The organism is Variovorax sp. UC122_21 (assembly GCF_044056785.1).
Taxonomy (GTDB): domain Bacteria; phylum Pseudomonadota; class Gammaproteobacteria; order Burkholderiales; family Burkholderiaceae_C; genus Variovorax.
The window spans coordinates 5,736,156-5,792,618 of record NZ_CP172004.1; the positions used below are offsets into that span (position 1 = coordinate 5,736,156).

44 protein-coding genes and 2 pseudogenes (2 of these 46 running past the window's edge) are annotated in these 56,463 nt (G+C 71.6%); 16 read left to right on the forward strand and 30 right to left on the reverse strand.

Annotation, left to right across the window (positions count from 1 at the left end):
- Window positions 1–441: the beginning of a phosphate/phosphite/phosphonate ABC transporter substrate-binding protein gene (gene phnD, locus ACHMXE_RS39745; RefSeq protein WP_395353006.1), read on the reverse strand. Its footprint begins 561 nt before the window's first position; only the first 441 of its 1,002 coding nucleotides appear in the window; the start codon lies at window positions 439–441; the stop codon falls past the left edge of the window.
- Between the two features lie 321 nt (window positions 442–762).
- On the opposite strand from phnD, the gene ACHMXE_RS39750 reads away from it, so the two are divergent.
- The 4 genes from ACHMXE_RS39750 (at window position 763) to ACHMXE_RS39765 (ending at window position 6,793) form a co-directional block, all read left to right on the forward strand.
- On the forward strand, window positions 763–2,652 hold the full coding sequence (locus tag ACHMXE_RS39750; RefSeq protein ID WP_209545881.1) for a hybrid sensor histidine kinase/response regulator: 1,890 nt from the start codon (window positions 763–765) through the stop codon (window positions 2,650–2,652).
- 172 nt (window positions 2,653–2,824) lie between these two features.
- Window positions 2,825–3,880, forward strand: a complete 1,056-nt coding sequence (locus tag ACHMXE_RS39755) for an ABC transporter substrate binding protein (protein ID WP_395349080.1) — start codon at window positions 2,825–2,827, stop codon at window positions 3,878–3,880.
- Window positions 3,877–5,859, forward strand: coding sequence for an ATP-binding protein (locus ACHMXE_RS39760; protein WP_395349081.1), 1,983 nt, complete (start codon window positions 3,877–3,879; stop codon window positions 5,857–5,859). Before ACHMXE_RS39755 ends, ACHMXE_RS39760 begins: the two co-directional genes overlap by 4 nt.
- 136 nt (window positions 5,860–5,995) lie before the next feature.
- Entirely contained in the window at window positions 5,996–6,793 is a 798-nt protein-coding gene (locus ACHMXE_RS39765) for a hypothetical protein (protein ID WP_395349082.1), read from the forward strand.
- Window positions 6,794–7,321: 528 nt separating this feature from the next.
- On the opposite strand, the pseudogene ACHMXE_RS39770 reads toward ACHMXE_RS39765, so the two are convergent.
- Window positions 7,322–8,449: pseudogene (locus tag ACHMXE_RS39770) on the reverse strand (glycosyltransferase family 2 protein); the annotation flags it as partial.
- 77 nt (window positions 8,450–8,526) lie between these two features.
- Here ACHMXE_RS39770 and ACHMXE_RS39775 point away from each other — a divergent pair.
- Window positions 8,527–9,375: a glycosyltransferase family 25 protein gene (locus ACHMXE_RS39775; RefSeq protein ID WP_395349083.1), complete on the forward strand. Its 849-nt coding sequence runs from the start codon at window positions 8,527–8,529 to the stop codon at window positions 9,373–9,375.
- Between the two features lie 106 nt (window positions 9,376–9,481).
- Here ACHMXE_RS39775 and ACHMXE_RS39780 read toward each other — a convergent pair whose 3' ends face one another.
- The 9 genes from ACHMXE_RS39780 to ACHMXE_RS39820 all read right to left on the reverse strand — a co-directional run bounded on the left by ACHMXE_RS39780 (window position 9,482) and on the right by ACHMXE_RS39820 (window position 25,777).
- On the reverse strand, window positions 9,482–15,061 hold the full coding sequence (locus ACHMXE_RS39780) for a filamentous hemagglutinin N-terminal domain-containing protein (RefSeq protein WP_395349084.1): 5,580 nt from the start codon (window positions 15,059–15,061) through the stop codon (window positions 9,482–9,484).
- Between the two features lie 2 nt (window positions 15,062–15,063).
- Window positions 15,064–16,779, reverse strand: coding sequence for a ShlB/FhaC/HecB family hemolysin secretion/activation protein (locus ACHMXE_RS39785; protein ID WP_395349085.1), 1,716 nt, complete (start codon window positions 16,777–16,779; stop codon window positions 15,064–15,066).
- Between the two features lie 257 nt (window positions 16,780–17,036).
- The gene (locus tag ACHMXE_RS39790) at window positions 17,037–19,136 is read right to left on the reverse strand and encodes a CHAT domain-containing protein (RefSeq protein WP_395349086.1); all 2,100 of its coding nucleotides are present in this window, start codon (window positions 19,134–19,136) and stop codon (window positions 17,037–17,039) included.
- 181 nt (window positions 19,137–19,317) lie between these two features.
- Entirely contained in the window at window positions 19,318–20,355 is a 1,038-nt protein-coding gene (locus tag ACHMXE_RS39795; RefSeq protein ID WP_395349087.1) for a porin, read from the reverse strand.
- A 220-nt stretch (window positions 20,356–20,575) separates the two neighbouring features.
- Window positions 20,576–21,544, reverse strand: coding sequence for a Bug family tripartite tricarboxylate transporter substrate binding protein (locus ACHMXE_RS39800; protein WP_395349088.1), 969 nt, complete (start codon window positions 21,542–21,544; stop codon window positions 20,576–20,578).
- 127 nt (window positions 21,545–21,671) lie between these two features.
- Complete coding sequence (locus ACHMXE_RS39805; RefSeq protein WP_395349089.1) at window positions 21,672–22,874, reverse strand: DUF5624 domain-containing protein; 1,203 nt, start codon at window positions 22,872–22,874, stop codon at window positions 21,672–21,674.
- 6 nt (window positions 22,875–22,880) lie between these two features.
- Window positions 22,881–23,984: a hypothetical protein gene (locus ACHMXE_RS39810; RefSeq protein ID WP_395349090.1), complete on the reverse strand. Its 1,104-nt coding sequence runs from the start codon at window positions 23,982–23,984 to the stop codon at window positions 22,881–22,883.
- Window positions 23,985–24,018: 34 nt separating this feature from the next.
- On the reverse strand, window positions 24,019–24,897 hold the full coding sequence (locus ACHMXE_RS39815) for an amidohydrolase family protein (RefSeq protein WP_395349091.1): 879 nt from the start codon (window positions 24,895–24,897) through the stop codon (window positions 24,019–24,021).
- Between the two features lie 31 nt (window positions 24,898–24,928).
- Window positions 24,929–25,777 carry an HpcH/HpaI aldolase/citrate lyase family protein gene (locus tag ACHMXE_RS39820; RefSeq protein ID WP_395349092.1) on the reverse strand — a complete coding sequence of 283 codons (849 nt, stop codon included), beginning with the start codon at window positions 25,775–25,777 and terminating at the stop codon, window positions 24,929–24,931.
- 76 nt (window positions 25,778–25,853) lie between these two features.
- On the opposite strand from ACHMXE_RS39820, the gene ACHMXE_RS39825 reads away from it, so the two are divergent.
- Window positions 25,854–26,744, forward strand: coding sequence for a LysR family transcriptional regulator (locus ACHMXE_RS39825; RefSeq protein WP_209545908.1), 891 nt, complete (start codon window positions 25,854–25,856; stop codon window positions 26,742–26,744).
- 17 nt (window positions 26,745–26,761) lie between these two features.
- Here the strand turns inward: ACHMXE_RS39825 and ACHMXE_RS39830 are convergent, their stop codons facing one another.
- A complete protein-coding gene (locus tag ACHMXE_RS39830) occupies window positions 26,762–28,966 on the reverse strand; it encodes a catalase (protein WP_395349093.1) in 2,205 nt (734 codons plus the stop codon).
- Between the two features lie 36 nt (window positions 28,967–29,002).
- Window positions 29,003–29,152: a hypothetical protein gene (locus ACHMXE_RS39835; protein ID WP_203204109.1), complete on the reverse strand. Its 150-nt coding sequence runs from the start codon at window positions 29,150–29,152 to the stop codon at window positions 29,003–29,005.
- Between the two features lie 291 nt (window positions 29,153–29,443).
- Between ACHMXE_RS39835 and ACHMXE_RS39840 the strand changes: the two genes are divergently transcribed.
- The gene (locus ACHMXE_RS39840; protein ID WP_395349094.1) at window positions 29,444–30,283 is read left to right on the forward strand and encodes a transglutaminase family protein; all 840 of its coding nucleotides are present in this window, start codon (window positions 29,444–29,446) and stop codon (window positions 30,281–30,283) included.
- A 237-nt stretch (window positions 30,284–30,520) separates the two neighbouring features.
- Complete coding sequence (locus ACHMXE_RS39845; RefSeq protein WP_203204107.1) at window positions 30,521–31,417, forward strand: LysR family transcriptional regulator; 897 nt, start codon at window positions 30,521–30,523, stop codon at window positions 31,415–31,417.
- On the opposite strand, the gene ACHMXE_RS39850 is transcribed toward ACHMXE_RS39845, so the two are convergent.
- The 11 genes and pseudogenes from ACHMXE_RS39850 to ACHMXE_RS39900 form a co-directional block, all read right to left on the reverse strand.
- The gene (locus ACHMXE_RS39850) at window positions 31,414–32,508 is read right to left on the reverse strand and encodes an enolase C-terminal domain-like protein (protein ID WP_395349095.1); all 1,095 of its coding nucleotides are present in this window, start codon (window positions 32,506–32,508) and stop codon (window positions 31,414–31,416) included. The two genes, ACHMXE_RS39845 and ACHMXE_RS39850, sit on opposite strands and share 4 nt — an antisense overlap.
- Before the next feature lie 14 nt (window positions 32,509–32,522).
- The gene (locus tag ACHMXE_RS39855; protein ID WP_203204105.1) at window positions 32,523–33,233 is read right to left on the reverse strand and encodes an ABC transporter ATP-binding protein; all 711 of its coding nucleotides are present in this window, start codon (window positions 33,231–33,233) and stop codon (window positions 32,523–32,525) included.
- Window positions 33,230–33,727, reverse strand: coding sequence for an ABC transporter ATP-binding protein (locus ACHMXE_RS39860; RefSeq protein ID WP_395353009.1), 498 nt, complete (start codon window positions 33,725–33,727; stop codon window positions 33,230–33,232). Before ACHMXE_RS39860 ends, ACHMXE_RS39855 begins: the two co-directional genes overlap by 4 nt.
- 118 nt (window positions 33,728–33,845) lie before the next feature.
- A pseudogene (locus ACHMXE_RS39865) lies at window positions 33,846–33,992 on the reverse strand (ATP-binding cassette domain-containing protein); the annotation flags it as partial.
- 3 nt (window positions 33,993–33,995) lie between these two features.
- A complete protein-coding gene (locus ACHMXE_RS39870) occupies window positions 33,996–34,940 on the reverse strand; it encodes a branched-chain amino acid ABC transporter permease (RefSeq protein WP_203204103.1) in 945 nt (314 codons plus the stop codon).
- Entirely contained in the window at window positions 34,937–35,809 is an 873-nt protein-coding gene (locus tag ACHMXE_RS39875) for a branched-chain amino acid ABC transporter permease (protein WP_093350744.1), read from the reverse strand. Before ACHMXE_RS39875 ends, ACHMXE_RS39870 begins: the two co-directional genes overlap by 4 nt.
- Complete coding sequence (locus tag ACHMXE_RS39880) at window positions 35,802–37,004, reverse strand: alpha-hydroxy acid oxidase (protein ID WP_209545921.1); 1,203 nt, start codon at window positions 37,002–37,004, stop codon at window positions 35,802–35,804. The genes ACHMXE_RS39875 and ACHMXE_RS39880 overlap by 8 nt, the downstream gene beginning before the upstream one ends.
- Window positions 37,005–37,029: 25 nt before the next feature.
- Complete coding sequence (locus ACHMXE_RS39885; RefSeq protein ID WP_395349096.1) at window positions 37,030–39,813, reverse strand: indolepyruvate oxidoreductase subunit beta family protein; 2,784 nt, start codon at window positions 39,811–39,813, stop codon at window positions 37,030–37,032.
- On the reverse strand, window positions 39,810–41,972 hold the full coding sequence (locus tag ACHMXE_RS39890) for a thiamine pyrophosphate-dependent enzyme (protein ID WP_395349097.1): 2,163 nt from the start codon (window positions 41,970–41,972) through the stop codon (window positions 39,810–39,812). The genes ACHMXE_RS39885 and ACHMXE_RS39890 overlap by 4 nt, the downstream gene beginning before the upstream one ends.
- A gap of 180 nt (window positions 41,973–42,152) precedes the next feature.
- Window positions 42,153–43,055: a non-homologous end-joining DNA ligase gene (gene ligD, locus ACHMXE_RS39895; RefSeq protein ID WP_395349098.1), complete on the reverse strand. Its 903-nt coding sequence runs from the start codon at window positions 43,053–43,055 to the stop codon at window positions 42,153–42,155.
- A gap of 85 nt (window positions 43,056–43,140) precedes the next feature.
- Entirely contained in the window at window positions 43,141–44,127 is a 987-nt protein-coding gene (locus ACHMXE_RS39900) for a succinylglutamate desuccinylase/aspartoacylase family protein (RefSeq protein WP_395349099.1), read from the reverse strand.
- A gap of 185 nt (window positions 44,128–44,312) precedes the next feature.
- On the opposite strand from ACHMXE_RS39900, the gene ACHMXE_RS39905 reads away from it, so the two are divergent.
- The gene (locus ACHMXE_RS39905) at window positions 44,313–44,576 is read left to right on the forward strand and encodes a hypothetical protein (RefSeq protein WP_203204096.1); all 264 of its coding nucleotides are present in this window, start codon (window positions 44,313–44,315) and stop codon (window positions 44,574–44,576) included.
- Between the two features lie 22 nt (window positions 44,577–44,598).
- Here ACHMXE_RS39905 and rpe read toward each other — a convergent pair whose 3' ends face one another.
- The 3 genes from rpe to ACHMXE_RS39920 are packed head-to-tail and all read right to left on the reverse strand — an operon-like array spanning window position 44,599 to window position 46,072.
- Entirely contained in the window at window positions 44,599–45,288 is a 690-nt protein-coding gene (gene rpe / locus ACHMXE_RS39910; RefSeq protein WP_203204095.1) for a ribulose-phosphate 3-epimerase, read from the reverse strand.
- Window positions 45,289–45,338: 50 nt separating this feature from the next.
- A complete protein-coding gene (locus ACHMXE_RS39915; protein WP_395349100.1) occupies window positions 45,339–45,782 on the reverse strand; it encodes a type II toxin-antitoxin system VapC family toxin in 444 nt (147 codons plus the stop codon).
- Between the two features lie 14 nt (window positions 45,783–45,796).
- Window positions 45,797–46,072, reverse strand: a complete 276-nt coding sequence (locus ACHMXE_RS39920; RefSeq protein ID WP_395349101.1) for a type II toxin-antitoxin system Phd/YefM family antitoxin — start codon at window positions 46,070–46,072, stop codon at window positions 45,797–45,799.
- Between the two features lie 100 nt (window positions 46,073–46,172).
- Here ACHMXE_RS39920 and apaG point away from each other — a divergent pair, with 100 nt between their 5' ends.
- From apaG to ACHMXE_RS39940, 4 genes are all read left to right on the forward strand, one after another.
- Window positions 46,173–46,568 carry a Co2+/Mg2+ efflux protein ApaG gene (apaG, locus tag ACHMXE_RS39925; protein ID WP_057593319.1) on the forward strand — a complete coding sequence of 132 codons (396 nt, stop codon included), beginning with the start codon at window positions 46,173–46,175 and terminating at the stop codon, window positions 46,566–46,568.
- Between the two features lie 80 nt (window positions 46,569–46,648).
- Window positions 46,649–48,625: a site-specific recombinase gene (locus ACHMXE_RS39930; RefSeq protein WP_395349102.1), complete on the forward strand. Its 1,977-nt coding sequence runs from the start codon at window positions 46,649–46,651 to the stop codon at window positions 48,623–48,625.
- On the forward strand, window positions 48,622–49,896 hold the full coding sequence (locus tag ACHMXE_RS39935; RefSeq protein ID WP_057593323.1) for a cation:proton antiporter: 1,275 nt from the start codon (window positions 48,622–48,624) through the stop codon (window positions 49,894–49,896). Before ACHMXE_RS39930 ends, ACHMXE_RS39935 begins: the two co-directional genes overlap by 4 nt.
- On the forward strand, window positions 49,893–51,113 hold the full coding sequence (locus ACHMXE_RS39940; protein ID WP_281081048.1) for a YbdK family carboxylate-amine ligase: 1,221 nt from the start codon (window positions 49,893–49,895) through the stop codon (window positions 51,111–51,113). Before ACHMXE_RS39935 ends, ACHMXE_RS39940 begins: the two co-directional genes overlap by 4 nt.
- An 8-nt stretch (window positions 51,114–51,121) precedes the next feature.
- On the opposite strand, the gene ACHMXE_RS39945 is transcribed toward ACHMXE_RS39940, so the two are convergent.
- Entirely contained in the window at window positions 51,122–51,349 is a 228-nt protein-coding gene (locus tag ACHMXE_RS39945; protein WP_395349103.1) for a hypothetical protein, read from the reverse strand.
- Window positions 51,346–52,323 (reverse strand): hypothetical protein, encoded by a 978-nt coding sequence (locus tag ACHMXE_RS39950; protein WP_395349104.1) that lies wholly within the window; start codon window positions 52,321–52,323, stop codon window positions 51,346–51,348. Before ACHMXE_RS39950 ends, ACHMXE_RS39945 begins: the two co-directional genes overlap by 4 nt.
- Before the next feature lie 97 nt (window positions 52,324–52,420).
- On the opposite strand from ACHMXE_RS39950, the gene thiL reads away from it, so the two are divergent.
- Entirely contained in the window at window positions 52,421–53,395 is a 975-nt protein-coding gene (thiL, locus tag ACHMXE_RS39955; protein ID WP_209545950.1) for a thiamine-phosphate kinase, read from the forward strand.
- A gap of 13 nt (window positions 53,396–53,408) precedes the next feature.
- Here the strand turns inward: thiL and ACHMXE_RS39960 are convergent, their stop codons facing one another.
- Window positions 53,409–54,305: a LysR family transcriptional regulator gene (locus tag ACHMXE_RS39960; protein WP_395349105.1), complete on the reverse strand. Its 897-nt coding sequence runs from the start codon at window positions 54,303–54,305 to the stop codon at window positions 53,409–53,411.
- Between the two features lie 103 nt (window positions 54,306–54,408).
- On the opposite strand from ACHMXE_RS39960, the gene ACHMXE_RS39965 reads away from it, so the two are divergent.
- Window positions 54,409–55,422 (forward strand): tripartite tricarboxylate transporter substrate binding protein, encoded by a 1,014-nt coding sequence (locus ACHMXE_RS39965; RefSeq protein WP_203204087.1) that lies wholly within the window; start codon window positions 54,409–54,411, stop codon window positions 55,420–55,422.
- Between the two features lie 11 nt (window positions 55,423–55,433).
- A protein-coding gene (locus ACHMXE_RS39970) for an FAD-dependent oxidoreductase (protein WP_395349106.1) crosses the window boundary here: on the forward strand, window positions 55,434–56,463 show its 5' portion. The gene runs 677 nt beyond the window's last position; only the first 1,030 of its 1,707 coding nucleotides appear in the window; it begins with the start codon at window positions 55,434–55,436; the stop codon falls past the right edge of the window.

The window sequence follows — 56,463 nt, forward strand, 5'->3', positions numbered from 1 at the left end:
CTCGCCGCGCGCGAGGCGCCAGCGGTCGGGGTCGGCCAAGAGGCCCGCCAGCGTGTTGAACGGCGGCGCCTTGCGCGCCAGCAGCAGCGCGCGGTAGCCGGGCAGGCCGTCGTGCCGCACCACCTGCGCCACCACCTTCATGCGGCGCTGGCTCACGGCGTCGAGCGCCATCTTTCCCGACAGGAAGGCCATGTCGACGTCGTCGCGCTGGATCGCCTGCTCGAGCGCCTCGTACGAATTGACCGAGAGCACCGCCACCGGCCGGCCGAGCGCGCGGCTGAGCTCGGCCAGCAGCGGATCCCAGTCGCTGCGCGATTCGAAGGCGCCGCCCAGCGGCAGGATGCCGAAGCGCAGCGGCGCGGCCTCGGCGCCATGGCCGGCGGCGGCCGTGAAGCCGCCCTTGACGGGCTGGGTCGGCGTGGGCTGGGCCGAGGGGGGAATGGTCGAGACCGAGGGCAACGACGGGGCGGCCTGCCCCTGGGCCGCGGCCGCCAGCGGCAGCGCCGCACCCAGCAGCGCCACCGCCAGCCAGCGCCGCCAGGCGGGGCGACGGCTACCGGTGGGTTCGGAGGGGCCTTTGGAACGGCGCGGGAAAGCCGGCATATTTGGACGAACGAGAAGGGCCGCAACGAACCGGCCGGTCTAACATGGCGAAGCGGACGCCATTAGATATCAACCAGAAGCAGTTTTCGTGATGTTTTTCCCGTCTTCCCTGCCTTGCAAGGCCTCCGTAGGCTCGCCGGCCATGCCCTTCCCGCATCCATGAACTGGAACTTCGCCGTCGTCCGCGGCCTGGCGCGGCTCACCTTCGCGCAGCAGCTGATCCTGCTGGCGATGCTGCCGGCCATGGTGGCGACGCTGGTGGCGATCACGGTGCTCACGCGCCAGCACCTGGACAACCTCACCGAGCTGATGCGCGCCAATGCGCAGACGGTGGCGCTGCAGGTGGCCACGGTGGCGCAGGCGCCGATCGCGCGCATGGACCGGCGCGCGCTGCAGCGCACCGCGCAGTCGGGCACCTACCAGCCGCACGTGCAGCAGGTGCAGATCTGGTCGGAGGACGGCGAGATCGTGGCCAATTCCGAGACCATGGACCGCGCGCGCGGCGAGGGCCTGCAGGTGGTGGTGCCGATCGTCGGCGACGACGGCCGCGCCAGCGGCAAGGTGATGGTCGAGATCAGCCTCGGCGCGGTGCAGAACGCGCGCCGCTCGGTCTGGCTCAACGTGGTGCTGGTGCTCGGCGCCAGCCTGGTGGGCGTGGGCCTGGCCGGCTGGTGGGCGGCACGCCGCATCAGCGAGCCGATCCGCGCGCTCGGCAAGGCGGTCGACCGGCTCGGCGCCGGCGAGGCCGCGAGCGTGACGATCGAGGGCACCTCCGAAGTGCAGCATCTGCAGCGCGGCTTCAACGAGGCCGCGCGCGCGCTGGCCGAGAGCCACCGGCTGCTGCAGAGCCGCATCACCGAGGCCACGGCCGAACTGGCGCGCAAGAACCAGCAGCTCGAGGTCGCGAGCCAGGCCAAGACCCGCCTGCTGGCCGCCGCCAGCCACGACCTGCGCCAGCCGCTGCATGCGCTCACGCTGTTCTCCGACGGCCTGGCCAACGGCGAGACCGATCCGCTGCGGCTGCAGCGCATCGGCCACATCCGCGAATGCGTGGACTCGCTCGACCGGCTGTTCTCCGAACTGCTCAACCTCTCTCAGCTCGACGCGGGCGTGCTGCAGCCGCAGTGGGTCGACTTCCCGCTCGACCGGCTGTTCGACGAGATCAGCCGCAACTTCCGCCCGGTGGCCGAGCAGCAGGGCCTGCGGCTGGTGGCGCGCAAGACCGACCTGTGGGTGCGCTGCGACTACGTGATGCTGTCGCGCATCCTCAACAACCTGGTGTCGAACTCGCTGCGCCACACGCTCGAGGGCGGCGTGCTGATCGGCGCGCGCCAGCGCGGGCGCGGCGTGCGCATCGACGTGGTCGACACCGGCGTGGGCATCGCGCAGCAGCACCAGGCGCGGGTGTTCGAGGAGTTCTACCAGGTCGAGCCCTCGGGCCGCCAGGCCGCGCGCGGCACGCGCGGCATGGGCCTGGGCCTGGCCACGGTGCAGCGGCTGGCCGAGCTGCTCAACACGCGCGTGGAGCTGAGCTCGCGCGTCAACAAGGGCACCTGCGTGCGCGTGCTGGTGCGCTCGGCGCCGGCCGCCTTGCCGGCACCGACCGTGGCCGCGCTGCCCGTGCCCGAGAACGACGAGCACTGCCTCACGGGCCTGCGCATCCTGGTGATCGACGACGAGCGCACCATCCTCGAGGGCCTGACGGTGGTGCTGTCGAACTGGGGCGCCGAGGTGCTGGCCGCGCAAACGCGCGCCGAGGCGCTGGCCATGGCCGAGCGCTGGACCACGCCGCCCGACGTGGTGGTCAGCGACCTGCTGCTGCAGGGCGGCGACAACGGCCTCGACGTGATCGCAGCGCTCGAGCGCCATCCGCGCGGCATCGGCATCGGCACCGCGCGGCTGCTGGTCACCGGCGAGACCAAGCCCGACCGCCTGCGCGAGGTGCAGAGCGCGGGCATCACCGTGCTCTACAAGCCGGTGTCGCCGCGCGTGCTGCGCCAGGCGATCCTGGCGCAGCGCGCGGCCGCGGCGCAGGCCGTGCAGGCCTGAGCAACGGGCTTCGGTGGCGATACGCCATCGGAGATAGGCCAAGCGGCCGTTGCCGTGTGAACTTCCTCACACCCCATCAGGGTGCGCGCCGCGGGCATAAGCCCTCTGCCTTATCGCGCGAAGGGGGGCGCTTCCGTACATTGAACCGTCGCCCCTTGTGGCAGAAGCCTTCATGTCCGTCGCCGCGAAAACCTCTCTCCCCCTCCCCTGCACGACCCGGTTGCTGCGCGGCGCCACGCGTGCGCTGCTGGCCTGCGCCGCGCTGCTGGGCGCCGCGCTGTGCCCGGCCGCCGGCTTCACGGTGCTGATGGGCGACGACCTCGCCGCGCATGCCGAGTTCGTGCAGCAGCTGCGCCAGGGGCTGGACCCCGCGAGCCGCTTCGAGCTGGTGCGGCTCGCTCCAGGCGCACCCGACACGGCAGCGGCGGAGCCCGGCGACGTCAACGTCGGCGTGCGCACGCGCAGCATGCGGTCCTCGATCTCGAGCGCCGACGGCGGCTCGCTGACCATGGCGGTGGGCGCGGTGGCCGCGCGCGCCGCCATCGAGCGTCCGGGCCAGGAGCCGCTGGTGCTCGCGATGCTGAGCCGGCTCGACTACGAGGGCCTGCGCGCCAGCCCCGCGCTGCGCCGCGCCGACCGCCGCGTCGGCGTGCTGCTGCGCGACCCGGCCATGACCGACCAGCTCGCGCTGGTGAGCGCGGTGCTGCCGGCGCAGCGCCACCGCATCGGCGTGGTCGCGACGCCCGAATCCGAACCGCTGGTGCGCGACCTGCAGCGCGCCGCGCAGGCGCAGTCCGGCGGCGGCTGGGACCTGCAGGTGGAATACGCGCCCGATGCGCGCTCGCTCGCCACCGCGCTGCGCGCCGTGGTGCCGCGCAGCGATGCGCTGATGGTGCTGCCCGACCTGATCGGCGACAACCAGGCCGCCACGCTGTCGGTGCTGCGCGCCGGTGCCGGCGCCGGCCTGCCGGTGTTCGGCGCCAGCGAGGGCCTGGTGCGCTCGGGCGGCCTCGCGGCCGCGGTCTCCACGCCGGCGCAGCTCGCGCAGCAGGCGCGGCTGCTGGCGCAGAAGGTCGCGGGCGGCGGCGGCGCGGGCAGCGGCGGCAATCCGCTGGTGGAGGCCGCGACGCCCGCCACCGTGCGCATCAATCCCACCGTCGCGCGCGGGCTCGGGCTGCGGCTGCCCGAGGAACGCGAACTGACCGAGCGCCTGACCGCCACCCGATGAGCGCCACCCGGCCGCCCGAGGGCGCGGATCCCAGCCCGGCCACGGCGCCGGCCCAGACGCCCGTGCCGAGCGCCGGCGCGCTGGTGGTGCGCGGCAACCTGCAGCGCGACCTGTTCCGCCTCGGCGTCGTGCCCTGCGTGGCGGTGGCGCTGGCGCTCACCGCCTGGTTCACCCACAACCGGCTGCAGACGCTCGAGGCCGCCTTCGATGCCGAGGGCCAGGCGGTGGCGCGCCAGGTGGCGGCGATGTCCGACCTGAGCCTCTACGCGGGCGACCTGCCCGCGCTGCAGAACGTGGCCAATGCCGCGCTGCGCGGCGGCCAGGTGATGCGCGTGGAGATCAGCAACAGCGCCGGCGTCTACGTGACGGCCGGGCCCAAGGCCGGCTCGCTCGCGCAGCTGCGCATGTTCACCGCGCCGGTCACGCTGCGCGAGGCCTCGCGCGCCAGCGCCTTCGCGCCCGCGGGCTCGACCGCCGCGGGCGAGACGCCGGTCGGCCTGGTGCAGACCTTCCGCGACACCACCGCCTATTCGCGCGAGCGCACGCGTTCGCTGCTCGCGGGCATCGGCATCGCGATGGTGGCGCTGCTCGCGGCCTGGGCCTCGGTGCGCCACATGGCGCGCACCGTGGCGCGGCCGCTGCGCCGCGTGTCGCGCACGGTGGCGGCGCTCGAGGCCGGGCATTTCGAGATGCGCTGCGGCGTGGTCGAGGGCGGCTCGCGCGGCACGCACGAGCTGGCCATGCTCGCGCACGACATCGACCGCCTCGCCGAGCGGCTGCAGCACAACCGCCAGGTCAGCGAGGAGCGCGTGCGCGAGGCCACCGCGGTCGCGCTGCAGCGCATGGCCGAGGCCGAGCAGGCCGCGCTGTCGCGCGCGCGCTTCCTGGCCGCGGCCAGCCACGACCTGCGCCAGCCGCTGCATGCCATGGGCCTGTTCATCGACGGCCTGCTGCCCGGCGCCAGCGAGACGCAGCGCCCGGCCGTGCTGCGGCTGCAGGAGAGCACCGAGTTCATGGGCGTGCTGCTCGACGACCTGCTCGAGATCTCGCGGCTCGACGCGCAGGTGCTCACGCCGGCCATCGCCAAGGTCTCGCTGGCCGCGCTGTTCGATCAGCTCGAGGCCCAGCACGCGGCCAGCGCCGCCGAGCTGCGCGTGCGGCTGCGCTGGAGCGACCGCGGCCTCGCGGTGCGCAGCGACGCGGCGCTGCTCAAGCGCATCGTCGGCAACTTCGTGAGCAATGCGCTGCGCCATGCGCCCGCGGGCAGCACCGTGCTGGTGGCCGCGCGCCGCGCGCGCAGCGGCCCCGACGGCGGGCGCGGCGTGCGCATCGAGGTGCGCGACAACGGCGTGGGCATCGCGCCGATCCACCAGCAGCGCATCTTCGAGGAGTTCTACCAGGTGGCGAACACCGAGCGCGACCGCCGCCGCGGCTTCGGCCTGGGCCTCGCGATCTGCGCGCGCATCGCCACCCTGCTGGGCACGCGCATCGCGCTGCGCTCGGCGCTCGGCGCCGGCAGCACATTCGCGCTGACCCTGCCCGCGGCCAATGCCGCCGACATCGCGCCGCCGCAGCCGGCGCCGCCCGCGCCCGCGCCGCTCGCGGGCCTGCGCTGCCTGGTGGTGGACGACGACCCCGCCATCCTCGACGGCAGCCGCGCGCTGCTCGAGCAGTGGGGCTGCCAGGTCGAATGCGTGGCCACCGGCGCCGAGGCGATCGCGCGGCTGGGCACCGGCGACATCCCCTACGACGCCGTGCTGTGCGACCTGCAGCTGCCCGGCGACACCGACGGCATGGACGTGATCGACGCCGCCAAGCGGCTGCAGCCCGAGGCGCTCGCGGTGCTGGTCTCGGGCGCCACCGGGCCCGACGCGCTGCAGCGGCTGCGCCACAGCGGCGCGACGCTGTTGACGAAGCCGGTGGCACCGGCGAAGCTTCGGGCGCTGCTGTCGACGCGGCGGCATGCGCAGCCCGCATGAACACGGTCCATTCCCCGCAACCGTTCACGCTGAGCCTGGCCTGTCCTGAGCTTGTCGAAGGATCGAAGCGCCGCGCGAGGCTTCGACAGGCTCAGCCCGAACGGCAGGGGTCCGGCCTCACCACTCGCCCGCCACGATGCTGCCCATCGACGCCCTGAAAGACATCCGCCCCTTCATCGCCACGCCCAGCTACAGCGGCGCGATGACCAGCGACTACGTGCGCAGCCTGCTCGGGCTGGTCAACCTCGCGTGGCGCCACGGCTTCCCGATGCAGACGCGCTTCCTCGACGGCGACAGCCTGATCCCGCGCGCGCGCAACCGGCTGGTGGCCGAGTTCATGGCCGACAGCCGCTGGACCCACCTGTTCTGGATCGATGCCGACATCGGCTTCGAGCCCGAGGCCGCGCTGCGCCTGCTGCTGGCCGGCCGCGCGGTGGTGGCCGGCGCCTATCCGCACAAGAACGACGGCTGGCCGCGCGCCGGCCTCGCGCAGCCGCTGCCCGCGGGCAGCACGCGCGAGGACTTCGAGGCGAAGCACGCGGTGTACCCGGTCAACCTCACGGGCCCCGACGTCGCGGCGCGCGTCGATGCCGACGGCTTCGTCGAGGTGCTCGACGCGCCCACCGGCTTCATGCTGATCGAACGCGCCGTGTTCGAGCGCCTCGCGCAGGCCCTGCCCGAGCTGCGCTACACGCCCGACCGCATGGAGGACGAGGCGGCCGCGGCCTGGCCGCACCACCGCTTCTTCGACGTCTGGGCCGAGCCCGGCAACGGCCGCTACCTCAGCGAGGACTTCGCCTTCTGCCGCCGCTGGCAATCGATTGGCGGCCAGGTCTTCGTCGACACGCAATCGCGCCTCACCCACACCGGCACGCGCGTCTACCGCGGCGACTACGCGCGCTCGCTCGCGGCCAGCGCCGGGCCGTCGGCCTGAAGCAGCGCGGCCAGGTCGGCCGGCAGGCTCGCCAGGTCGTAGCCGCGATCGGGCGCGATCTTCTCGAGCCGCAGTTCCGGCCCTTCCTCGGCCAGGTAGTCGTAGCCGATGGCCTGCCAGCGGCGCTCGGGGATCGAGTTGCCGGTAGCGGTCGCGCCGCGCGACGCGGTCCTCGCGCCGGATCATGCGCAGGTGGTAGAGCCGGAAGTAGCTGCGGAACATCCGGCCATGCTGCGCGACCGCGTCGGGATACCAGGGCCCGTGCAGCGCTGGCGCCGCGTCGAAGGCGATCTCGCGCGGCAGCCGGAACAGGCACACGCGCGACTTGCTGCCCCAGCGGCCGTCGTCGCGGAAGCGGTCGGGCGCGTCCCAGAGTTCGCGCACCGCGAGCGAGAGGCAACCCAGTTGCGTGCCGGCCAGCGAATCGACGATGGCACCGAGGTGCTCGAGGAACAAGGTCTCGTAGCGCTCGTCGGCATCGCAGACCAGCACCCAGCCCGCGCCATGGCGCCGCGCGCATTCGAGCAGCCGCTGCTTGTTCCGCGTTTCGTTCCACTCGCCACCGGGCGGGTTCGACAGCAGCTCGAGCAGCTTCGGTTCGCGTTGCAGGATTTGCGCGGTGTCGTCGGTCGAGCCGTCGTCGAGCGCGATGAAGCCGTCGACATGCTCGCGCAGGTGCGCGAGGCAGCCTTCGAGCAGCCGCGCCTCGTTGCGCAGCTGCAGCACGCAGACGATGCGCGGCCGCGCGGCCAGCGGCTTCGGCGGCTCGGCACTGCAGCGCGGGCAGAAGTAGTGCGGCGCCGGTTCGTGGTGCAGCATGCGCGCGCAGAGTTCGCACTGACGGCGCGAGCCCATCGCGAACACCGGTGCGGGTTGCAGCCATGCGGGCACGGCCCCGGCATCGGCCGGCGGCGCGTCGTCGCGGGCGATGCGCGCGAAATCGCGCCCCCAGTCCTCGCCGTTCGCGCGTGCCTGCGCGGGCGTGCACTTGCGCCAGTCGTTGTCGGGATCGAACTGCTCGGCGCCGTCGCGCGTCTCGAACGACAGGTGCAGCAGCTTCAGTTCGGCGCAGGCCGACAGCCGCCAGCCCGCCATCTCGAGCCGCACGCGGAAGTCGTCGTCGTCGCCGCCCCAGCCGGCAAACGATTCGTCATAACCGCCAACCGCCTCGAAGGCCTCGCGCGGGCCGCACAGCGAGCCGTAGAAGGTACGCAGGAACAGCGCCTCGGGCACCTGGCGCGCGAACAGCGCGGCGAGCGGTCCGTCGACCGCGTCGAAGCGCGCGAAGCCCACGCGGCCCAGCACCACGCCGCGCTCGACCGACAGCGCGGCCTGCAGCGCCAGCGCGGGCCCGTCGCCCACATAGGCCGACTCGGGCGAATGCACGAGCACGAAGCGGCCGCGCGCATGGCGCACGCCGACGTTGATGGCGCGACAAGGCGGGCGCCAGCCATGCGGCCGGTCGTTGACCACCACGCGCCAGTGCACCGCATCGAAGCGCGCGAGCAGTTGCAGCAGGCCCTGTTCCTCGGCCGGTTCGTCGAGCGCGATCACCACCTCGATGCCGGGGCGCGACCAGTGCGGCGCGTTGAGCGCGGCCACGCGCTCGAACTCCGCGAGCTTGCGATAGAACGGCAGCACCACGCTGAGCATCATGCGGTCCGCCCTTCGGCGATCGGCGCGATGGCGCGAGACAAGGGAGACAATGGCAGGACCTGCTTCATCCCCGCATCATGAACGGTTGCTTCATCAATCTGCAACGCAGTGGCGATCGCCGCACAGCCATGGAAGCGCAGCTGCGCGCGCTCGGCATCGAGGGCGTGGCGCGCTTCGAGGCGATCGACGCGGCCACCCTGCCCGCGGCGGCACCCGATGCCCCCACCAGCGCCGGCGAGCGCGCCTGCTTTCTCTCGCATGCACGCGCGCTCGAGGGCGCGCCGCCCGATGACTTCTTCCTGGTGCTGGAAGATGACGCATTGCTGAGCCGCGCGCTGCCGCCGCTGCTGCGGCCGGAGGCGCTCGCGCAGCTCGCCGACTGGGACCTGGTGTTCCTCGAATGCCTGCCCTACACCTCGGCCCCCGGCCTGCTCGCGCTGTGGCAGGCGCTGAAGAAGCAGCTGCCCGCCGATCCCACCGCGCCGCGCGATGCGATCGCCGGCATCGAGGTGCTCGATGCGCGCGGCCTCTACAACTGGGGCGCGGTCGCCTACCTCGTCACGCCGAAGGGACTGCGCGCCTTGCCGCCGCTGCTGTGCGAGGCGCTGGCCGAGGGACCGGCGCAGGCCTTCGACATGGCATTGAACCGCTGGGTGGCCGAGGGCCGCCTGCGCGCGGCGGTGCTCGCGCCCTTCCTCGCCACGCCGCGGCTCGAGAGCCATGCGCACAGCACCATCGACGACCGCCCGCGCGCGGCGGAGAACGACGCGCTCGGCGGCGCGCTGCGCCGGCTGTTCTTCGCCGGCCCGATCGACGGGCTCGAGGCCCATGTGGCGGGCTACCGCCACGCGGCGCTGACCGACGATCCGCGACTGCGCCTGCTGGCCGACCTGATGGCGCAGCTGTTCGTCATCACGGCGCGCTGAACCGCATAAGGCAACCAACAACCGTTCACGCTGAGCCTGTCGAAGCGCTGCGCAAGGCTTCGACAAGCTCAGCCCGAACGGTTGCGATCGATCGACTTGGCGCCCCTCAGAAATCGGCGCAGCCGTTGCGCCGTTCCGTGTTCACGCAGCTCAGCAGGTTCGGCCGAGAACGCACGCGCGACCATTCGCGCGCCAGCACGTCGCCGCCCTGCGCGGCGCGGTCGCCGTCCAGCGGTCCGGTCGCCACGCAGATCGGCGCCTGGCCGATGTTGCGGTCGTAGAGGTAGGTCGAGGGCTGGTCGCGCACCACGTCCACCGAGGGCAGCTCGGGCCGCTCGAGGAAGACGAAGGGCGGCGGCGGCGGCGCGACCGGCGGCGCTGGGGGCGCGGGCGGCGGCGGCGGTCCCGGGTCGACGCGCAGGTTGCCCGGCACCACCTGCACCGCATAGCCGGCCGCCGAGGCGAAGGCGCCGTCGATCGGGTAGTTGCCCGGCGGGCTCGAGGCGTTCGCGCTGGTGCCCGGCGCGCCGCTGAAGCTCGATGCGTTGTCGCCGAGGATCAGCCCGCTGACGCTGTAGGTGAAGCTGGGGTTGGGCGCGCCTTCCTGGCGCGCGGCATTGCCCACGGTCACGATCGCGGTCGGCTGCTGCGCGTAGATGAAGTGGTTGTCGGTGGTCGGCACCGTCACCGTGCACAGGCCCAGGTAGGCGCAGTGGTAGAGGTTGGGCAGCGGGCCCGAGCCCGCGAGGCCGCCGCGCGTCTCGCCGATCCAGGTGTCGGCCCAGACGCGCCAGGTGCCGGCGCCGATGGTGAAGGCGCCCGGGTTCTGGAAGCGCGCCGCCGCCACCAGGTCGGCGCTGGTGCTCGCGGTGACGCCGGTGCCCAGCGTGAGGTCGCCGGCCAGCGTGCGCACGAACACGGTGCCGGCCGACATCGACGCGGCGGCCGTCGGCGCGAGCTGGTTGGTCGCGGCGTTGAAGCCGTTCACGCTCAGCGCGCCGATGGTCACGGCATTCGCGTCGACGTAGGCGAAGCCGCCCTCGGCGCCGCCGCTCACGGTGGCGACGTTGTTCGCGGGGTTCTGCAGGTCGACGCTCGCGCCGCTCGAGCGCGCGAGCAGCCCGGTGGCGGTGATCGCGCCCGCGGCCGACTGCGTGATGCGGCCGTCGGACAGCAGGCCCAGCTGCGAGGCGCCGACCGTGCCGTTGACCGCGATGTTGCCGCCGGCGTCGTTCTGCAGGGTGAGCGCACCCGGCGTGGCGATGGCGCCGGCCACCGTGATGTCGGCCGCATGGGTGGCGCTGCCCGCCACGATGGTGGGTGCGGCGAGGCGCGCGAACTCGGCGCTCGAGACCGAGAAGCCGCCGGTGCCCGCGCCGCCGAGCACGATCGGCGCATTGGTGGTGTCCGACACCGCGAAGTTGGCGTCCATGCCGCCGGGCCGCAGGTTGATCGCGTTGGCCGCGCTCACCGGCGTGCCGATCACGATCGCGTCGGTGCTGCCGTCGTTGACGGCGCGCAGCACCACGTTGCGGCTGCCCTGCACCACGGGCGCCGTGCCGGGCGGGCTCGGCGAGCCGCCGGCCTCGATCGAGACGCCGGTGCCGCCGTTCTGCGACCGGCCGGTGATCTCGATGTCGCCGCCGCCGGTGGTGACGATGCGCGCGCCGTTCTCCAGCCGCACGCCCGAGTCGGGCGTGGCCGCGGGCACGGTGGTGTCGTTGTTGAAGTTGTAGCCGCGCAGCGCGATGCTGCCGCTGCCGCTGGTGATGCTGCTGCCGCCGTTGACCAGCACGCCATGCGCCGCCGCGAAGGTCGACGAGGCCTGGCGCCGCGCCACGCCCTGCACCGTCACGTTGCCGCTGGTGGTCGAGATGGTCGAGGGCGTGCGGCCGTCGGTGATGACCACGCCGCTGTTCCAGTCGGCCGAGGTGCCGCGGATGTCGACGTTGCCGGTCGAGCTCGCGATCTGCGCGCCCGCCAGCGTCACGTTGCCGCCGGCGATCTGCACCGCGCCGCCCGCGCCCGCATCGGTCTGCCCGACGCGGGTGTCGATCTGGCTGTCGACCAGCGCGACATAGCCGGTGGGCGCGCCGGGCTGGCCGCTGTAGAGCGTGACCGCGCCGCCATCGGTCTGCACCGTGGCGCCGTTCAGCTGGATGAAGCCGCTGGTGGGGCTGCCGTCGCCGCGCGCGTTCATCGTGACGCTGCCGCCGCGCGTGGCGATGGTGCCGTTGTAGCTGATCGAGCCGGGCGTGGCCGCGGGCGTGCCGTCGGGGTTGACGCCCGCGTTGAACAGCACGGTGAGCGGCCCGCCCTTGCCCGACGAACGGATCACCGTGCCCAGGCCGCCCTGGATGCTGTTGCCCGAGGCCAGCTCGAAGCTCAGCGGGCCGAAGGCGGCGTTGTAGTCGATCAGCGCGTTGTTCGCGAGCGTGATGCTGCCCGCGCCCGGCCCGCCGGTGCCGGTGGTGATCTTCACGCTCGCGCCGCCGTTGAGCGCGGCGTTGATGTCGCCGTCCTGGATGGTCGAGGTGGCGACCGCGTCGAAGGGATTGGTCGGCAGCGTGCCGGCCGCCGCGCCATTGACGATGGTGACCGCGTAGGGATCGATCAGCCACTGCCCCGCGGTGCCCGCCGGCGCGCCCGCGTTGACGCGGATGCCGGTCAGGTCGAACTGCGTGCCCGAGGTCTCGATGAAGCCGCCGTTGCCGCCCGCGCTGCCGCCGCGCGCCGACAGCGTGCCGTGGGCGCGCAGGCCGTTGCCCGCGAGCAGCCGGATGGTGCCGCCGTTGCCGCTGGCCGAGGTGCTGTCGGCGAGCAGGCCCATGCCCGTGGCCAGCGCGAGCATGCCGCCGGTCTTGTCGCTCACGCTGGCCTCGAAGCGGATGTCGCCGCCCGTGCCCGCGCCGCTCGCGTCGGCCAGCTTGCCGGTGGCGCCCGCGAGGCCGCCGCCGTAGATGTTGCGGCCGGTGACGGCGATGGCGCCGCCGGCCACGGTGCGGCTCGCGGTGCTCAGCAGCGCATCGGCCTGCCCGCCGCGCTGCAGCAGCACGTCGCCGTTGCCGCCGACCACGTTGATCTGTCCGCCCTCGGCACGCAGGCCCTGGCCGTCGCCGCTGGCACGGATCCACACCGCCGCGGGCGTGATGCCTTCGTCGATGCCGGCCGGTGGCGGGGTCGGCACGCCGTTGAAGTCGTAGATCACGCCCGCGCTGCCGGCGGTGCCGACGACGTCGATGCGCCGGCCCTGGCCGGCCGTGATGCCGGCGTCGCCGATCAGCACGCCGTGCGAGGCATTGATGGTGGCCGAGGCCGAGAGCTTGGCGAATTCGTCGGTGCCCAGCAGCGTGCCGAGGTCGGCGCCCTGGCCCTCCACGCGCACGTTGCCGCCGGTGGCGATGTCGACCCCTTCGGCCTGCACGCCCGCGCCCGCGACGTTGAAGCGCAGCCGACCCACGGCATCGCCGGTGGTCCATCCGCGCGTGCTGCCGCGCAGCACGATGTCCCCGCCGGTCGATGCGATGCGGCTGCGAGGGCCCGGCACGCTGCCGGCCTCGCGACCGATCTCCACGCCCTTGGCGGCCAGCCCGCCGACGCCGTCGACGGTGATGGCGCCGCTGCCGGTGATGAGTTCGGAGCTCGAGATCAGCACGCCCGAGCTGCCGTTGAGCGTGGAGCTCGAATACAGCGTGCGGCCCTCGCCGCGCAGGTTGATGACGCCGCCCTCGGTGCAGCTGGCGGCATCGACGCCGCAGGCCGAGATGCGGCTGTTGCGCAACTCGATGCCGGCGCCCACGCCCGAATCGCCGAACTCGGAGGCATAGCCGATGGCGCGGCCGTTGGCGGCATCGCCCTGCCCGTAGAAGCGCACGTTGCCGCCGTTGGTCTCGATGCGCGCGTTCGTCATCTGGATCTGCGCGGCACCCTCGCCTTCGGAGGTCACGATCGGGGTGTTGCCGGCCCCCGGCACCGTGCCGTTGGCATCGACGTTGAAGTCCACGTTCAACGCGCCGTTCTTCGACTGGATGGTCGAACCGTCGAGCATCGCGATGCCGGTGGCCGAATCCACGCGCAGCGACGAGGTGCCGCTCTCGTTCTTGACCACCTGGGCCGCGGTGTCGAACAGCACGCCGAAGCGCTCCTGCCCGCCCTCGGCATTGGCCGCCTTGCTCGCGAGCGTGACGTCGGTGCCCTGGCCGAGCGCGCCGCCCAGCGCCTGCGCACTGATCGGACTCGAGGCCATGCCGCCGGCGCCGAGAAAGCTGCCGGGGTCGTAGTTCGGCGCGTCGGGCGTCACCACGATCTGCTTGTTCGAATTCAGCGTCCACTTGCCGTTGGCACCGCCGTTCGCGCCGCCCGCGGCCGACAGCGCGAGGTCGTCGCCGACCTGGATCGCATCGGCGCTGGTGACGATGTTGCCGCCCGCGCCCGAGCCGGACCCCGTGGCCGACAGCGTGCCCGACAGGTGCAGGCCGAGCCGGGTGGCCGGCGGCGCCTCGCTGCCGGTGCCCGGCAGCGAGGCGTAGGTGGCCTGCTCGATGCGGATCTCGCCACCCGCCGCATTGCCCGCGCGGCCGTTGGCACGCAGGACCGCGCCCGACTCGACCAGCGCGGCCCGCGCTTCCGGCGGGGCCGATGCGATCGACAGGCCGTTGAGTGCCTTGACCTGCACCGAACCGCCGCCCGCATCGCCGCTCGCGTCGAGCAGCGCGCGATCCACCACGCGCACATTGCCCGCGGCCACGGAGATGCGGCCGCCTGGCACCGTGCCGGTCGAGGTCGCGTCGAGCGTGCCGCCCACGCGCACCTCGTTGTCGGCCCCGCCGCCGAGCACGATCTCGCCGTTCTTCGTGCCCACGGAACGCGCGCGCACCACGCCGGTCTGGTTCACCACCAGCTCGCCGATGGTGGTCGACTGGCCCATCATCACGACCTTGCCGCCGTCGGCCTGCACGGTGCCCGTGTTGTTGACCGAGGCATTGGTCGCCATCGAGTCGGGTGCGATCGCGATGCTGGTGAGGCCGTCGCCCGCGAGGTCGAGCGTGATCTTGCGGCCCGAGGCCAGCCCCACGGTCTGGCCGTCGGCGGTGATGGTGCCGCTGTTGCTCACGCCCGCGCCCATCAGCACCACGGGTCCGCCCGACGCCGTGATGGTGCCGGCGTTGTCGACGATCTTCGCCTCGCCGTTGAGCCGCTCGAACGTGAAGTTGGTCGTGCCGCCGAGGAAGCTCTCGTCGCTGGTGGTCAGGCGCAAGGTCGACGCCACGAGCCCGCCCACGTTGACGGTGGCGCCGGCGCCGAACATCACGCCGTTCGGGTTGATCAGGAACACGCGGCCGTTGGCATTGAGCTGGCCCGCGATGTTCGAGACCTCGTTGCCGGTCACGCGGTTGAGCAGGATCGCCGAGGCGTTGGGCTGCTGGATGTTGACGATGTTCTTGGCGCCGATCGAGAACGTGGTCCAGTTGACGATGCCGCGCTGGCTGCCCTGCACGATGCTCATGATGTTGCCGGCCTGGCTCATCGAGACCACGTTGCCCGGCAGCGCCGAGGGCAGGAAGCCCGTGGGCAGCACCTGCGCCATCGCGGGCACGGCGCCCGCGCACAGCAGCGAGAACGCGACCGGCCGCAGCCGCAGGCGGCGCGTGGTGGCGCGAAGAAGAGGAGACGTGCGTTGCTTCATGGTCAGAACGCCTTTTGAACCTGGACGTACAGCCGCGGGTTGTGGCCGCCGCCGTCGGTCTGTGCCCGCGGTGTGCCGTCACGCCAGGCCAGCGTCGCGTTGATCGAGAAATTGCCGGGGCGCGACCAGCTCATGCCGATGCCGTAGCCGCGCAGGCTGTGCGAGTTCTCGCCGTCGAAGGGCGAGGGATGGCGCGCGAGCTTGCCGCGCGCCGCGTCGTAGAACACGAAGGGCGTGAACTCCTCGTTGACCGACCAGCGCCATTCGACGGTGCCGATCACGCCCTGGTCGGCCAGCAGTTCGCCCGAGGGGTAGGCACGCACGGCGCGCGCGCCGCCGAGCGCGAGCTTCTCCGACGCGTCGAGGTTCTTGCTGGCCCACTGGCCGCCGATGGCGAGGTAGAGCGAATGGCGCGGCACGATCGACTGCAGCCGCGAGAGCTGGAAGCTCATCTTGGTGAAGCCGCCCTCGGTGCGGCGGCCGCCGAAGGCCTGGTCGGCCGCGAGGGTCTGCGGGTCGCGGATCGAGAGCGAGCCGTGGTAGAGCGTGCCGGTGCTGGCCCAGTAGCCGCCGCCGAAGACGTCGTCGCGCCGCTCCCAGGCCCAGCCCAGGCCGATGCCGCGCACGCGCTTCTTCACGTCGTAGTCGACGACGCGGATCTCGTCCTTGAGGTCCTTGAGGTCGGCGGTCATCCGCAAAAAAAGATTCTGCTGGCGCTGGCGGATCAACGGATAGTTGAGCGAAAAATCGAGCACGTCGGCGCGGCCCTGCGCGTCGAGGTCCGAGAACTGGCCGCCGAGGTCGTAGCTCACGCGCGCCAGGCCCATGCCGGCGCGCAGGCCGCTGGTGCCGATCGGCGCCTCGTAGGCGATGCGGCCGTACTGCAGCGCATTGCTGTCGGACACCATGACGCGCGCGTCGAGGTTGTCGCCGATGCCGAAGGGGCTGAGCCAGCGCACGGTGCCGCCGAGCCGGTAGCGGCCCGACTCCTTGGAGCCGTGGTTGTCGCCCTCGGCGGTGAAGGCCCAGCGCGGCGCGGCCGCGACCTCGACCGACAGATCGGTGGTGCCGGGCTGCGTGCCTTCCTGCAGCGCCGACGAGACCTTCACGCCGGGCTGGTCCGACAGCAGCAGCATGGCGCGTTCGTAGGCGGGTGCGTTGACGGCCTCGCCCGGCTGCAGCGGCGCGAGGAAGCCGCGCACGCGCGCCTCGGCGATCGGTGCCTCGGGCGCCACCAGCACGTCGACGCGGCCCAGCCGTCCTTCGATCACGCTGATCTCGACGATGCCGTCGCGCACGGTCTGCACCGGCACCACGGCCTGCGCGAGGAAGTAGCCGCGCTCCTTGTAGCGCGCGGTGATCGCCTTCGCGAGTTCCTCTAGGTCGGCCAGCGTGACGTCGCGGCCGATGTAGGGCGAGGTGATCGACTGCAGTTCCTCGTTGCTCAGCGCCTTCACGCCATTGAGGCGCAGATCGTTGAGCTTGAAGGCACCGGTGGCGGAGGTGTTGCGCGACGGCGCGGGCAGGGTCTGCGGCGCGACACCGCCGGTGGCCTGGGCGATCGGTCGGTTGCAACTGCCGCAGGGGTCCTGCGTGGGCAGCAAGGCGGTCTCCTCGGCCTCGGTGGCATGGGCACGCTGGGCGGCCACGAGCAAGGCGGCGCCGAACAGGGCGGAGACGGCGAGGGCGATCGGCGTGGAGCGTTGCAGGACGCGCATGGGGATGCTCCGCCGCGCATCGGGGCGCGGGCTTTTCGAGAGGTTTTCGTTTCGCATCTCAGTTATCCATTGCGCTGCGCGCCACCCGCATCGCATGAAGCGACAGATGGGGTCGAAGACGAAAGCGGACTTCCGGACGCAGAGGGCGCGAAGGTTGCGCGAAGGACGCAAAAGGAAGGCAAGAAAATTTTGAATTTCTCTTTCGCGCCCTTTGCGAAATCTTCGCGTCCTCTGCGTCCGGCTGTTGGTGTTTCATTTCAGCTCCCCACCGTCAGACGCCAGTTGCCGATCAGATTGAACGGCGCCCAGAAGAAGGGATGCGACATCTTGGGATCCTTGAGCACCGCCAGCTGCCCCGCCTGCATCGCTTTCTGCAGGTCGCGGCCCTTGGCGAGTTCGCCGTAGAGCGTGCTCATCAGCACCGCCGTCGCGTCGTCCGACACCGGCCACAGCGACGCGATCAGGCTCGAGCTGCCGGCCGAGAGGAAGGAGCGCGTGAAGCCCAGCACCTCGTCGCCCTGCGCGATGCGGCCCAGGCCCGATTCGCAGGCCGACAGCGTCACCAGGGCCGTGCCCTGCATCGGCAGCTCGAGGATCTCGTGCGCCTCGAGGAAGTTCTGCTTGCCGCCCTCGTTGGCCAGCAGGATGCGCGAGTACAGCGGATCGACCTCGTCGGCCTCCGCGTGCGCCGCCACGTGCATCAGCGGCGAGCGCGAGGCCACGTCGCGGAACTGCGTCTTGGTGGCGGCCGCGCCCATGTAGACGGTGTTGCTCGGGAAGTATTGAGCGAGCTGCTTGACCTCGCTCTCGGCGCCCGGCAGGTCGTACTTGTCCTCGATGCGCGGATTGCCGAAGGCCGTGAGCGTGGCGTTCACGCGCGGCGTGCGCTGCGCGAGCTGCACCGCGATGCTGATCGAGGGCGCCACCGCCACCGGGTGCGTCTCGATCACGTAGCGGCCGTTCAGCCGCAGCGCCTGGAACGGCAGGTAGTGCAGCGGGCCGTGCGGCACGATCACCAGCCGCTGGCCGGGCTGCAGGTTCAGCGGGCCGAGCAGCGCGGCGCCGAGCTTGTCGGCGTTGGTGATCGCGGTGCGGCGGCCGCGCACGATGGTGTTGCGGAAGGTCTCGACCAGCTCGGTCAGCTCCTCGCGCTTGACCGGGATCGTCTTGCTCTCGATGCCCGCGGGGCTCACCACCCACACCATCAGCCGGTCGGGCAGCGAATGGAACTGCACCACGCGCTCGTCGGCGGCCAGCGTGCGCTGCAGCGTCGCCAGGTCCACCGTGGCGGCGGCCTGCTCGCTGAGCTTCGCGCGGCCGCGCACCGCGTCGAGCAGCGCGCGCGAGCGGCTGTGTTCGCTGACCTCGAAGGCGCGGCCGCTGTCGCCCGCGTCGCTGTAGATCGCCACGCCGCGCTCGAACACCGACTGCAGGTCGGAGAACAGCCCCGTCTTGAATTCTTCGCTGCGGAACTTCGCGCGCACCTTGTCCACGCCATCGAGCGCGCGGCCCACGGCTTCGGCCGCGGCCTGCTTCTGGCCCAGCGCCACCTCGCTGCGCGCCACGCCGTCCCAGGCCCAGAGCTGGTAGTAGCCGCTGTCGGCGCCGACCTGGCGCGTGGCCAGCGTGCGGTAGAGATCGCGCGCCTCGGCCGGCTTGTTCTCGGCCAGCAGCAGCCGTGCACGCGTGCGGTCGAGCTGCGCGGCCAGCGGCGCGTCCTTCGGTTGCGGCAGCGTGCCGATCAGTTCGCGCGCGCGCTGCGTGTTGGCCGGCGTGCCCGATTCGATCAGCGCATTGACCAGCGAGGCCTGCACCAGCGGCGCATAGCGCGGCGAGCTGTTGGCCAGGGCCTCGTCGTAGCTGAGGATCGCGCCGTCGTAATCGGCGCGGCGCGTGCGCACGTCGCCGATCACCTTCTGCACCGGGCCCACCACCAGCTTGGGATCGCGCGCCTCGCTCTTGAGCGCTTCGCGGGCGAACTGCTCGGCCTTCTCGAGCTGGCCCGAATAGCTGTAGACGATGGCCAGGTCGCGGTTGGCCATTGCGCGCAGGTTCGGGTCGTTGGTGGTGTTCGCCAGGTGCAGCGCCTTGCTCGCGGCGCGCACGCTCTGGCGGAACTCGCCGGCCTCGGCCAGCGCCACCGCCTGGCTGCAGTACTGGTAGCCCGACAGCTTGACGTTGTCCTGGCCGTATAGCACCGCGCCTTCGCTGGTCAGCGCCAGCAGCGTGTCGGTGTCGGCGAGCCGGGCCTGCTCCATCTTGCTGGCCGCGGCCTCGGCACTCGGGCCTTCCTGCGCCTGCACCGGCGACAGCTGCGCCAGCAGCATCGCGCCGGCCCATCCCAGCGCCCATCCCATTCTCGAAAACCTCGCCATTGGACCCCCGCGCGCGGCCGGCATGCCCGCCTTGGCGGGCATCGACGCCGCGGAAGTGCGCGCCGTTCTGGCCTCGTGGGGAAAGTCTAGGGACGGCCCCTACCCCCGCCTATTCGCAATACGGTCTAGCGCAAATGGACTAGGGGGACGTCACGCCCCGGTCTCAGAAGTTGTGCGAGATGCCGAACTGCAGCCCGCTCGAGGGCATGCCGGGCGAACCGGCCGGCGAGGAATCGGCCACCACGTAGGCCGCGTTGCCGCGGTTGCGGATGCGCGAATAGGCCGTGTAGACCGCCGTGCGCTTGCTGAGCCAGTGCACGTAGCCGACCGCGAACTGGGTCGCGTCGTCGGCATCGAGGCCGGGGCCGCTGCGATTGGCACGCGCGGCCGACAGCTTGATGACACCCGCGCCCACCGGCATGCTCGCGCCCACCATCACGTGCACCTGGCGGTCGTTGAAGGCCTGGTGGCGGTGGTAGTTGGCATAGAGCTTCACCGGCCCGAAGTCGTAGGTGCCGCCCACGGTCGCGGTGCGGTAGACCTGCCCGTTGGCCACCGGCGTGCGGCCGTAGGCGGCCGCGATGTCGAGCGGGCCGCTGGCATAGCCCAGGCGCGCGCCCGCATAGCGCATGCCTTCCGCGCCCTCGGGCATCGCGTACATCGCCTGGCCGTAGAAGCCGCCAAGGTCGCGCGGCAGGAAGTAGCCGACCGAGTTGTCGACCCGCACCAGCGTGCGCGCGCCGCCCAGGCCCATGGGCCAGCCCTCGACCATCGCGGCCGAGCCGCCCACGCCCACCGTGCCGAAGGGCGAGAACTGCGAGACGTTCCAGAAGGTGGGCACATAGTCGCGGCCCAGTCGCAGCTCGCCCCAGGTGCGGCTCGACAGGCTCATGGTGGAGCGCCGGTGCCAGTAGACGCCCTGGTACTCGCCGGTGTCGGGCAGCAGCGCCGACTCGAGCCAGAAGCTCGCGACCAGCCCGCCGCCGAGGTCCTCGCTGCCGCGAAAGCCCAGCCGGCTCGGGAAGATGTTGCCGCCCTGGTCCATGGCGCGCACGCTCTTGCCGCCGGCCTTGCTGTAGGTGAAGTTGAGGTCGACGGTGCCGAAGACCTGCACGCTCGACTGGGCCTGCGAGAGCAGCGGCAGGGAGGCAAGGAACAGGGCGGCCAGGACGGCGCGGAACGCGAAGGGGATGTGGCGCATGGGTGTGTCTCCGAAAGTGGGGCGAGCGAAAGCCGGCGCTGCGGCCCTCGGGCCGGCGCGGCGTGATGGTGGTGGTGCGGAATGCGGCGCTGGGGGCGCGCTTCGACAGGCTCAGCGTGAACGGTTGAGGGGTGGCTCTGGCGGGTTCAGCCGATCCCGTTCAGGCTGAGCTTGGCCTGTCCTGAGCTTGTCGAAGGATCGAAGCCCGCCCTGAACACGCTCAGTCGATGCGGATGTTCTTGGCCTTGATCAGCTTGCCCATCGCCTCGGCCTCGCGCCGCACGATGGCGCGCGTCTCCTCGGGCGTGGTGCCCATCGGCTCGAGCCCGGCCTCGGCGATCAGCCGCTGCAGCTCGGGCGACTGCGTGGCCGCGCGGATCTCGCGGTTGAAGCGGTCGACGATCTCGGGCGGCGTCTTCGCGGGCAGCCAGAAGCCCAGCCAGGTGAACACCTCCAGCCCCGGGTAGCGCTCGGCCAGCGTGGGCACGTCGGGCAGCGCGGCGCTGCGCTGGCTGCCGGTGTAGGCGATGGGCTTGATGCGGCCGGCGCGGATGTTGGGCAGCGCCGAGATCGGCGGCTCGAAGCCCAGCATCACCTGGCCCGCGATCACGTCGGGCATGGCGCTCTGCTTGTAGGGCACGTGCAGCAGCTCGATGCCCGCGGCGTCCTGCAACAGCTCGAAGCCCAGGTGCGCGGTGCTGCCCGAGCCGTAGGAGGCGAAGCTCACGCGGCCCGGCTCCTTCTTCGCGAGCGCCACCAGCTCCACCAGGTTCTTCGCCGGCACCGAGGGGTTGGCGACGATGAACGAGCCGCCCTTGAGCGCCTGCGTGACCGGCACCAGGTCGGTCTGCGGGTTGTAGGGCAGCTTCGACAGCAGGAACGGCGTCATGGTGAACGGGTTGCTGGTCGAGAACAGGATGGTGTAGCCGTCGGGCGCGGCCTTGGCGACCGCGTCGGTGCCGATGGCCGCGAGCGCGCCGGGGCGGTTCTCGACCACCACCGGCGTCTTGAGCATCTGGCCGAGCCGCTCGGCGTAGGCGCGCGCGAACACGTCCGAGCCCACGCCGGCCGGCGTGGGCGTGATGATCCGGATCGGGCGCTGGGGCCAGGCGCCGGACTGCGCCTGCGCGCCGGCGCCGGCCAGCGTCAGCGCGAGGGCGGCGCCCCACAGGGTTGCGAGCTTTCTCATGGTGTCTTGTCTCCGTTTCTCTTTTCTATGAATCGAATGCGCGCGGCGTCGCCGCCGGCGTGCCTGCCGTTCTGCTCTTGTCTTGTTGTCCCGCCTCCGCGAACCCGATCGGTCCGCCGCGTTCCGCTCAACCGCCGGCGCGTGGCGCCAACGGTGGATAGCTCACGTTGTCCAGCCCCGGCACCACCAGCCGCGCGGGGTCGTTGCCGTTGGCGCGCAGCTGGTCGACCGCGTAGTCGACCACGCAGCCCGAGAGCAGCTGCCGCGGGTCCTCGAGCACCACGCGCAACCGCGTGTTGAGCGCGAACCAGTCGTCGGGACTCGCGATCGCGGGCATCTCGCCGACCGACTCCGTCCGCGCGTCGATATGGGGCCGCCCCGCGGCCCCGGGCTCGAAGCGCGGATAGCCCTCGTACATCAGCGGCCCGAGTTCGCTCACGGTGCGGGTGTGGGCCCAGATCTGGCGCAGCGGCGCCTCGAAGGCGCGCACCGCCGCGAGGTCGGGCAGCTCGGCCACCTTGAAGCTCGGGCCGTGCGGCGCGATGTAGAGCCGGTCGAGCGCGAGCCGCTGGCCCGAGGCCGCGAGGATCATGGCGGCGACCGAGTTGGTGGTCCAGGTCACGCCGGCCGTGGGCCGGCCCTGGCGGCCGACGATCAGCACCATGGCGCGTGACCAATCGATCGCATGGCGGTCGAACCAGCCGATCACGCGGTGGCCGGTGTCCATGCCGACCAGGAAGAAGGTCGCGATCATCACGGCGTTCATCGGCACCGTGGCGCCCACCGCATCGCCGCGCGCCTCGATGTAGTGCTCGCGCATGTCGGCGGCGGTGAAAGTCTCGGGCTCGCGCAGCGCGCGCTCGAGGTAGCGCTCGGTCAGCGCGCACGAGTAGTCGACCAGCTGCGCGATGCGCGCCTCGCGGCCGCGGTAGGCCGGCACCGCGACGGTGTCGCGCCACAGCGCCTCGGAGTTGGCGGCGCGCGCGGCGCGCGTGCTGTCGATCAGGCGTCGGGTCTCGGCGCGCCAGAGCTCGCCCTCGGGATCGAGCTCGCGCAGCCGCAGCAGCGAAGCCACCGCGGGCCCGTGGTGCGAGATGCCCGCGAGCTCCTTGAAGCCGCGCGTCGACATTCGGAAGCCCTCGATCTCGGGCGGCCGGCCGCCGCCGGGGAACAGCACGATGTCGGTGCTGGTCGCGACGATCAGCGGATCGTGCGCGCTGGCCGCGGCGGTGCGTGCCGTCAGCGTGGCGCCGATGCTCGTGGGCCCGGCCGTGTAGGTCTCGAACAGGCGGACCAGCTCGGGGCTTTCGTGAGGTGCATAGGTGGCCATGGCGGGTCAGCCCGTGATGGAGGCGCCGAGGCCGTCGACGCGGTAGATGCGGCTGGGCGTCGCGAAGCGCACCGCGGCGCTCAGGCTGTTGGCGACCGCGAGATGCAGCGCGCCGTCGGCCTCGAAGAAGGCGGCGTCGGTGCCGCCCGAGGTCGCGAAGCGCGCGGCCTCGACCAGCCGGCCGTCCTGCATGCGGAACACGATCGACTCGAGCTCGGGGATCGGCGCCTCGCGCGTGCCGTGCAGGAAGTTGACGAGCACGAGGTGCCCGCCCTGCGCATCGCCGCGCCAGGCGAACTCGCGCCCGCCCGGGCCCGCGAGCACCTGGTGCACCGCGAAGCCGCCGTCCTGCCAGCGGTAGAGCAGCGTGTCGCCATGCAGGTTGGCGAAGGCCAGCCAGGCCTGGCCCTGGGTCTCGAAGAAGCAGAAGGCGCGGCCGCTGCGGCCATCGAGCTGCTGGAACGGCTCGAAGCGTTCGCCGTTCCAGCGCAGCAGCAGCGAGGGCACGGCATGGTCGGCATGGGCCAGCAGCCGCTCGCCGCCGACCTCGAAGAAGGCCCAGTTGTAGCCCCAGGCCGAGGGCACGTCCTGGAACGGCACGAAGCGCGCGCCGTCCCATTCGAGGAGGCACGACGACACCGGCCGCGCGGGCTGCTCGCCCGGCAGGGTCACGCCCTGCGCGAGCGCGAGGAAATGGCGCTCGCCGATCGCGAAGTGGTGCCACTGCTTGGCCGCGAAGCCGTCGATGCGCTGGAAGGGCTCGAAGCGGCCGTCGACCAGCTCGAAGATCGTCGACGGCACGGCCAGCGTGTAGGGATCGCGCCCGCTGCGCAGGCTCGCGGTGGCGAGGAAGGCGCGTTCGCCGATGCGGAAGAACTCGGCGTCCTCGCCGCCGGGCACCGGCAGGCTGGCATGCGGCACGAAGCGCCCGCCCTCCCAGCGGTACACGGGCATCTCGAGGTCGCTGTCGCCCAGCGTCATCTTCGCGGGCTGGCCCTCGACGTCGCGCGCCAGCTGCGGCACCGCGAGGTAGCGCGTGCCGCCGTGGACGAAGCCGGCCACCGCGCGCGCGCCGGTGGTGGCGAGTTCCTGGATGCAGTTCAGTTGCATGGCCGGGCTTTCGATCGTGGAGGCATCCATGGTCTCAGAACCCGAACAGCCGCGCCGGGTTGTCGGCCAGGATGCGCCGGCGCGCGGCGGCGTCGGGGATCCAGTCGCCCAGCAGGTTCAGCAGCTCGCCGGTGTCGCGCCCGCCCTCGGGAATGTGCGGCCAGTCGCTGCCCCAGATCACGCGCTCGGGCACGGCCTCGACGATGGCCTGCGCGAGCGGGCGCAGCCGCGCGTAGTTGCCGTCCTTGGCGAGCCGGTACGGGCCCGAGAGCTTGAACCAGCCGCGGCCGTCGTGCACCGCGCGCAGCAGGCGGTCGAAGTCGGCGCGCGTGAGGCCGTCGCTCTCGAGCATGTAGCCCATGTGGTCGATCACGAAGTCGCTCTCGATCTCGGGCAGGAAGGGGATCAGGTCGCGCACCACCCAGCCCGGCGTGTAGAACTGGACATGCCAGCCGAGCGCGCGCGTGCGCTCCACGCTGCGCGCGATGAAACGCTGCAGCTCGGCCGTGGGCAGGCCCGAGCGCAGGAACAGGTCGAGCCGCAGCGCGCGCACGCCGCGCGCATGCATGGCGGCGAGTTCCTCCGCCGAGGTGCCGTCCTCGACCATCGCGACGCCGCGCGCGGCATCGCCCGCGATGTCGAGCGCGTCGAGCATGCAGCGGTTGTCGGTGCCGTAGAAGCTGGGCTGCACGATCACGAAGCGCTCGAGGCCGAGCACGCCGAGCGCGGCGCGCAGCTGCGGCAGGTCGCCGTCGGGCAGCGTGTAGTGCGGCGCGGGCACGCGCGGGTAGCGTGCCTCGGGGCCGAACACGTGCACGTGCGCGTCGCAGGCACCGGCGGGCACCTCGAAGGCGGCGCGGGTCAGGGTCTGCGCGTCGCGCATCGGCTTGGAAACGAGGATCTGGTCGGTCATGGAAAAGGTCGGATCGAAAATTTGAAGAGACTCAGTCGAGCAGCACGGCGCCGTCGAGCGCGCGCACCGAATCGAGCGCCTGCGCCACGCGCTCGTGCAGCACGGCGAGCAGCAGGTCGGTGTCGATGCCGGTCATGAGGAAGGGCGCGGCGCCACGGCGGATGCAGTCGGCCACGTAGGCGATGTCGGCCACGCCGCCGATGGCCAGCGGCTTGCCGGCGCGCGCGCAGGCCGCGAGCGCGGCGTCGTGCGCCTCGCGCAGCCGCGGATGCACGGCGGGGCCGCCCTGCAGGTTCATCTCGGCGCCGAGGTCGTTGCTGCCGATCGCCAGCAGGTCCACGCCCGGCACGCGTGCGATGGCCTCGATGTTCTCGATGCCGCGCGGGCTCTCGATCAAGAGCTTGACCACGGTCGAGCGGTTGGCGCGTTCGCGCAGTTCGGCGGCCGGCAGCCGGCGGTAGCCGAAGGCGGGCAGCGCGGCGATGGCCGAGCGATGGCCCTCGGGCGGGAAGCGGCAGGCCGCGACCACGTCGGCCGCCTGCTCGGCGGTTTCGACGCGCGGCACGATGATGCCGGCCGCGCCCGCGTCGAGCAGCCGGCCGATCACGCCGTATTCGCGTTCGGGCACGCGCACGAAGGGCACCAGGCCGATGTCGAGCGCGGTGGCGCAGATGGCGCCGGCCGCGTCGATCGGCATCGCGCTGTGCTCGAGGTCGACCCAGATCGCATGGTGGCCGCTGGCCTTGGCCAGCCGCGCGATCTCGGCGCCGCGCGCATGGCGCACGCCGAGCGCGGCCACCCACTGGCGGCGCGCGAGCCGCTGCATCAGGGGACTGGTGTGGCCGGCAAAGGCCGGCGAAGGGGTGTCTCTTGTCTCCATGGCGGCGACTGTAGGCAGTCGGCCTTATATTTGGAAATACTGATTGGTCACAGATTTCCATACGCAGGAGATATCGATGGAACTACGGCATCTGCGCTATTTCGTGGCGGTGGCGGAGGAGCTGAACTTTACGCGCGCGGCGCAGCGGCTGCACATGGCGCAGCCGCCGCTGAGCACGCAGATCCGCCTGCTCGAGGAGGAGCTGCAGGTGCGCCTGCTCGATCGCGACAAGCGCCGCGTGCATCTCACGCAGGCCGGGCGCCATTTCCTCGAGCGCGCGCAGGCGATCCTCGCGTCGGTGGAATCGGCCAAGGGCGAGGCGCGCGACGCGGCCACGGGCGGCATCGGCAAGATCGCGCTGGGCTACACCGCCTCGTCGATGCTGTCGGCCACGCTGCCGGCCGCGATCCGCGAGTTCCAGGCCGCGCATCCGCGCATCGCGCTGGCGCTGCACGAGATGACCTCGCTCGACCAGCTCGATGCGGTGCACGGCCACCGGCTCGACCTCGGCATCCTGCGCCATCCCAACGTGCCGATCCCCGCGGGCATCGCGATCGAGGCCTGGTACCAGGCGCCGCTGATGGTGGCGGTGCCGGCCACGCATCCGCTGAGCAAGGCGCCGGTGCGCATCGCCGACCTGCGCGACGAGCCGCTGATCCTCTACCCGCGCCATTCGGGCATCGGGCTGTACTGGAAGGTGCAGGAGCTGTGCTCGAAGGCGGGCTTCCGCCCGCGCATGGTGCAGGAGGCGCGCGACGCCTCGACCATCGTCGGCCTGGTGTCGGCCGGCGTCGGCCTCGCGATCGTGCCCAGCGGCACCGAGTCGATCCGCCTCGAGGGCGTGGTCTACCAGCGGCTGCGCGAGAAGAGCGCCGTGTCGGCGCTGCACCTGGGCTACCGCGAGGCCGACCCGAACCCGTACCTGGGCCTGCTGCTCAAGCAGCTGCGGCGTTCGGCACGGGTCTGAGCGGGCTCAGGCCTGGCTCAGGCCGGCACGGCGTCGATGTTCGGCCGGTCCCAGTGCCGGTGCTTCGCGATCGCGGCCACGAAGTCCTGCGCGATCTGCTGCGCGGCGCTGGTGTCGCCGAGGTTGGTGACCGGCGTGGCCGCCACCACCACGCCCGGCGGCAGGCCGTCGGCCGGCGTGTCGGCGCCGATGCCCAGGGTGGCGAGCAGCTGCACGCCCTCGCCCACCGTGCACACGGCCTTGCAGTGCTTGAAGGCCTCGAGCACGAAGTGCACCGCGTCGCCGCTGGCGGCCAGGGCACGCGCGCCCTCGGCGCCCGCGGGCACCAGCACCGCGTCGAACATCACCGAGGGCATGTTGACGAAGGTGGCGTCGGTGTCGACCTGGCGCTTGGAGCCGCTGACGACCGAGCCCAGGCGCGGGCCCACGACCTTGCATTGCGCGCCGGCCTGCTCGAGCGCCTCGCGGATCGGCTTGAGCGAGGCCGAGTCGATGCCGTCGGCCACCAGGATCGCGACCTTGCGCGTGCGGATCGAGCCGTCGCCGGTGCCCGCCATGCTGAGCGCCGGCGACTCCTCGATCGGCATGTGGATGCGGTGCTCGCGGAAGCCCGCGCGCCCGGCCGCAGCGCGCGCATCGGGCTCGCCGATGCCCAGCGGCTCGGCCACGCGGCGCGCCAGCTTCTCGTCGACGTGCGCGAGGTTGTCGACCATGCGCTGGCGGATCGCCGGCACCTCCACCTTCGACAGCTCGAAGCGGAAGGCCGCGATGATGTGCTCCTTCTCGGGCGCGCTCTGGCTCTCGAAGAACAGGCGCGCCTGCGTGAAGTGGTCGTCGAAGGTGTGGCTGCGGCGGCGCAGCTTGGGCGCCTCGTAGTCGGTGTCGGGGTAGCTCTGGAAGCCGGCGCTGTCGCCGTCCACGCGGAACTCGGCGCCGCTGCCCAGCGTGTTGGGCTCGTAGGCGACCTGGCCGCGCGCGATGGTCTGGCGGTGCATGCCGTCGCGCTGGAAGTTGTGGAACGGGCACACGCCCTTGTTGATCGGCAGCTCGTGGAAGTTGGCGCCGCCCAGCCGCGAGATCTGCGTGTCGGTGTACGAGAACAGCCGGCCCTGCAGCAGCGGGTCGTTGGTGAAGTCGATGCCCGGCACCAGGTGGCCCGGGTGGAACGCCACCTGCTCGGTCTCGGCGAAGAAGTTGTCGGGGTTGCGGTTGAGCACCATGCGGCCGATCTTCTGCACCGGCACCATCTCCTCGGGGATCAGCTTGGTGGGATCGAGCAGGTCGAAGCCCAGCGTGCCTTCCTTGCCCTCGGGAATCATCTGCACGCCGAGCTCCCATTCGGGGAAGTCGCCGTTCTCGATCGCCTCCCAGAGGTCGCGGCGATGGAAGTCGGGGTCCTTGCCCGCGATCTTCTGCGCCTCGTCCCAGGCCAGGCCGTGGATGCCGAGCTTGGGCTTCCAGTGGAACTTGACGAAGTGGCTCTCGCCGCGCGCGTTGACCAGGCGGAAGGTGTGGACGCCGAAGCCTTCCATCATGCGCAGGCTGCGCGGGATCGCGCGGTCGCTCATGGCCCACATCAGCATGTGGGTGGTCTCGGGCATCAGCGAGGCGAAGTCCCAGAAGGTGTCGTGCGCGCTCGCGGCCTGCGGCATCTCGTGGTGCGGCTCGGGCTTGACGGCGTGGATCAGGTCGGGGAACTTCATCGCGTCCTGGATGAAGAACACCGGCACGTTGTTGCCCACGAGGTCGTAGTTGCCTTCGCGGGTGTAGAACTTGACGGCGAAGCCGCGCACGTCGCGCACGGTGTCGGCCGAGCCGCGCGAGCCGGCCACGGTCGAGAAGCGCACGAACACCGGCGTGCGCGCATCGGGGTCCTGCAGGAAGTCGGCGCTGGTGAACTGCGACATCGACTTGTAGACCTGGAAGTAGCCGTGGGCGGCCTCGCCCCGCGCATGCACCACGCGCTCGGGAATGCGCTCGTGGTCGAAGTGCGTGATCTTCTCGCGCAGGATGAAGTCCTCGAGCAGCGTGGGTCCGCGCCGTCCGGCCTTCAGCGAGTTGTGGTTGTCGGGAATCCGCAGTCCCTGGTTGGTCGTCAGCTCGGCTCCATGGTCGAGCGTGAAGCCCTCGAGCTGCTGCTGCTTGGCGTCGCTGGCGTCCCCCGCTTTGGAATTCTTGGCGGGCTTGGCGCGCCGGGCGGCGGCCTTGTTCTGTGGCGTCATCGAGGGGCTTTCAGGTGTCGTGTAGGGAGCTCAGGCTCATCCAGCGCCGCCGTTGTCCAGAAGCATGTCCAGCACATTCACCACGGCGACCAGGCAGATGCAGCCGGCGACGGCGGCAACGGACCAGATCAGGATCTCGTCGCCCCAATGGGTGGCGAACGAGTCGAACAGCGACGAAAACTCCATGATTCCCTCCAGCGGACCGGTTGAACGCGCCCGTGCGATATGGATCGCTCTGGCCAGGACTTGCGAACGCTCCCTGCCTAGCTTCGATGCGGGCGGAGACCGAGCGTAGGGGTCGCACCGCGCAAAACCCGTAGTGGCGGCCCGCCCCCGTCTGTGGGAGAGCGGACGCCCCTGCGGTAGGAAGGCGCCGACAGCGCGACGGACTACGAGCGATGCGCGCGTTGACCCCACGCGCGCGGGTGTCGCCGGCCCCAAGATCGGTGTTGGGGAATCTCCCCCGCGAAAGAACCCATGCTCATCCGGATCGGCTACGACATCGAGCTCGCGCTCGCCACGGCCCCCATCGCGCCCACCGCGCTGGTCTACATGCTGCAGGTCCATCCCTCGCGGGTGGCGGACCTGCGCGGCGGCGGCGAGCAGCTCACGATCGAGCCGCCGCTGTTCACCGACCACTACTTCGACGCCTTCGGCAATGCCTGCGCGCGCGTGCAGATTCCCGCGGGCGTGACGAACGTGCGGCTGCGCAACCAGGCCGTGATCGCCGACCCGGGCACGCCCGACCCGGTGGAGCGCGACGCCATCGAGCACAATCCCGCCGCGCTGCCGGTGCAGACCCTGGCCTTCCTGCTGCCCAGCCGCTACTGCGAGGTCGACAGCGAGCTGCTGCAGTTCGCCTGGGACCGCTTCGGCACCGTGGCACCGGGCTGGTCGCGCGTGCAGGCGATCTCGGACTTCGTGCACGGCCACCTGCGCTTCGACTACGCCAGCGCACGCGCCACGCGCACCGCCGCGCAGGGCCTGCGCGAGGGCACCGGCGTGTGCCGCGACTTCGCGCACCTGGCGATCACGCTGTGCCGCTGCATGAACATCCCGGCGCGCTACGTGACCGGCTACCTCGGCGACATCGGCGTGCCGCCGGTGCGATCGCCGATGGACTTCAGCGCCTGGTTCGAGGTCTACCTCGGCGACCGCTGGCACACCTTCGACGCGCGCCACAACCAGCGCCGCATCGGCCGCGTGACGGTGGCGCGCGGACGCGACGCGGCCGACGTGCCGATCACGATGATGTTCGGCGCGCACACGCTGGCGCGCTTCGACGTGACGACCGAGGAGATTGCAGGGGCTGGCTGAATACGGGCAGCCGAACGCAGAGGACGCGAAGGTTTCGCGAAAGTCGCAGAAGAAAATCCCAAAAGGTGGGCTGTCGTCGCACGACCGCCTTGCACCGTTCCTGCGATGTTGGGCGCACGGCGATCGCTTGGGCGCGGCCCACACATTTCGGCTGTGCTTTCGCGTCCTTCGCGGAATCTTCGCGCCCTCTGCGTACGGCTGCCCGATCCCGCATTCATGTGGCACATTCAGCCCCGCATGAGCCACCTCGACCTGAACCTCGTTCGCGTGTTCGTCGCGATCTACGAAACCCGCAGCGTGACCCATGCGGCCGAGCGGCTCGACGTCACGCAGTCGACTGTGAGCTACGCACTTGCGAAGCTGCGCAAGGTCTACCTCGACCGGCTGTTCTCGCGCGGCAGCGACGGGCTGGTGCCCACGGGCATGGCCGAGCAGCTGTTCCAGCGCTTCCGCGAGGCGCTGACGATGGTCGAGGGCACGCTCGAGCAGAACGCCAGCTTCGATCCGCTGCGCTCGACGCGGCGTTTCCGGCTCGCGATGTCGGACATCGGCGTGCTGTACTTCGTGCCGCCGCTGCTGCGCCGCTTCCAGGAGGTGGCGCCGCGCATCGAGATCGAGATCGCGCAGATCTCCGACACGCTCGGCGAGGAGCTGTCGACCGGGCGCCTGGACATGGCGGTCGGCAACATCCCTTCGCTCGGTTCGCCGATGCACGGCGCGCTGCTGTTCCGCGAGCACTACGTGTGCCTGATGTCGGCCAGCCATCCGAGCATCGGCGAGCGCATGAGCCTCGCGGCCTTCTCGGCGGCGCGTCACGTGATGGTGTCGTCGCCGCGCTCGGGCCACTTCCTGATCGAGGACATGCTGGCCGAGCGCGGCATCAACCGCAACATCGTGGCGCGCGTGCCGCAGTTCACCGTGCTGCCGCAGCTGCTGTCGCAGAGCGACCTGCTGGTGCTGCTGCCCTCGCGCGTGGCCGACCTCTACGTGCGCCAGGGCGGGCTCAAGGCGCTGCCGCTGCCGCTGGCGCTGCCCGACTTCCAGGTGCAGGCGCACTGGCATGCGCGCCACGAGTACAGCGCGGCGCACCGCTGGCTGGTCGACGAGATCGTGCGCACGCTCGGCAAGCTCTAGACCAGATAGCGCCGCACGGCCTCCTCGTCCCACGCGATGCCGGTGCCGGGCTCGGCCGGCGCGGTCGCCATGCCGTCCTCGAAGGCCAGCGGCCGCGCCAGCACCGGTGCCGCGAGGTCCATGCGCTCGAGCAGGTGGGCCGTCGGCGTCACCGCCATCAGGTGCACGCTGACCTCCTGGAAGATGTGGCTCGACATCGGCACGCCATGCGCCTGCGCCAGCGCGGCGGCGCGCAGCCAGCCGGTCACGCCGCCGATCTTCATCGCATCGGGCATCGCGAGATCGCAGGCACCGGCCTGCAGCGCCTTGGCCATCTCCTCGGGACCGCACCAGTTCTCGCCCATCTGCAGCGGCAGCGCCACGCGTTCGCGGATGCGCGCATGGCCCGCGTGGTCCTCCTGCAACGTGGGTTCCTCGACCCAGCCGACGCCCTCGTCCTCGAGCGCGCGGATGCGGCGCACCGCCTCGGGCACGCTCAGGCCCTGGTTGTAGTCCACCAGCAGTTCGACGCGCTCGCCAACCACGGCGCGCAGCGCGCGCACCACCTCGAGGTCCTCGGCCAGCGTGGCATGGCCGATCTTGGTCTTGATGGCGCGAAAGCCCTGCGCCACCGCGAGCGCGGCGCGCTTCGTGCCGAGCGCGAGGCCGTCCATGCTGTGGCTGTCGTAGGCGGCAATGGCGCGGCGCGTGCCGCCCAGCAGCTCGACCAGCGGCACGCCGCGCGCCCTGGCCAGCGCGTCCCAGGCCGCCATGTCGAGCCCGGCGCCGGCCATCAGCGCGATGCCGGTGCGGCCCAAGAGGCGCAGCCGCTGCGCCAGCAGCCGGTCGAGGTCGAAGGGCGCGAGCGGCTGGTCCTTGAGCACGCTGCCCAGGGTCAGCACCATGCGCCGCGTGGCGCGCAGCGCGAGCGTCGTGTAGGTGAACAGGTAGGCATGGCCGACGGTGCCGTCGTCCGCGTGCAGGTCGACCAGCACCAGCGGCGCGGTCGCCACCACGCCCACGCTGGTGCGCACCGGATGCTCGAGCGGCACGTTGACGCAGCGCGCCTGCACGTCGGCCACGCGCAGGCCGGTGTCGGGAAGGGAGTTCATGCGTGCGTCGTTCCTCACAGGCCCAGGTAGGCGGCCTTCACGCGCTCGTCGCCGAGCAGCTGCGCGGCCGGTCCACCGAGCGCGATGGCGCCGGTCTCGAGCACGTAGCCGCGGTCGGCCACCGAGAGCGCGGCATGCGCGTTCTGTTCCACCAGCAGGATCGGGATGCCGCGCGACTTGAGCCGCGCGATGACGCCGAAGATCTCCTTCACCAGCAGCGGCGCCAGCCCCATCGAGGGCTCGTCGAGCAGCAGCATGCGCGGCTCGCACATCAGCGCGCGCGCGATCGCCAGCATCTGCTGCTGGCCGCCCGAGAGCGTGCCGGCCGCCAGCAGGCGCTTCTCGCCGAGCACCGGGAACAGCGCGTACATCTCGTCCAGCCGCTGCGCGCGGCGCTCGGCGCGCGTGTAGCCGCCCAGCAGCAGGTTGTCCTGCACCGACAGCGGGCCGAACACCTGCCGGCCCTCGAGCACCTGCGCCAGGCCGGCGCGCACGCGCGCGTCGGCGCTGTCGCGCGCGATCTCGCGGCCGAACAGGCGCACGCTGCCGGCGCTGCCGCGGATCAGGCCCGAGACCGCGCGCAGCAAGGTGGTCTTGCCCGCGCCGTTGGCGCCGACCAGCGCCACCAGTTCGCCCGCGCCGACCTGCAGGTCGATGCCGTGCAGTGCCTCGATGCGGCCGTAGCCGGCGCGCAGGCCGCTGACTTCCAGTGCGATGCCGCTCATGCCGAGGCCTCCGCCTCGGTGCCGAGATAGGCCGCGATCACCTGCGGGTTGGCGCGCACCTCGGCGGCGGTGCCCTCGGCGAGCTTGCGGCCGTAGTCGAGCACCAGCAGGTGGTCGGAGATGTTCATCACCAGCTTCATGTCGTGCTCCACCAGCAGCACCGTCACGCCCGAGGCGGCGATGCTGCGGATCAGTTCGGTGATCTCGTGGGTCTCGGTGTCGTTGAGGCCCGCGGCCGGTTCGTCGAGCAGCAGCAGGCGCGGCCGGCTCGCGAGGGCGCGCGCGATCTCGAGCCGCTTGAGCAGGCCGAACGAGAGCTGCGTGGCATGGGCATGCGCATGGCGGCCCACGCCGACGTAGTCGATCAGCCGCAGCGCCTCCTCGCGCAGCGCGGCATCGGCGCGGCGCGTGGCGCCGGTCATGCCGCCCAGCAGCGAGCTGCGCGTGTGCAGGTGCGCGCCGAGCATCACGTTCTCGCAGGCCGTCATGTTCATGCACACCTGCAGGTTCTGGAAGGTGCGGCTCGATGCCGCGCCGCGCCAGCCGGTCGGGCGCCATGCCCGCCACGTTCTCGCCGTCGAGCAGGATCTCGCCGCGCGTGGGCTCGTAGACGCCGCTGATCAGGTTGAACAGCGTGGTCTTGCCGGCGCCGTTGGGCCCGATCACCGAATGCACCGAGCCGGCGCGCACGTTGAAGCTCACGTCCTGCATGGCGTGCACGCCGCCGAAGGACTTGCTGAGGTTCTTCACTTCGAGCATGGCTCAGCCCTTCCTGCGCAGCCGCAGCGCGAGCGTGGGCACCAGGCCCTTGGGCAGGAACATCATGGTGAGCATCAGCACCAGGCCGAAGAACACCATCTCGTAGCCGTGCAGACCGCCCAGCAGTTGCGGCAGCGCCGTCAGCAGCGCGGCGCCGAGCAGCGCGCCGAAGGTCGAGGCCATGCCGCCCAACACCACCATGGTCGCGAGCTCCACCGAATGCGTGAAGGCCGCCAGCGAGGGGCTGATGAAGCCCAGGTAGTGCGCCGTGAGGCTGCCCGAGACCGCGGCGAACACGGCCGACACCACGAAGGCGCGCACCTTGAAGCGCGCCACGTCCACGCCCATCACGCGCGCCGCCACCTCGGAGCCGTTGAGGCCGCGCAGCGCGCGCCCGGCCGGCGACTCGTAGAGGTTGAGCGACAGCAGCACCGCGAGCCACAGCAGCACCGCCGCCAGCGCATACCAGTGCAGCACCTTGGCGAAGGCGAAGCCGGCCACCGCCAGCGGCGGCACCGGCATGCCGTCGGGGCCGCCGGTCCAGGCGACCTCGTTGATCAGCACGATGTTGACGATCACGCCCAGCCCGAGCGTGGCCATGGTCAGCGAATGGCCCTTGAGGCGCAGGATCGGCTTGGCGATCAGCCAGGCCACCAGCGCCGCGCCCACGGCCGCGGCGCAGATGGCCGGCAGCGCGGGCCAGCCGAAGCGCGCCGTCACGATGCCGCTGCCGTAGGCGCCGATGGCGACGAAGGCCGCGTGGCCGATGCTGATCTGGCCCGCGAAGCCCATCAGCAGGTTGAGGCCGATGGCGGCGATGGCCGCCAGCGCGATGCGCACCGCGACGTCGATCACGTAGTTGTTGGGCAGGGCCAGCGGCAGCAGCGCCAGCACCAGGGCCAGCAGCAGCAGGGAGGGACGCAGCAGCGCCCGCGAGGACGCCTTCATACGCGCTCCGCCCCCTTGCTGCCGAACAGGCCGTGCGGCATGACCAGCAGGATGAACACGATCAGCACGAAGGGCACGGCGTCCTTGTAGGCCGAGGAGACATAGCCCGCCATCAGCGCCTCGAGCAGGCCGACGATGAGGCCGCCGACCACCGCGCCGCCCGCGCTGCCGAGCCCGCCCAGCGTGGCCGCGACGAAGCCCTTCATGCCCAGCATCAGGCCGATGTCGTAGACCGTGGTGGTGATCGGCGCGGCCACCACGCCGGCCACGGCGCCCAGCAGCGCCGACAGGCCGAACGAGAGCTGCAGCACGCGCGAGGTCGGGATGCCGACCGCGCGCGCGGCCAGCGCATTGGCCGCCACCGCGAGCATGGCCTTGCCCACCATGGTGAAGCGGAAGAAGGCGAAGCACAGCGCCACCAGCAGCGCCGCCGTGCCCAGCACCCACAGGCTCTGCGGCAGCACGTAGGCGCCGAGGATCGACAGCGCCGCGTCGCCGCTGAAGGCCGGCAGGGTCTGCTGGTTCTTGCCGAGCACGATCTGCACCACGCCCTGGATGAAGATCGAGGCGCCGATGGTGATGATGATCAGCGACACCACGCTGGCCTCGCCCGCGGGCTTGATCGCGAGCCGGTACAGCAGCAGGCCCGCCACCACCGTGGCCAGCACGCCGCCGGCCACGGCCACGCCATAGGGCAGGCTGGCGCCGAGCAGCGCGGCCGTGATCATGGCGCCGAGCATGAGGAAGTCGCCCTGCGCGAAGTTGATGACGCCGCTGGCGTTGTAGATCAGCGAGAAGCCCAGCGCGGCCAGCGCGTAGATCGCGCCGGTGGTGAGTCCCGAGAAGACGAATTGCATGAAGTCAGCCATGGCGTGCTCCGGCGTGGGAAAGCCCGGCACTGCCGGGGAAGGGAAGGTTGGCGAGCAGGTGGTGGGGCGCGACCTCGTCCACGCGGTCGGCGCCCAGCAGCACCAGGGTGCGGGCGATGTCGTCGACCAGGCCGGCGAGCACGCCGCGCGCGCCCGCCTCGCCGTCGCAGGCCATGCCCCAGACCGCGGCGCGGCCGACGAAGGCCGCGGTGGCGCCGGCGGCCAGCGCCTTGACCACGTCGCTGCCGCGGCGGAAACCGCCGTCGACGAACACCGGGATGCGCCCGGCCACGGCATCGACCATGCGCGGCAGCACCGAGATGGTCGAGGGCGCCGCGTCGAGCTGGCGGCCGCCGTGGTTGGACACCACGATGCCGTCGGCGCCGTGGCGCACGGCCAGCGCGGCATCGCCCGGATGCAGCAGGCCCTTGACCAGCAGCGGGCCGTCCCACAGCCGGCGCAGCCAGGCCAGGTGTTCCCAGGCCAGCGTGCGGTCCATGGTGCGCGACAGCAGCGCGGCCTGCAGCTGGGCCGAGGTGGCGCCGTCGTCGGCCTCGGCCAGGTTGACGAACGAAGGCGAGCGGCCCTGCATCGCCATCGCGAGCGACCAGCGCGGATGCAGCGCGAGGTCGAGCAGGGTCGAGGGCGTGAAGCGGAACGGCAGCCGAAAGCCGTTGCGCACATCGCGCTCGCGCAAGCCGCTCACGGCCGCGTCGACCGTCAGCACCAGCGCCGAATAGCCGGCGGCGCGCGCGCGGCGCACCAGCTGCTCGGCGATGGCGCGATCGCCCATCACGTAGAGCTGCATCCATTGCAGCGCTTCGGGGTCGCGCCGCAGCGCGGCCTCGCGCACCGCCTCGAGCCGGTCGTTCGACGGCGTCGACAGCACGTGCGGCACGCCGGTGGCGGCGGCCGCGCAGGCCAGCAGGGTGTCGCCATGCGGGCGCACCAGGCCCGAGAAGCCCACGGGCGCCACGCCCAGCGGCGCGGCCCAGCGCCGGCCGAACACCGTGATGCCGGGGTCGGCATGGCGGGTGTCGCGCAGCGCGGTCGGCACCAGGTGCAGCGCGGCCAGGTCGGCCTCGTTGCGCCGCAAGCAGTCCTCGGTCTCCGCGCCGCCGTCGACATAGTCGAAGACGAAGCGCGGCAGCCGCCGGCGGGCATGCCGGCGGTGATCGTTCGCATTGAGCTTCATGCGCTCTCCGGTGACGCGCGCGAACTCAGCGGACTTCCACGAACTTGCCGTCCTTGATCTCGACCATGCGGAACGCGGAGACGTCCAGGCCCATGTGGTCGGTGGCCGACATGCGGTAGATGCCGCTCACGCCGACGAAGTCCTTGGTGGCCTCGATGGCGTCGCGCAGCTTCTGCTTGTCGGTGCCGCCGGCGCGCTGGATCGCGTCGATCAGCAGGTACAGCGCGTCGTGCGCATAGCCGCCGAAGGTCGACACGTCCATCTTCGCGGTCGACTCGTAGTCCTTGGCGTACGACACGCTGACCTTCTTCTGCGGATCGGCATCGGGCAGCGCCTGGGCGATCAGCAGCGCGGGCGACGGCATGCGGATGCCCTCGGAAGACTTGCCCGCGATGCGGATGAACTCGGTCGAGGCCTGGCCATGCGAGGTGTACAGCGGCTGCTTCATCGCGAGCTGCTGGTGGTTGCGCGCGATGATGGCCGGCGCCTGGCCGGTGCCGAACACGAACACGGCCTGCGCGCCCGAGGACTTGATGCGCGTGAGCTGCGGCGTGACGTCGGTGTCCTTCTCGCCGTAGGTCTGGTCCTCCACCACCTTCAGGCCCAGCGACTCGGCGAGCTTGAGCGTCTCGGTGCGGCCCGACTTGCCGAAGCCGCCGGTGTCCGACAGCAGCGCGAACTGCGTGAAGCCGCGCTTCTTCATCTCGCCGAGCACCTTCTCGGCCGCCATGCGGTCGGAGTGCGGCATCTTGAACACGTAGGGCTTGACCGGCTCGACGATGACCGAGGCGGCGGCCAGCGAGATCAGCGGCATCTTCGCGGCCTCGGCCTGCGGCACCATCGCCATGGTGGAGCCGGTGGTGGACGCGCCGAGGATGGCATCGACCTCGTCCTGCATGATGAGGCGGCGCGTGAAGGCATTGGCCTTGTTCGCGTCGCTGGCGTCGTCGTAGAGCACCAGCTCGAGCTTGCGGCCGAGCACGCCGCCGGCCGCGTTGATCTTGCGCACGTACATCTCGAGCGTCTTCTGCTGCGGATCGCCGAGGAAGGAGGCCGGGCCGGTGGCCGAGACCACGGCGCCGATCTTGATCGGCCCGGCCGCATGGACCTGCGCGGCCAGCGGCAGCAGCAGCGCGCCGGCCAGCAGCGCGTTGACGGCGCGGCGGCCGAGGGAGGTGGAAGTCTTGCTGTTTCTCATCGTCTTGTCTCCTGTCGTCGTTCTCTTTGGGGAAGGGATGCGGGCCCTCAGCGCGCGGGCTTTCGCCGCACGATGTGGATGGGGTGGACGCGCGGCGCGGGCGGCGGCAGGCCCAGCGCGCGCGCCAGGGTGCGGCCCTCGGGATCGGCCAGCGCGGCTTCGCGCGCGCGCGCGCACGCGCTCGGCCGCCTGCACGAGCGCGGCGGCATCGCCGGGGGGCGCGGCGAACTGGGCCTGCATGTCGTCGAGCACCGCGCCGAGGTTGCGGTGGCCGCGCTCGCTGGTCTCGCCGTAGCCCTTGACCAGGTTGCCGCACAGCGCGATCTCGTAGGCCAGGCGCGGACTCAACGCGAGCGCGGCGCGCACGGTGTCGAGCCATCGCTCGATCATGGCCTGCTCGATCGCGTAGCGCGCGCCCGCGCGGCGCAGCACGCGCAGCGAGCGCAGGCCGCACAGCATGGCGAAGCCCAGCACGGTGTCGGTGCGCATGTGCAGGCCCACGTTGAGCCGGTGCGCCTTGTGGGCCAGGCGCCGGCGCAGCCAGGCCGAGGCGCGCGGCGGCAGCAGCGAACAGACCTCGTCGAGGCCGGGCTTCAGGTATTCGGTCAGGCGCAGCGGCTCGCCCTGGCGCGCGCCCACTTCCTCGCGCACGCGTTGCAGCCGCTCGCCGCGGGTCTTGAGGTCGGCCACGCGGATCACGTCCTCGTAGCTCATCCACAGCGCGAGATGGCGCGCGGTCTCGCGCGTCACGGGCAGCTCGCCGCCGAAGGGCCGCTCGAGCGCGAGCACCGCGTCGACGCGCTGCAAATAGAGCGCGCCGTAGCGCGTGTCCTGATAGTCGAGCACCTGCTGCAGGCCGTGGCCCAGCAGTTCGTGCAGCGGCTCGGGCATGGCGGCGATGCGCGGGTCGACGGGCGCGCGCGGCGTTGCCGCATCGGTGCCGGCGGCGGCTTCCGGCGCGGGATGCGCCACCTGCTCGAAGCCCGCCGCGAAGCCCTTGAGGCTGGCCTCCACCGCCTTGCCCGAAGCTCGGATCGCCTGCTCGCAGGCCTCGCGCGAGAACGGCAGCGCGCCGCTGCCGGCCATGGCGCCGAACATCACGGTGTTGATCACCGTGCCGTGGCGCCAGGCCAGCGCGCGCATGTCGAACAGGAAGCTGTGCCGCGCGAGCTCGCGCGCGGCCTCGCTCACGCGCCGGCCGTCGTAGCGGCCATCGCCCATGGCGGACTTCTCGGCCACAGCGAACTCGCGGTGCGTCGAGGCCACGAGCGTGGTGCGCCGCGGATGCACGAAGCCACCCTGCAGCACGCGCCCCGCCTCCATCAGCTCGGAGGCGGCGACGATGTCGACGTCGCCCGGGCTCGGCGTCAGCGAGAACACCGGGCGCGCGCCGCCGAGCCGCGCGGCCTCGACCGGGTAGATCTCGATGTAGTAGTTGGTGGCGCCGGTGCGCTGCGCCACGCCGGGCACCGAGGTGCTCTGCACCGGGAAGCCCTGGGCCGTGGCCGCGGCGATCAGCCAGTCGGCCAGCACGCCGCCGCCCTCGCCGCCCATGGCGGCGACCAGCACGGTCACGATGCGCGGTGCGTCTTCGAAGGCAATGTCGTTCATGCCGCCAGTGCCTCCGCGCGGTCGCGCGCCTTGCCGGCCATGAGGCCGATGACGCCGCTGCGCAGCCGGTGCAAGAGGCGCTCCCAGGTGCCGGCGTTCTGCACGATCTCGGCCTTGTAGAACGAGGGGCAGAGGATCGCGGCGTGCGCGTTCTCGCCGCACAGGCCGCAGCCCACGCAGCCCTGGTTGACGGTGGCCACGGGATCGGTGCGCAGCGCGCTCGGGTTGGGCTTGATGGTGAGCGACGGGCAGCCCGACAGCCGGATGCACGAGTGGTCGCCAGTGCAGACGTCGTCGTCGATGCCGAAGCGCGTGCGCACCACGCGCTCGCCGCGCTTGAGCTTCGCGGCCGTGACGGGCTTGATGCGGCGCTGGCGCTCGAGCTGGCATTCGCCGTCGGCGATGATGACCTTGAGGCCGCCCTCCTCGGTGGTCATCGCCTCCTGCAGCGTGTCGCGCATCTCGGCGACGCTGTAGCTGCGCACCTTGCGCACCCAGCCCACGCCCACGCCCTTGAGCGCGGCCTCGATGTCCAAGGTCAGCGGCCTGGCCGCGGGCTGCGTGGGCGAGGAGGGAATGGCCTGCGTGCCGGTGGCCGAGGTGTAGCCGTTCTTCAGGATCACGAGCACCGAGTCCTGGCCGTTGTAGACCGCGTTGACCACGCCGCTGGTGAAGCCGTTGTGCCAGAAGCCACCGTCGCCCATGATGCTGACGACCCGGTTGCCCATCAGCGGCGCGATGCCCGAGGAACTCGCGAGGCCCAGGCCGTAGCCGAGCACCGTGCTGCCGGTGTTGAACGGCGGCAGGGTGCCGAAGGTGTGGCAGCCGATGTCGGCGCTGACGTGCACGCTGCCGAGCTCCTTCTGCATCAGCTTGATGGCGGCGAACACCGGGCGCTCGGGGCAGCCGATGCAGAAGCCCGGCGGCCGGCTCGGCACGGGCACGCCGAGCGCCTCGACCGCGCGCGGCTTGAGCGCGGCCAGCGGCGCGGCGCTGTCGGCCACCCGCACGGCGCCTTGGTCGCCCAGTGCTTGGGGCCGCGCCTGGCGGATGAACTCGGCCAGGCCGCGCACCAGCACCTCGCCGGTGTATTCGCCGGCCATCGGGAAGATGTCCTTGCCATGCAGCCGCGTGTCGCAGCCGGCCTTGCGCAGCATCGCGTGCAGCGCGTCCTCCATGTAGTTGGGCTGGCCCTCTTCCACCATCAGCACCGCGCGCTTGCCGCGGCAGAAGTCGACGAGCTCGTCGGGCACCATCGGGTAGACCACGTTGAGCACCTGCAGCGGAATGCGGCTGTTGCCGAAGGCATCGGCCAGGCCGAGTTGCTGCAGCGCGCGCAGGGTGCCGTTGTAGAGGCCGCCCGGCAGCACCAGGCCGACGTCGGCGCAGTCGCCGTCGAAGCGCTCGTTGAGCCGCGCGTCGCGGATGTAGGCCAGCGCGGCCGGCCAGCGCGACTCGATCTTCATGCGCTCCTGCGTGTAGATCGAGGGCGGCAGGTTGATGTTGGCGAAGTCGAAGCGCGGCTGCGCGATGGCCTCGCGCGTGGAGATGGCCGGCGCGCGGTTGTCCTTGCAGACGAAGCTGCCGTGCACGTGGCAGGCGCGGATGCGCAGCTGCAGCATGACCGGCGTCTGGCTCGCCTCGGACAGCTCGAAGCCATGCTCCACCGCATCGACGATCGAGCCCAGGTTGGGCCGCGGATCGAGCAGCCACATCTGCGACTTCATCGCGAAGGCGTGGGTGCGCTCCTGGATGATGCTCGAGCCCTCGCCGTAGTCCTCGCCGAGGATCACCAGCGCGCCGCCCTGCACGCCGGCCGAGGCCAGGTTGGACAGCGCATCGGACGCGACGTTGGTGCCCACCGTGGACTTCCACGTGACGGCACCGCGCACCGGGTAGTTGATGGAGGCGCCGAGCATCGCGGCCGCGCCGGCCTCGGAGGCGCTGTTCTCGAAGTAGATGCCGAGCTCGTCGAGCAGCTCGCGCGCATCGCCGAGCACGTCGATCAGGTGCGAGACCGGCGCGCCCTGGTAGCCGCCGATGTAGCTCACGCCCGATTGCAGCAGGGCCTTGGTGACGGCCAGGATGCCCTCGCCGTGGAATTCCTCGTTCGCGCCCAGCGAGAGGCGCTTGACTTCTTCGGCGAAGGATCGCTCCATGGTATTTCTTGTCTCCGGCCGGCGCCGCGGGAAGCGCCGGATTTCATCGTGGGTGGCTCGTGGACGGGGACTTTAGGAGTACCCGTTCATTTGCCCAATCGATGGAATGGGAGTTACACATCGATGAATTCGATGCAATGTCGTGCGATCGGAATCGGCTTGCCCGCGCGGGGCAGGAGGTCAGTTCACCAGGTAGCCGAGCCTGCGCATCGCGTCGCCGAGCCCCTTACGGCTGCGCTCCATCGCGGCCCAGGGCGCGTTGCCGATCTCGAGCCGCTCGGCGATGGTCGCCACGGTCCAGTGGTCGGAGGACTCGACCTCGAACAGCTCGTCCCAGTCCAGCGGCACCGACACGCCCAGGCCAGGACGCGCGCGCGCCGACCAGGCGCTGATGGTGGTGGCGCCGAAGCCGTTGCGCAGGTAGTCGGCGAAGATCTTGCCGACGCGGTTGCGCGGCCCGCTCTTGGCGACGATGCGCTCGGGCACGCTGCGCGCGAGCTGCTGCACGATGGCCTGCGAGAAGCCCTTGACCTCGTCCCAGCCATGCGCGCGCCGGATCGGCACCACCACGTGCAGGCCCTTGCCGCCGCTGGTCTTGAGGAAGGACGGCAGCCCGAGTTCGTCGAGCAGGGTGCGCACCAGCAGCGCGGCCTCCTGCATGCGCGGCCACTCGACGCCCTCGCCGGGGTCGAGGTCGAAGGTCATGCGGTCGGGCTGGGCGAAGGCGCGCGAGAGCGCGTTCCAGGTGTGGAACTCCACCACGTTGAACTGCGCCGCGCCGAGCAGGCCCTCGGCCACGTCGATCTGCAGCAGCGGCTCGTGGCCGGGATCGAGCGCCGGGTCGAGCAGGCCCACGCCGGCCATCTCGCCGTGCTGCGCATGCTTCTGGAAGAACAGCTCGCCCGCGATGCCGTCGGGCGCGCGCACCAGCGCCACCGGCCGGCCGCGCAGGTGGGGCAGCATCAGCGGCGCGACGCGCGCGTAGTAGGCGGCGAGCTCGCCCTTGGCGATGCCGCTCTTCGCGTCGACGAGGCGGTCGGCATGGGTGATGCGCGGCGTGGATTGCTTGCGGACAGCGGCCATGGTTCGGCTCCTTGGCCCGCCATGGTCATGCGCGTCTGGGGCGGCGAATGTAGGAACGCGACGGCGCGCCGTGTATCCCTGGCGCTCAGGCCGTGCCGTCGAGCCGCCGTTCGCTGGGCCGCGCGAAATAGAACCACTCGGTGTCCGGCAGCGCGAGCGCGTTGGGGAACACGATGCAGCCATCGTCGGGCGCGGTCAGCGGCGTGCCGTCGTGCCGCGTGCCGATGAGTTCGCCGCGGCGCACCGGGTCGAAGGTGGCCCAGTCGCGCGCGAAGCGGTCGTCGGCATGCAGGCGGTCGGTCACGCTGGCCAGGCGCAACAGGCGCGGCGGCACATCGGGCCCGGCCGACAGGCCCGGCGGCAGCGCCGCCATGCCCAGCAGCGCCAGCGTGCGGCGGATCGCGCGCCAGGCCACCTCGGGCGCCTGCGGATCCTGGTGCTGACCGCATTCGAGCGTGACGCCGTAGCCGCCGCAGCTGCGGATGTATTCGTTGGTGCCGCGGCCGAAGTCGATGGCGGCCTCGTCGACCGCGGCGCCGCGCTGCGCGAGGCCCGCGGCATAGATGTCGAGCCAGCCCTCGACCACGATCGGCGTGCCCAGGTGCAGCGCGAGTCGGCCTTCCTCGGCGGCGCGCGCGAAGGGCTCGAGCGTGCCGGTGTTGTCGCGCGGGCCGATCATCGCGAAGGCCTCGCCCGCGCTCTGGAACGAATGCAGGTCGAGCAGCACCTCGTGGCGCGCGATCACCGGCGCCAGCACGTTGGTCACGCGGGCCTCGTAGTCGGCCGGCTCGGCCGCGGGCTTGAACAGCCGGTTGAGGTTGCGCTCGCCCTCGCGCTGCAGACGGCGCCGTGCGAGCGGATTCGCCACCGGCACCAGCGTGAGCTCGCCGCGCAGCAGCGCGAGCTCGCCCGCCGCGAATTCGGCCAGCACCCGCTCGATGCCGGCGGTGCCGCTGGTCTCGTTGCCATGCACGCCGCCCATCACGAGCAGCCGGGGACCGGGGTTCAGGGAGGCGAAGGCGTGGAGACGGATGCTGTCGTGCGCGACGGCGTCGAAGGGAGAGGAAGCCATGCGGGGATTATGAGGAGGCGTTTCGACAGGCGCAAAGAGGCTTCGCTTTTCATAGCACCGACCTTCGCGGCCGCGAGGCCATGGCCGCGATCGACGCGCAGCCTACAGCCGTGCCCTGGGCTGTCCTACCGGCCCCGCGCGGGCGGCCACGCAAGCTAGTGCCACCAACGACCGAAGGAGCCTTCATGGCCAAGGACAGCACCCCGACCCGCAAGCAGCCCGCCGATCCGCAGAAGGACGCGGGCGGCGGCAAGACCAAGGTCGCGCAGGACGGCGAATCGTCGCCGCGGCTGCCGCACGAACGCGACCAGTCCTCGGACAGCCAGCAGACCCGCGACGGCAAACCGACCGAGCGCGGCCGCCGCGCGCACGACGACGTCGAACGCGGCCTGGTCGATACCGACGAGGGCCTTCGCGCCGACAAGGTCGGCGAGCAGGCCAGGCGCTGATTCGGCGGCGGCGCGTCGCCGCTCAGGCGGCGGCCACGCCCGCGAGTTGCGTGCGCATCTGCGAGATCACGGCGCCATAGTCCTTGGCATTGAAGATCGCGCTGCCGGCCACGAAGGTGTCGGCGCCGGCCGAGGCCACGCGCGCGATGTTGTCGGCCTTGATGCCGCCGTCGACCTCGAGGCGGATGTCGCGCCCGCTCTGCTCGATGCGCTTGCGCGCCTGCTCGATCTTGCGCAGCGCCGAGTCGATGAAGCTCTGGCCGCCGAAGCCGGGGTTGACGCTCATGATCAGGATCAGGTCGATGTCGTCGATGACCCAGTCGAGCACCTCGAGCCCGCGCGCCGGATTGAACACCAGCCCCGGCTTGCAGCCGGCCGCGCGGATCGCCTGGATGCTGCGGTGCACGTGCGGCGCGGCGTCGGGATGGAAGCTGATGTAGTCGGCCCCGGCCTGCGCGAACGAGGCCGCGAGCGCATCGACCGGCTGCACCATCAGGTGCACGTCGATCGGCACCGGCGTGCCGTCGGCCGTCTTGGCATGCGGCTTGAGCGCCTGGCAGATCATCGGACCGAAGGTCAGGTTCGGCACGTAGTGGTTGTCCATCACGTCGAAATGGATCCAGTCCGCGCCCGCGGCGATCACGTCCGAGAGCTCTTGGCCGAGCTGGGCGAAGTCGGCGGAAAGGATGGAGGGGGCGATGCGGAAGGTCATGGGCGGCGATTGTCGCAGCCGGCCAAAGGCGCAGCGCAGCTCCCGGACTTCTATGCCCGCCAGGGATCGACCAGCGCCACGCCGGTGCCGGCATAGCCGCCCGCGTCGCGCGAGACCACCGCGAGGCCGTGCTGCGCGGCGGTGGCGGCGATGATCAGGTCGGGCTGCGAGAAGGTGCGCCCGGCCTTGCGGCCCTGCTCGACCATCAGCCGCCACTTGAACATCACGTCCTCGCTGACCGGCAGCACGCGGTAGCCGAACATCGGCCGCAGCTGCAGCTGCAGCCAGTCGTTGAGCTGGGCGCGCTTGTGGATGTCGGCCACCAGCTCGATGCCGAAGCGGATCTCGGCGAAGGTGACGGTGCTGACGAACAGGCTCTCGAGCGGCTGCGCGCCGACGAAGGCGACGACCCGCGGGTCGGGCCGCGGGCGGCGCAGCTCGGACAGGACGTTGGTGTCGAGCAGGAAGCCGCTCATCGCGCTCATGGCGCTCATGGCGCTCACGGCATTCACAGCTCGACGCTGCGCACCGGCGAGGCGTCGGACGCACCGACCGACAGCTCGATGTCCCGATGGGGCGAGGCCTGCAGCACGTCGACCAGCGCCTGGCCCGTGCGCGCGCCCTGCAGGCGCTGGAATTCCTCGGCCGCGATCACCACGACCTCGTCGCGCCCGTGGACCGTGACGTGCTGCGGCCCCTCGCTGTGGACGCGGCGCACCAGTTCGCTGAAGCGCGCCTTGGCGTCCTGCAGCGGCCAATGGCCTGGAGGAGAAATTCTGGTCATACCGACCAGAATATGCCTTTATCGCACTTTCGGCAAGAAAGCCGGTCCGGCGCCGGGGCGCTCGCCCCGCGCCAAAACCCCAGCAGTTACCATCGCGCGCATGTCACACAGCCCCCTTTCCATCGAGGTCGAGCCGCGCTACCTCGCCGACCAGTCCTCGCCGAAGGAAGGCATCTACACCTTCGCCTACACCATCACGATCACCAACACCGGCTCGACCGGCGCCCAGGTGATCGCGCGGCACTGGCTGATCAACGACGCCTCGGGGCATGCGCAGGAGGTCAAGGGCCTGGGCGTGATCGGCCAGCAGCCGCTGCTGGCGCCGGGCGAGAGCTTCCGCTACACCAGCGGCTGCCGGCTGCAGGCCGCCAGCGGCACCATGCACGGCAGCTACCTCGTGGTGACCGAGGACGGCGAACGCTTCGACGTGCCGATCCCGATGTTCGTGCTCGAGGCCGACATCGGCGGCGCGCCGGTCTCGCGCGTGCTGCACTAGCCTTTCCCGCTCGGGCACCGCACGGAATTCCTCCCGCTGCGGCAATCGCCCTCCTCTTCCCTTCTCGCTCCCTCCTCCCCATGGCTGCCGCTTCGCGCGACCTGCAGGGGCTGCTCGCCGGCCTCGATCCTTCCGCCGACGTCGCTCGGCGCCACATCTGGCTCATCGACCTGTTCGACTGGCTGCGCGGCGACCGTGCCTCGCCGCAGGCGGCCATGGGCCGCGTGCTGCTGCTGCTCGACGCCATCGAGGCGCGGCCCGAGCTGCGCGAGCGCGTGCGCGCCTGGTGGCGCGTCTTCACGCGCGACGTCGACCTGTCGACGCTTTTGGCCGACTACGGCTTCGCGCCGCGCACCGCCTTCCTCAGCGAATTCAACGAGCGGCTGCGCCGCAAGATCCTGCCGGGCACGCCCGAGACCACCGATGCCTCGGACCTGTTCCGCATGGTGCTGCCGGGCGTCTTCGACGCGCGCTGGATCGCGCTGCTCGAGGCGCCGCAGCTGGTGCGCATCGGCGCGCTGCTGGCCGATGACACGGCGGACGACGGCCTCACCGTGCCGCGCTGGCGCGCCACGCTGATGGACGCCATCACCTACTGCGCGAGCCAGCTGGTGGCCGCGGGCTTCTCGTCCGAGCTGCGGCTGCGCATGCGCAGCACCGAGGAGAGCCGGCCCTTCCATGCGCTGATGGCCGAGCTCGACGAACTGCGCGAGCGGCTGTTCGACGACCGCCCGCGCGACGAGGCCGCGGTGCAGGCGGCCTTCGTCGCGTTCCGCGACCGGCTCGATGCCTGCCGCGCGAGCGCCGCCTCGGTCTACGAACACCTCGAGGACAACGGCATCTCGGTCGGCCTGGTGTTCCGCGTGCGCCAGATGCGCGAGCGGGTGCTGCGCATCCGCGAACTGCTCGACGGCCTGATGTCGCCCACGCCCGCGGTCAGCATCGCGCGGCTGGTCGGCCGGCTGGTGCAGGCCGGCAGCGAGCGCAACAGCATCCGCGCGCTGATCGCCTCGAACTCGTCGATGCTCGCGGCCAAGGTCACCGAGCGCAGCGCCGAGACCGGCGAGCACTACATCACGCGCGACCGCGCGAGCTACCGGCAGATGGTGCGCAAGGCCGCGGGCGGCGGCGCGCTGACCTCGCTCACGGTGCTCGCGAAGTTCGGCATCTACGCACTGGGCCTGTCGGCCTTCTGGAGCGGCCTGGGCTCGGGCGTGATGTACGCCGCCAGCTTCGTCGCGATCCAGCTGCTGCACCTCACGCTCGCCACCAAGCAGCCGGCCATGACGGCGCCGGCGCTGGCCGCGCGGCTGCGCGGGATCCGGGACCACAGCGGCCTCGACGAATTCGTCGACGAGGTCGCCAACCTGGTGCGCTCGCAGGTGGCGGCGGTGCTGGGCAACGTGCTGGTGGTGGTGCCGGCCGTGGCCGCGCTCGCCATCGCCTGGCAGCTGGCGCTGCAGCAGCCGCTGCTCGATGTCGCGCATGCGGGCGCGGTGCTGCGGTCGCTGTCGCTCGCGGGCCCGACGGCGCTGTTCGCGGCCTTCACCGGCGTGCTGCTGTTCGCCTCCAGCCTGATCGCGGGCTGGGCAGAAAACGCCTTTGTCCTGCATCGGCTGGACTCGGCCATGCGGTACAACCCCCGCATCGGCGCCGTCCTGGGCGCCGCCCGGGCCCGTCGATGGGCCGACTTCATGCGCACCCACATCTCCGGTTTCGCCGCCAACATTTCGCTGGGCCTGATGCTCGGACTGCTGCCAGCGGTCGCGGGCTTCTTCGGGCTCGGCCTCGACGTGCGCCACGTGACGCTGTCGGCCGGCCAGATCGGCGCGGCCGCGGTGTCGCTCGGCCTGCCGGTGCTGCAGCAGCCGCTGCTGTGGTGGGCGGTGGCGGCGATCCCGGTGATCGGTGCGCTCAACGTGAGCGTGAGCTTCTATTTCGCATTCCGGCTGGCGCTGCGCGCGCACAGCGTGAGCCTCGCCGACCGCGCCCGCATCCGCGGCGCGCTGCGCGAGCGCTGGCGCAGCCGGCCCATGAGCTTCTTCCTACCCGCATGAACCTGACGAGTCTCACCGCCGACCTGATGGGCTTCTGGTCCGAATGGGCCCGCCCGTCGGCCGGCCTTCCCACCGTGCTGTGGTCGCTGCTGCTGGCCGCGGCCGCCGCCTCCGGCCACCTGGTGCGCCGCTACATGGGCATGCCCAAGGTGGTCGGCTATTCGATCGTGGGCACCATCGTCGGCTTCGCCGGCTTCGAGGGCGCGATCTGGCCGCTGCGCGGCATCAGCCTGTTCCTGCTCGAGCTCGGCGTGGCCGTGGTGCTGTTCGAGGCCGGCGGCCGGCTGCCGCTGCGCTGGTTCCGCCACAACCCGATGGTGCTGGTGCAGAGCCTGCTCGAGGCCACGCTGACCTACTTCGGCGTGTTCTGGGTGCTGCGGCTGCTGGGCCTGCCCGACCCGGTGGCCAACCCGCTCGCGCTGATGGCGATCGTCGCCTCGCCCGCGGTGCTCAGCCGCGTGATCATGGACACCCGCGCCGCCGGCCCGGTGACCGAGCGCGCGATGACGCTGGCCACGCTCAACACCTTCTACGCACTCGCGCTCGGCTATGCGCAGGCCGGCCTGATCGAGCGCGCGCCGCAGACCGTGCTGCAGAAGCTCTATCCGATCGCGGTGGTGCTGGGCCTGTCCTTCGTGGTCGGCGCGCTGATGGCGCTGGCGCTGCGCACCGCGCTGCGCGTGATGAGCCCGACCAGCGAGAACACCTCGCTGCTGCTGCTGGCGCTGATCGCGGCCGGAGCCGCCGTCACGGCGCACATCGGCGGCTCCGCGCCGCTGGCCGCGCTGATCGGCGGCGTGCTGCTCAAGACCCTGAACCCCAAGCCCTGGGCCTGGCAGCGCCAGCTCGGCACCGCGGCCTCGCTGCTCACCATGCTGATGTTCGTGCTGGTGTCGATCGTCGCCGCGCAGGCCGACTGGACGCTGCCCGTGGCCAGCGTGGTGCTGGCGCTGATCGCCGTGCGCATGGTCGCCAAGATCGCCGGCGTGGCGATCGCCAATCCCGGCAGCGGCGCGAGCTGGAAGCAGGCCTTCTGGGTCGGCTGCGCGATGTCGCCGCTGTCCTCGATCGCACTCCTGATTGCCTCCAATTTCGCCACCGCCTCGCCGCTGCTCGGCACCATGATCACCCAGGTCGCGCTGCCCTCGATCCTGCTGATGGAGCTGCTGGGCGCGGTACTCGCCACGGTCGCGATCCACGCGGTCGGCGAGAGTTCGGTGCCCTGGGCGCCCGAGGCCTTCAGCAGCACCGCCGAGGACACGCAGCGATGAGCAGCCACACGACCACTCCCCCAAGCCCCGCGATCGACCCCGACAGCGACGACGTGCGCTCGGCGCCGCTCGCGGCCGATCCCGCGAGCCGCGCCGTCAAGCTCGAGCCGTTCAACAAGTCGGAGGCGCTGTCGCTCGGCGTCGAGCTCGAGCTGCAGCTCGTGAACACGCACGACTACGACCTCGCGCCGTATGCCGAAGACATGCTGCGGCTGATGGCGCAGACCCCGCTGCCCGGCAGCGTGGTGCCCGAGATGACCTCGAGCATGATCGAGATCTCGACCGGCATCTGCCATTCGGCGCAGGACGTGATCGCGCAGCTCACGCCGATCCGCGACGCGCTGATCAAGAACGCCGACAAGCTCAACATCGCGGTGGTCGGCGGCGGCACGCATGCCTTCCAGCAATGGCACGAGCGGCGCATCTACGACAAGCCGCGCTTTCGCGAGCTGTCGGAGCTCTACGGCTACCTGAGCAAGCAGTTCACCATCTTCGGCCAGCACGTGCACATCGGCTGCCCCGATGCCGACTCGGCGCTGCTGATGCTGCACCGCATGTCGCGCTATATCCCGCACTTCATCGCGCTGTCGGCCTCCTCGCCCTTCGTGCAAGGGCAGGACACGCAGTTCGACTCGGCGCGGCTGAACTCGGTGTTCGCCTTCCCGCTGTCGGGCCGCGCGCCCTTCACCACGAGCTGGAAGGAATTCGAGGCCTACTTCGAGCGCATGACCCGCACCGGCGTCGTGCGCAGCATGAAGGACTTCTACTGGGACATCCGGCCCAAGCCCGAGTTCGGCACCATCGAGATCCGCGTCTTCGACACCCCACTGACCGTGGCGCGCGCCGCCGCGCTCGCGGGCTACGTGCAGTCGCTGGCCGCCTGGTTTCTGCAGGAGCAGCCCTTCGAGCCCAGCGAGGACGACTACCTGGTCTACACCTACAACCGCTTCCAGGCCTGCCGCTTCGGCCTCGACGCGGTCTACGTCGACCCGGCCAGCGGCCAGCACATGCCGCTGCGCGACCACATCCTGATGACCATGACCCAGCTCGAATGGCACAGCGAGGCGCTCAACGCCACGCAGGCGCTGGGCGAGCTGCGCACCAGCGTCGAGACCAACCGCAACGACGCGCGCTGGCTGCGCGAGCGGCAGGGGCGCGAGCGGCTGCTGGCCGAGGTCGTGCGGCAGGCGTCGCTGCGCTTTCGCGGGGCGGCGTAGCGCGCGCCTCAGCGCGGCACGTAGCCCTTCTCGAGCACCGCGCCGCTCTCGGCATCGATCACGAAGCGCGCGCGCGCGCCGAAGGCGACGGCATTGCTCTCGATCTCCCAGCGCGCGGACTGCTTCGAGAAGAACCAGGGCTTGCGCAGCCGCGCCTGCACCGGCTCCACGAAGGCCCAGCCCTGCTGCAGCGCGATGCGGCGCGCAACGCCGATGGCGGTGGCTTCGTCGATCATCGCGCGGGCGCGGGCTGCAGCCGCGGCGAGGACGGTGGAGCGGGCAGTGGCGGCAACGGCGGCAGTGCCTGCGGCATGCGGGGATGCGTGGACATCGGCCCGTCGCTCACGCCGACCCAGAACAGGGTGCCGCCCAGCGAGATGGTGCCGATGGCCATGCCCTCGGCGCGCATCTGCGACACGGTGACGTAGCCGAATTGAATGGGGAAACGGTAGGCGCCGAGCGCCTGCGACAGGCCGTGCACCCGCAGCTGGCCGTAGCCCTCGGCCATCGCCTCCTCGAGATAGCGCAGCAGCGAGGACTTCGAATAGGCGTTCCAGCGGAACTGCGCGCGCAGCTGCCGCAGCGGGCCGGTGCGCGGCGAGAAGTAGCGGTGCACGAGCTCGTGGAACAGCGTGACCTTCTGCTCGGTGAGGCTCTGGGCGCGCGAGACCGCGATCTCGCCGTACATGCTGGTGCCGCCGAGCTCGCCGCCGGGCAGCGAGCGCGGCCGGCTCAGCGACAGCCCGTTGCCGGCCGGCGGCGGCGTGCCCACGTCGGGCAGCGGTTCGACGCGCGGCATGCCGCGCTGGACCACGGGCTTGGCGGCGCCGCGCAGCAGCATCGCCTGGATCGCGGAGATCCCCAGCAGCATCACGGCCTTCGCGAAGTGGCCGGCGGCCTCGTCGAGGTCGGCGCTGGTGCGTCCGTTGACGGCCTTGGTGGTGAATTCCGACAGCTCGCCCGCGCCCGAGAACACCGACATGCCGAGCGCCGCGAAGCCGACCACCAGCAGGATGATGTCGACCACCTCGCCCACGCCGAAGAAATGCGAGCCGGCCCACACCACCAGCGTGCCGGCGACGATCGCCAGCGCCTCGGGTTGCAGCATCGCCTCGACCGTGCCGCGCGCCTCGCCGGGCAGCAGCGGGAGCGAGCGGCGCATGGCTTCGCCGACGCGTTCGGTCGCGGACAGGGTCAGGGTATCGGGCATCCGGCGGGTCTCCTCGTACAGCCCTTCAATCTAATGCATCGTCGCGGCGCCGCGTGTCGGCCATCGGCGTATGCCTTTCCCCGCTTATGCTCGGCGCATGGGTGAATTCGACCTGATCCAGCGCTATTTCCAGCGCCCCGCCACACGCTCGCCGCTCGGTGTGGGCGACGACTGCGCGCTGCTCGCGCCCGCGCCGGGCATGCAGCTCGCGGTCTCCTCGGACATGCTGGTCGAGGGCCGGCACTTCCTCTCGACCGTCGATCCGGCGCGGCTCGGCCACAAGGCGCTGGCGGTCAACCTCAGCGATCTCGCGGCCTGCGGCGCGAAGCCGCTGGCCTTCACGCTCGCGCTGGCGCTGCCGGGCGTGGACGAAGGCTGGCTCGAAGGCTTCTCGCGCGGCCTGTTCGCGCTGGCCGACGAACACGGCTGCGAGCTGGTGGGCGGCGACACCACGCGCGGCCCGCTCAACCTCTGCATCACGGTGTTCGGCGAGGTGCCCGCCGGCGCGGCGCTGCTGCGCTCGGGCGCGCGCGCGGGCGACGAACTGTGGACCAGCGGCACGCTCGGCGATGCGCGGCTGGCGCTCGAGAACTTCCGCGGCACGCTGTCGCTGCCGGGCCCGCTGTTCGAGCGCACGCGCGCGCGCATGGAGCAGCCCGCGCCGCGCGTGGCGCTGGGCCAGGCGCTGCGCGGCATCGCGAGCGCGGCGGCCGACGTGAGCGACGGGCTCGCGGGCGACCTCGGTCACATCCTGCGCGCGAGCCGCGTGGGCGCGACGCTCGACGTCGATGCGGCGATGCACTGCATCGCGGCCGTGGCCGACGGCTCGGCCGCCGCCGCGGGGCTGGAGCGCGACACGCTGCGCGCGATGGCGATCTCGGGCGGCGACGACTACGAGCTGGTGTTCACCGCGCCCGCCTCGGCGCGCGCGGCGGTGGAACAGGCCGGCCGCGACAGCGCGACGCCGGTCACGCGCATCGGGCGCATCGATGCCGAGAGCGGGCTGCGCTTCGTCGATGCCGCGGGCGCGCCGGTGGCGCAGCGCTTCGGCTCCTTCGATCACTTCGCCTGAAGGCCGCGCTGCCTCACAGCGTGCGCTTGAGCACGTCGAGGAACTGGCGCGCCGCCTCCGACAGCGTGTGGCCGCGCTTGGTGACCACCGAGATGTCGCGCGCCACGCGCGGCGCGCTCAGCAGCTTGATGACCAGCGCGGGATCGCCGGCCGCGCGTGCGAAGGCCGAGGGCATGATCGACGGGCCCATGCCGCAGGCGGTCATCCACAGCGCGGTCGAGAGGAAGGACACCTCGTGCGCGACCTCGAGCGCCACGCCCGCATCGCTGGCGGTGCCGTCGATCAGCGGCCGCACGCCATAGCCGGGCCGCACCGTGATCACCGGATGGCGGCCGAGGTCGGTCCAGCGCACCACGCGCGCCTGCGCCAGCGGATGGTCGTCGCGGCAGACCAGCGCGAGATGGTCGCGCAAGAGGCGCTGCGTCTCGACCTCGGCACCGGGCCGCTCGGGCGTGCCGATGCCGAAGTCCACGTGCTCGCCGAGGATGCGCGCGATGAACTGGTCGGGCGCGCAGTCGTTGACCACCACGCGCACCTTGGGATGCTGCCGCTGGAACTCTCCGATCGCCTCGGGCAGCAGGAACGAGGCCAGGGTCGGCGTGATCGCGATCGAGACCCGGCCGCGCTCGAGCGTGGCGAGGTCGCGAAAGCCGGCCGCGAGCGCATCGACGTCGCGCAGGATGCGCTCGGCCGCCGGCAGCATCTCCTGCGCGGCGGCCGTGGGCTTGAGCGAGCGCGTGGTGCGGTCGAACAGCCGCGTGCCCAATCCCTCCTCGAGCTGACGCAGCAGCATGCTCACCGCCGACTGCGTGACGAACAGCCGCTGCGCCGCGGCGCTGAGCTGCCGCAACTGGTAGACCGCGAGGAAGGCGCGCAGCTGGCGGATCGTAGGACTGAAGTTCGCTTTCATCAGGAAACATGATATTTGGTTCTGAATTTCTTGATTTACGAATGAATGCGCCCAGCGTTCAATCGGGCGCCAGAACCCGGATGCACACATTCAAGGAGTCCCGATGACCGCAACGATCGCCCGCGGCGCGACACAACCGCTGCGCAGGCAATTGCTGCTGGCCGCGGCCGCCGCGCTGTCCGGCGGCACCTCCTTCGCGCAGGCGCCCGCGGCGGGCGCCTTTCCCGACAAGCCGATCCGCATGGTCGTGACCTTCCCGCCCGGCGGCAGCGCCGACGCGGTGGTGCGCATGCTGGTGCCGCGACTCAACGAGAAGCTGGGCCAGCCGGTGGTGGTCGACAACCGGCCCGGCGCGGGCGGCAACGTCGGGCTCACGCTGGTGGCCAAGGCGCCCGGCGACGGCTACACGCTGGGCGTGGGCGCGGCGGGCGCGCTCGCGGCCAACGCGAGCCTCTATGCGCAGATGCCCTTCGATCCGCTGAAAGACTTCAAGCCCGTGGGCATGCTGGCTGCGATCCCGTTCGTGATCGTGGGCCATCCCTCGATCGCGGCACGCACGCAGCGCGAGCTGATCGCGCTCGCCAAGACGCAGCCCGGCGGCCTGTCGATCGGCCATGGCGGCAACGGCACGGCGATGCACCTGTCGGCCGCGCTATTCGCGCAGATGGCCGAGGTCAAGCTGGTCGAGGTGCCCTACCGCGGCTCGGGCCCGGCCGCGCTCGACGCGCTCGCGGGGCAGGTGCCGCTCGCGGTGGTCGACCTGCCCTCGGCGCTGCAGCAGATCAAGGCCGGCAAGCTGCTCGCCTTCGCCGTCACCAGCCCGGCGCGGCTGCCGATGCTGCCCGAGGTGCCGACGGTGGCCGAGGCCGGCCTGCCCGGCTACGACTCGACCGGCTGGTTCGGCGTGGTGGCGCCCGCGGCCACGCCCGCGCCGGTGGTCGCGCGGCTCAATGCCGAGATCAACGCGGCGCTGGGCGACGAACAGATCAAGGCCGCGATGCGCAACCTCGGCGTGGAACCCGCGCCCGGTTCGAGCGAGGCCTTCGATGCCTACATCCGCTCCGAGACGCGCAAGTGGGCCCAGGTGATCCGCACCGCCAACATCAAGCTCGAATAGACCCCCTGCGCATGAAGCAAGACCTCGATCTCCAGGCCGACGTGCTGATCGTCGGCGCCGGCCCGGTGGGCCTCTCGCTCGCGATGGACCTGGCCTCGCGCGGCGTCAGCACGATCGTGTGCGAGACGCGCGCCTTCGCCGAGCCGCCGAACGTGAAATGCAACCACGTGGCGTCGCGCACCATGGAGCAGTTCCGCCGCCTGGGCGTGGCGCGGAAGCTGCGCGACGCGGGCCTGCCGCCCGAGCATCCGAACGACGTGGTATTCCGCACCAGCGTGACCGGCACCGAGCTCGCGCGCATCCCGATTCCCTGCCGGCGCGACCGCTACACCGAGACCGAGGGCCCCGACGCCTGGTGGCCCACGCCCGAGCCGCCGCACCGCATCAACCAGATCTACCTCGAGCCGATCCTGCTGCGCCACACGGCCGCGCTGCCCGGCGTGACGCTGCTCAACCGCACGCAGGTCGGCGGCTTCACGCAGGACGCCGAGGGCGTGACGGCGATCGCCACCGACCTCGACAGCGGCGTGACGCGCAGCCTGCGCGGGCGCTACATGGTGGGCTGCGACGGCGGCGGCTCGGCGGTGCGCAAGCAGATGGGCGCGAAGCTCGAGGGCACGGCGGTGATCCAGCGCGTGCAGTCGACCTGCATCCGCGCGCCCGGCCTGCGCGCGCTGATCCCGGGCAAGCCCGCGTGGTCCTACTACGCGATGAACCCGCGCCGCTGCGGCACCATGTTCGCCATCGACGGCCACGAGACCTGGCTGGTGCACAACCACCTCAACGCGGAGGAGCCCGAGTTCGATTCGGTGGACCGCGACCGCTCGCTGCGCGAGATCCTCGGCGTCGGTCCCGATTTCGAGTACGAGATCCTCAGCAAGGAGGACTGGGTGGGCCGCCGCCTGGTGGCCGACCGCTTCCGCAACGGCCGCGTGTTCCTCGCGGGCGATGCCGCCCACCTGTGGGTGCCCTACGCGGGCTACGGCATGAACGCCGGCATCGCCGACGCGCTCAACCTCGCGTGGCTGCTCGCGGCCTGCG

Excerpts from the sequence above, each read along its gene's own strand:
- ACHMXE_RS39885 (WP_395349096.1), bottom strand. The coding sequence starts at position 39,813 with ATGAACGACATTGCCTTCGAAGACGCACCGCGCATCGTGACCGTGCTG.
- ACHMXE_RS39775 (WP_395349083.1), top strand. The coding sequence starts at position 8,527 with ATGAACGGTTGCTTCATCAATCTGCAACGCAGTGGCGATCGCCGCACA.
- ACHMXE_RS39815 (WP_395349091.1), bottom strand. The coding sequence starts at position 24,897 with ATGACCGACCAGATCCTCGTTTCCAAGCCGATGCGCGACGCGCAGACC.
- ACHMXE_RS39755 (WP_395349080.1), top strand. The coding sequence starts at position 2,825 with ATGTCCGTCGCCGCGAAAACCTCTCTCCCCCTCCCCTGCACGACCCGG.
- ACHMXE_RS39900 (WP_395349099.1), bottom strand. The coding sequence starts at position 44,127 with ATGGCTTCCTCTCCCTTCGACGCCGTCGCGCACGACAGCATCCGTCTC.
- thiL (WP_209545950.1), top strand. The coding sequence starts at position 52,421 with ATGGGTGAATTCGACCTGATCCAGCGCTATTTCCAGCGCCCCGCCACA.
- ACHMXE_RS39935 (WP_057593323.1), top strand. The coding sequence starts at position 48,622 with ATGAACCTGACGAGTCTCACCGCCGACCTGATGGGCTTCTGGTCCGAA.
- ACHMXE_RS39890 (WP_395349097.1), bottom strand. The coding sequence starts at position 41,972 with ATGGAGCGATCCTTCGCCGAAGAAGTCAAGCGCCTCTCGCTGGGCGCG.
- ACHMXE_RS39845 (WP_203204107.1), top strand. The coding sequence starts at position 30,521 with ATGAGCCACCTCGACCTGAACCTCGTTCGCGTGTTCGTCGCGATCTAC.
- ACHMXE_RS39830 (WP_395349093.1), bottom strand. The coding sequence starts at position 28,966 with ATGACGCCACAGAACAAGGCCGCCGCCCGGCGCGCCAAGCCCGCCAAG.
- ACHMXE_RS39855 (WP_203204105.1), bottom strand. The coding sequence starts at position 33,233 with ATGAGCGGCATCGCACTGGAAGTCAGCGGCCTGCGCGCCGGCTACGGC.
- ACHMXE_RS39810 (WP_395349090.1), bottom strand. The coding sequence starts at position 23,984 with ATGCAACTGAACTGCATCCAGGAACTCGCCACCACCGGCGCGCGCGCG.
- ACHMXE_RS39915 (WP_395349100.1), bottom strand. The coding sequence starts at position 45,782 with ATGAGCGCCATGAGCGCGATGAGCGGCTTCCTGCTCGACACCAACGTC.
- ACHMXE_RS39790 (WP_395349086.1), bottom strand. The coding sequence starts at position 19,136 with ATGGGATGGGCGCTGGGATGGGCCGGCGCGATGCTGCTGGCGCAGCTG.
- ACHMXE_RS39860 (WP_395353009.1), bottom strand. The coding sequence starts at position 33,727 with ATGAACATGACGGCCTGCGAGAACGTGATGCTCGGCGCGCACCTGCAC.
- ACHMXE_RS39825 (WP_209545908.1), top strand. The coding sequence starts at position 25,854 with ATGGAACTACGGCATCTGCGCTATTTCGTGGCGGTGGCGGAGGAGCTG.
- ACHMXE_RS39965 (WP_203204087.1), top strand. The coding sequence starts at position 54,409 with ATGACCGCAACGATCGCCCGCGGCGCGACACAACCGCTGCGCAGGCAA.
- ACHMXE_RS39800 (WP_395349088.1), bottom strand. The coding sequence starts at position 21,544 with ATGAGAAAGCTCGCAACCCTGTGGGGCGCCGCCCTCGCGCTGACGCTG.
- ACHMXE_RS39950 (WP_395349104.1), bottom strand. The coding sequence starts at position 52,323 with ATGCCCGATACCCTGACCCTGTCCGCGACCGAACGCGTCGGCGAAGCC.
- ACHMXE_RS39805 (WP_395349089.1), bottom strand. The coding sequence starts at position 22,874 with ATGGCCACCTATGCACCTCACGAAAGCCCCGAGCTGGTCCGCCTGTTC.
- ACHMXE_RS39785 (WP_395349085.1), bottom strand. The coding sequence starts at position 16,779 with ATGCGCGTCCTGCAACGCTCCACGCCGATCGCCCTCGCCGTCTCCGCC.
- ACHMXE_RS39795 (WP_395349087.1), bottom strand. The coding sequence starts at position 20,355 with ATGCGCCACATCCCCTTCGCGTTCCGCGCCGTCCTGGCCGCCCTGTTC.
- ACHMXE_RS39960 (WP_395349105.1), bottom strand. The coding sequence starts at position 54,305 with ATGAAAGCGAACTTCAGTCCTACGATCCGCCAGCTGCGCGCCTTCCTC.
- ACHMXE_RS39840 (WP_395349094.1), top strand. The coding sequence starts at position 29,444 with ATGCTCATCCGGATCGGCTACGACATCGAGCTCGCGCTCGCCACGGCC.
- ACHMXE_RS39820 (WP_395349092.1), bottom strand. The coding sequence starts at position 25,777 with ATGGAGACAAGAGACACCCCTTCGCCGGCCTTTGCCGGCCACACCAGT.
- ACHMXE_RS39870 (WP_203204103.1), bottom strand. The coding sequence starts at position 34,940 with ATGAAGGCGTCCTCGCGGGCGCTGCTGCGTCCCTCCCTGCTGCTGCTG.
- ACHMXE_RS39920 (WP_395349101.1), bottom strand. The coding sequence starts at position 46,072 with ATGACCAGAATTTCTCCTCCAGGCCATTGGCCGCTGCAGGACGCCAAG.
- apaG (WP_057593319.1), top strand. The coding sequence starts at position 46,173 with ATGTCACACAGCCCCCTTTCCATCGAGGTCGAGCCGCGCTACCTCGCC.
- ACHMXE_RS39930 (WP_395349102.1), top strand. The coding sequence starts at position 46,649 with ATGGCTGCCGCTTCGCGCGACCTGCAGGGGCTGCTCGCCGGCCTCGAT.
- ACHMXE_RS39750 (WP_209545881.1), top strand. The coding sequence starts at position 763 with ATGAACTGGAACTTCGCCGTCGTCCGCGGCCTGGCGCGGCTCACCTTC.
- ACHMXE_RS39760 (WP_395349081.1), top strand. The coding sequence starts at position 3,877 with ATGAGCGCCACCCGGCCGCCCGAGGGCGCGGATCCCAGCCCGGCCACG.
- rpe (WP_203204095.1), bottom strand. The coding sequence starts at position 45,288 with ATGACCTTCCGCATCGCCCCCTCCATCCTTTCCGCCGACTTCGCCCAG.
- ACHMXE_RS39875 (WP_093350744.1), bottom strand. The coding sequence starts at position 35,809 with ATGGCTGACTTCATGCAATTCGTCTTCTCGGGACTCACCACCGGCGCG.
- ACHMXE_RS39780 (WP_395349084.1), bottom strand. The coding sequence starts at position 15,061 with ATGAAGCAACGCACGTCTCCTCTTCTTCGCGCCACCACGCGCCGCCTG.
- ACHMXE_RS39880 (WP_209545921.1), bottom strand. The coding sequence starts at position 37,004 with ATGAAGCTCAATGCGAACGATCACCGCCGGCATGCCCGCCGGCGGCTG.
- ACHMXE_RS39945 (WP_395349103.1), bottom strand. The coding sequence starts at position 51,349 with ATGATCGACGAAGCCACCGCCATCGGCGTTGCGCGCCGCATCGCGCTG.
- ligD (WP_395349098.1), bottom strand. The coding sequence starts at position 43,055 with ATGGCCGCTGTCCGCAAGCAATCCACGCCGCGCATCACCCATGCCGAC.
- ACHMXE_RS39940 (WP_281081048.1), top strand. The coding sequence starts at position 49,893 with ATGAGCAGCCACACGACCACTCCCCCAAGCCCCGCGATCGACCCCGAC.
- ACHMXE_RS39850 (WP_395349095.1), bottom strand. The coding sequence starts at position 32,508 with ATGAACTCCCTTCCCGACACCGGCCTGCGCGTGGCCGACGTGCAGGCG.
- ACHMXE_RS39905 (WP_203204096.1), top strand. The coding sequence starts at position 44,313 with ATGGCCAAGGACAGCACCCCGACCCGCAAGCAGCCCGCCGATCCGCAG.
- ACHMXE_RS39765 (WP_395349082.1), top strand. The coding sequence starts at position 5,996 with ATGCTGCCCATCGACGCCCTGAAAGACATCCGCCCCTTCATCGCCACG.
- ACHMXE_RS39835 (WP_203204109.1), bottom strand. The coding sequence starts at position 29,152 with ATGGAGTTTTCGTCGCTGTTCGACTCGTTCGCCACCCATTGGGGCGAC.